Source organism: Spiroplasma floricola 23-6, from assembly GCF_002813555.1.
Lineage (GTDB): Bacteria > Bacillota_I > Bacilli_A > Mycoplasmatales > Mycoplasmataceae > Spiroplasma_A > Spiroplasma_A floricola.
Window position 1 is genome coordinate 1,210,686 of sequence record NZ_CP025057.1, and the last position, 57,671, is coordinate 1,268,356.

Below are 57,671 nucleotides of genomic sequence, written 5' to 3' on the forward strand. Positions count from 1 at the left end.
ACTTTCGCTTAATCATATAGATATTTTTTCTTCACCTATCTCTTTTAACTCATTTAATAAAAAAGCAGATTTAACTTTGGATTCTTGATAAAAGTTATCTAAAATTGAACTCAATTCTTGATTTTCATTATTTGTTTGATCAATATCAATTAAATGAGCATATTGATTTATTTTAGTTATTAGTAAATCTTTTTCCTTTTCTAAATTTAAATATTTTAAAAAATTCTCCTTAATATTTAAAGTACCTTTTAAATTATGAATATCTTGACATAATTCTTTGGCCTTTTTAATTTCATCGTTTCATTGTTGTGTGTTTTCATATAAATGGGAAAAATTTCATTTATATTTATTATCAGCGTTTTTTCTTTTCATAGAGTTATTATATAAAATAAAGTTTGTCTTTATAAAGAAAATAAAAAATAAGGTCTATAATTTTATTTTTTTATTTTATAATAAAAATGAACTAATAAAAGTTGTTTTAATAATAATATAGAGAGAGGTTTTTAGTTATGCTAAAAACCTTTAATTTGATAAGACTAATATAATAAAAACTTATAGTTTTTTATCAAATAAATTATCTATAAAAAATTTTTTATTACTTCTAAATTTTGAAATGTGAAATATTAAAAAAATTGAGTATTTAAATTATAAAGGAAATAAAATTATGATCTATGAACCATTAAAAGAATATGAAACAACTCTAAAGAAGAAGTTTGAAGATACTTTAGAAGAAGAATTTGATAAACTAGTAAAACTTTCAGGAGTTGATAAAGAAGCAAATGAAAAATTAATGAAGTCTATAAAAAGCGATCGTAAAAAAATAGCAAAAGCAAATGATAGATATCAATTAATGAAAAGATGAAAAGGCTTTTTATTCATTTTTTTTATAGTTTTTACTATAATAACAACTACAGTAGTATTAAGTATATTTATTAATTTATCACTTTTTATTGCCAATATAAGTTTATATGGAAAAGCTCTTTATCTAAGAATTTTAATAATGGGAATTTATGCAATTTACTCGTTCTTTTATTTAAAGTATTTTTTTATAAAATATAAAAAATTTTGAAAAGAAATAGATAAATTAAAAGCTAGAGCAGAAGAAAATATAGAAGTTGCATGACAACAAATGAAAAAATTAAATGATTTATTTGAATGAGGAATTCCTTTAAAACTTTTTTCAAAAACTATTGATTTTATAAAATTTGATAATAACTTAACTAGTAATAAAATGCAGTATTTGATCAGCAGATATAACTTACCTTTAAAAAATAAAACTTATTCAACAAAAAGTTTAATAAGTGGAGAAATAGCAAAAAATCCATTTCTAATTTGAGAAAGAAGTTTTTTTATAATGGAGGATATAACTTATAGCGGTCAAAAAAATTTTCAATATAAGAGAAACATTATAGAAGATAATGGTGATATTAGCTATTCAATTGATGATAAAGTTTTAAGAGCTGAAATTGTAAAACAAATTCCTGTTTTTAAAACTGAAAAAGTAGTACTTTTCATGTCTGATTTAATTCCTAATTTAAGTTATACAAGAAAACCACAAAATTTAAATTCCTTAAATTTAAAGGAATTAGAGGAGTTTATAAATAAAAATAAAGAACTTTTAGAGAAAAAAGCTATTGATTCAATTAAGGAAAATAGTAGTTTTAACTTGATGAATAATACTGAATTTGAAAGTTACTTTAATGTTCAAAATAGAAGTAATGAAATTGAATTTAGAAGACTTTTCACACCAATTGCTCAAAAAAATATGATAGAACTAATAGCAGATCTTAAAAGTGGATTTGGAGATGATTTCACTTTAGAGAAAAAAGGTATGATAACTTGAATTAAATCTGATAGATTAAAAAACTGATACTTTGATCAAAATCCTGTTGACTATACTTCTTTTTCATTAGATTCAATCAAACAAAAGTTCTTTGATATTAATAGAGTTCAGTTTAGACACATGTACTTTACACTAGCTCCTATTTTAGCAACTCCTGCATTAATTAATACAAATGCAAAAAGTTTAATTATAGATAGTCCAGAAGTTAATACAAATAGCTCCCCTTCAACACATGTTTTAGAATCTATCATCTATAAATTTTTAGATGATAACTATTCATTTACTTTATTTAAAAAAGAAAGTATTCTTGATTTAACTTCAATTGAAGAGAGTGGTGGAATTAATATTTCAAATCTAAATGTAAATTCCTTTAACAGAAATAGTACCACTGAATTTATAGTCAAAAAAACACCAGATGGTGATCAAAGAAATATTCCAATTAAGTATAAAAATTTCTTAAGAACTGTAGATTCATTTTATTTCCACTCTATTGTTGTAAAAGATATGGATAATGCCTTATATCTTTACAATATTTTCAACAATAACAATTGAAAAAAAATAATGGCAAACAATTCTTTAATGGAGCAAAATATGTTCTTTTCTCAAAACATTATCGGTATTTTTTCAAAAGAGAAAGTATCTTTAGACGATTTAAAAGTTTTTAAAAATAAAATGGATTATCAACAAACATTTTAATTAAAACTATAATAAAAAAATCAGTGATTTATAAATCACTGATTTTTTTCTTTTTTTATAATTATTTATTTAATAATTCAAACATAGTTCTTAGCATAGGTGCTCTACCACGTTTGTTGATATCTGCAGTTGATGCAATATCTAAATGAATAAAGTCTTTTCCTTCAGCAAATGAATCTAAGAATGCTGCAGCTGTTGAAGAACCTGCTTGTCTTCCTGGTTCTGAGTTAGCTAAGTCAGCTACTTTAGAACATTGCATTGCTTTTAGGTGATCTTTAAGAACTGGCATTCTTCATACTGCTTCTTGTGCTTTAATAGCTGCTTTATCAAATTCTCCATAGAATGAATCACTTGTTGAGAATGTTCCTGTGAATCATTTTCCTAAAGCAACATCAATTGCTCCTGTTAAAGTTGCAACAGTAATTGCTCTATCAGCTTTTGCATTTCTTACAGCATAAGTAATACCATCAGCTAAAACTAATCTTCCTTCTGCATCTGTGTTTGTAATTTCTACAGTTTTACCGTTCATTGATTTAATAACTGATTCTGTTAAAGTTGCTTTTCCACCAATTCTGTTATCTGTTAATAATCCAATTGACACTACATTAGTTTTTACTTTTGCTTTTGCAAGCGCCATAACTGTTGAAGAAACAATTGCAGCTCCTGACATATCGAATTTCATATTTTCAATAAAGTTAGATGGTTTTAAATTATATCCTCCAGTATCGAAAGTAATTCCTTTTCCTACTAAAGCAGTTCTTTTTTGAGATGGATCTGAGTTATATTCCATTACAACTACTCTAGCTTCAACATTACTTCCTGCATTAACTGATAGTAATAATCCCATACCCATTTGTTCGATTTGTTTTTTGTCATATACAGTAACTTTAATATCACTTAGTTCTTTTGCTTTTGCAGCCAATCTATTTGCAATTTCAACTGATGTACCAATATTTGGTGGTAAATCTTGTAAGTCTCTTGCAAAATCCATATATTCTATTTTTATTAATGATACTTCATAAATTGAATTATATTTTTTATCAAAAACAAAATTAATTGATTTTGGTTCTGTTGATTTTTCTTTATAGTCTAAATCTTTGTGTGATGCAAAAGCTATTGCTTCTACAACTGTTTGAAATGCTTCTTCAGCTTTTTCAAACTTAGAAATAAATGAATCAACATCTACATTTAAATCATATTTATTTGATTTAATAAATGACTCTAAAGAATTTCATAAATCTTTAAGACAAGAATTTTCTTCAACATAATAGTAAATTATTTTATCTTCACTTATTAATGATACTGCTCCATTTTCTTTTAAAACTAATTCATTAACTTTATCTTTTGAACTTACAGCTTTTAAAGTTAATGTAAATTGTTTTGCGTTGTTTGTTATCATATTAATTCTCCTTTATTTTATAAGATTATAATATCATTTTTTTTCATTAGTTTATTTTAAACTTGATTTTACAAGTTTTATTTTTACATATTCCATAAACGATTAAATGAATATGATCTTTATTTTTATCATATGAAAGAGATCCTTTAACTAAACCATGTCCATTTGGACATCTCAATTTTCTATTTACCAATTTTGTATTTAAAGAAAAGTGTTTAGACTTAGTTGTATATATATAGTATGTCTCTCTTTTTAATCTATCATTTTGATCTTCAATCTCATCTAAAAAAACAAAATTGATATCTTTAATCTCTTCTACTCTTTTGTTCATAATTGAATACATTTTGTTTTTTTTATTAGCATATCCTTTTATGTGCTGTTTAAATCTCTCTTTAACATTTACAGATTCACCAATATAGCAAAATCTTAATTTATTATTCACTATCGAATATAAAAGATAAACCCCTGGTTTTTTATTATCCATTTTATTCAGTTCATCAAACTTTAGTGATTTTTTATTCTCTAAAAGTTTATTTATAATTTCAAGTAAATAAATTTCAGATAAACTTCTAACATCTAAATTACTAGAGTTTTTTATTTTAGATATGATTTTAAATTGATCAGCTAATTTCATAAAACTTCCTTTATAAAATTATTATAAAGTAAAAAGCAATATTAAATAATTTTCAAAAATATATTCACTCTATGATTTGACAATCTCTTTTTTTATTTTTCTCTTTTCTTAACGTGTACATAAGAACTAAACCTGCAACAATTCCTATAACTCGCCCAATCACTATTAAAATCATTGAATACTGATAAACTATTTGATAATTGTAAATACCTGATATTTCAGTTTCAACTTTATATTTATCTAATAAGAAGGAATGGAATTGTCAAAATCATACATCGGGAGAAAATGCAGTAACTGAAACTAATCCTAGTGCTGTTGCATAAATTTTTTGATCTACTCCTATTTCATAAATTGTTGCTCATCTATTTATAACAAGTCCTCAACAAATTGCTCCCAAACTTAAGAAAAATATATAAACAATAACTTGTATTATTATTTTAAAAGTTCTAGACTGTTATTTAAATTAATCTACTTTAATAAAATGTTTTTTTACTAATACCCATCATTGTATTCTTTTTACTTTTAATAAAACTCCCTCCTTATTAAAAGTTAATTAACAAATCCCTTTTATCACTAATAAAAGAATTGATTTTATCTTTATATATTGATCAGATAATTTTTGCATCTTCATCATTTTTAAAGGTTCATATATTTAAAGGTAAATTTATTTTTTCAACTATCTTATAAGATGATTTGATTTTTAGATTCTCTACATAAGGATGTAAATAATCAAATTTCTTTATTAAATCAAAGTCTACTTTTTTAATATTTTCAATTAAATAACCCTTTTTAAAATTATTATCTAATTGTGAAATAAACTTTAAAACCTTAAGTTCAAATGATGAAACAACAATCTCTGCATTAGTTTGTTCTCTTAAAAGATTTAAAGCTCTCTTAATTTGTTCAAACTCTTCTACTGTGTTTCTATCTGGTTTTATTTCAACATTAATAAAGTTATACTCTTTTGAGATTTTCATAATAAAATCTTCAATGAATAATGGAGGTAGAAAATCAGGATTTTGCTTGAAGTAATCCATATTTTCAATTTCTTTATAAGTTAAACTTCTAACAGTTTTATTTAAATTTCCAATTCTTTTAAAATTGTGATCGTGAAAAATTATTATCTTTTTATCTTTTGTCATTCTAATATCAAACTCTACAGCTAGACAAGTTTTTAAGGCATCTTCAAAATCTATCATTCTGTTTTCTCTATTTTTACCCCTAAAACCTCTATGCGCTACTAAAAACATAATCTTTCCCTCTTTCAAAGATTAAGAGATACTTAAAACTCTCATTAATACTTTACTATTACTAGCGTAAACAAAACAAGTTATTCTTATTCACATTTTTATTATATAAAATAAATTAAGAGTTTCCAATTTTGCAAAACTAGTTTAAAAAAAATTACTAAATAAAAAACAAAAAAATCTTTGTATATATTTTATATACAAAGATTTTTAATTTTTAAAAGCTTTTATTTTTTATATTGTTTAAATTATTGAACGATTGAAACAACTGTTCCAGCACCAATAGTTCTTCCACCTTCACGGATTGAGAATTTTGTACCTTGTTCAACAGCAATTGGTTTAATTAATTCAACAACTAATTCAACGTTATCTCCAGGCATAACCATGTCTGTTCCACTTGGTAAGTGAACTTCTCCAGTAACGTCTGTAGTTCTAAAGTAGAATTGAGGACGGTATTTGTTGAAGAATGGTTTGTGTCTTCCACCTTCTTCTTGAGTTAAAGCATAAACTGATGCATTTAATTTTGTATGAGGTTTAATTGTTCCTGGTTTTGCAAGAACTTGTCCACGTTCGATGTCGTTTCTGTCAACCCCTCTTAATAATGCTCCAACGTTATCTCCAGCTTCAGCAAAGTCTAGTAATTTTCTAAACATTTCTAATCCTGTAACAACAACTTTTTTGCTATCTTCTACTAATCCAACAATTTCAACTTCGTCGTTAACTTTAACAACTCCTCTTTCAACTCTTCCAGTTGCAACAGTTCCACGCCCTGTAATTGTAAATACGTCTTCTATAGGCATTAAGAATGTTTTATCTGTATCACGAGTTGGTGTTGGAATGTATGCATCAACTGCATCCATTAATTCTTCCACTTTTTCAACTCATTTAGCATCACCATTTAATGCTCCTAAAGCTGATCCACGAATAACTGGTGCTCCATCTCCATCAAAGTCATATGCAGATAATAAATCTCTAACTTCCATTTCAACTAAGTCAATTAATTCTTCGTCATCTACCATATCACATTTATTTAAAAATACTGCGATTGCTGGTACTCCAACTTGTCTTGATAATAGGATGTGTTCTCTTGTTTGAGGCATTGGTCCATCAGTTGCAGCAACAACAAGGATTCCTCCATCCATTTGTGCAGCTCCTGTAATCATGTTTTTAACATAATCGGCATGACCTGGACAGTCTACGTGTGCGTAGTGTCTTTTATCTGTTTTATATTCAACGTGAGAAGTATTAATTGTAATACCTCTTTCTCTTTCTTCTGGTGCATTATCAATATTTGCATAATCCTTGAATTCTGCTCCACCTTTTGCTGCTAATACTTTTGTAATTGCAGCTGTTAAAGTAGTTTTACCGTGGTCAACGTGTCCGATTGTTCCAATGTTAACGTGAGGTAAACTACGGTCAAATGCTTCTTTTGCCATGTTTTTTCATTCCTTCCATTTGGTTCTTATTTATTTTATTGCGACCAAGTGTCCTAATAATTATAAATAGATTTTGTTTAAAGTACAATATTTTTTTAATTTGATAAATAGCTATTATTTACCTTGTTTTTTGATAATTTCTTCAGCAATGTTTTTTGGTGCTTCATTATAGTGACTGAAAATCATTGTGTAATTTCCACGTCCTTGTGTAAATGAACGCAACTCTGTTGCATAACCAAACATTTCTGATAGAGGAACTTTTGACTTAATAGTTTGTGCATTTCCTCTTTGTTCTGATCCTTCAATTAAACCACGTTTTGATGAAATGTTACCCATTACATCCCCATAGTATTCATCTGGTACAGTTACTTCAACTGACATAATTGGTTCTAAAAGAACTGGATTAACTTTTTTAGCAGCTTCTTTTAATGCCAATGATGCAGCAATTTTATATGCCATCTCATTTGAGTCAACATCATGATATGATCCATCAACAATTGTTGCTTTAACATCTATCATTGGGAATCCTGCAATAACCCCGTTTTGTAAGGCATTTTCAAGTCCCACTCTAGCAGCGTTGATATATTCTTTTGAGATTTTACCCCCAACAATTTTATCAACTCATTCAAATCCTTTATCATGATTTGGTTCAAATTCAATCACAACGTGACCATATTGTCCACGTCCCCCTGATTGTTTAACATATTTACCTTCAACTTTTGCTGAACCTTTAATTGTTTCACGATATGAAACTTGAGGTGCTCCAACATTTGTTTCAACTTTGAATTCTCTTTTCAAACGATCCACAATAATATCTAGGTGTAATTCACCCATTCCAGCAATAATTGTTTGTCCAGTTTCTTCATCTGTATAAGTTCTGAAAGTTGGATCTTCTTCTGATAATTTGTTTAATGATAAACCTAATTTTTCTTGATCAGCTTTTGTTTTTGGTTCTAAAGCCAAATGAATAACTGGTTCTGGGAATATCATTGATTCTAAAATAATTTCATTTTTTTCATCTGTTAAAGTATCACCAGTTGTTGTATCTTTAAGACCAACAGCTGCTGCAATATCTCCAGCATAAACTTCATCAATTTCTTCACGATTGTTTGCATGCATTTTTAATAAACGTCCAACACGTTCTTTTTTATCTTTAGTTGCGTTTAATACATAACTTCCTTTTGCTAACTTTCCTGAATAAACTCTAAAGAATGTTAACTTACCAACAAATGGGTCAGTCATAATTTTAAATGCTAATGCTGCAAATGGTGCATCATCTGAAGCTATTCTTTCAGCTTCTGTTCCATCTGGTAATATACCTTTAATTGCAGGTACATCTAATGGAGAAGGTAAATAAGCAACAACAGCGTCTAATAATAATTTAACACCTTTGTTTTTAAATGCTGACCCAGCCAATACTGGGAAAAATTCAGCAGATATTACTCCTTTACGAATTGCTGATTTTAATTCTGGAATTGTGATTTCTCCTCCATCCAAGAATTTCATCATTAATTCTTCGTCATATTCCACAGCCATCTCAACTAATTGAGCTCTTAATTCTTCTGCTTTATCTTTTAAGTCAGCAGGAATTTCTATTTCTTTTGCTATTTCTTCAGCAGCTCCATCAAATCCTCATGCTTTCATTTCTACTAAGTCAATGATTCCATTGAATTGATCTTCTGCTCCGATTGGCAATTGAATAGGTGCTGCTTTAGCTCCTAATCTATCTCCAATTGTTTTTACTGAATATAAAAAGTCAGCTCCTGTTTTATCCATTTTGTTAACAAAAACTACTCTTGGTACTCTATAAGTTGTTGCTTGTCTTCAAACAGTTTCAGTTTGAGGTTCAACCCCACTTTGACCATCCAATACAGCTACAGCTCCATCAAGAACTCTCAATGATCTTTCAACTTCAACTGTGAAGTCAACGTGACCAGGAGTATCTATGATGTTAAATCTATGGTCTGCTCAAAATGCTGTTGTTGCAGCAGAAGTAATTGTAATACCACGTTCTTGTTCTTGAGCCATTCAGTCCATTTGTGATTCACCTTCGTGAGTTTCACCAATTTTATGAATTCTACCTGTGTGGAATAATATACGTTCTGTTGTAGTAGTTTTACCAGCATCGATGTGAGCCATAATACCAAAGTTACGAGTCATATCTAAACTATATTCTCTAGGCATATTCTTTTCTCCTTAATCTTCTATTATCAACGATAATGTGCAAATGCTTTATTAGCTTCAGCCATTTTGTGAGTATCTTCACGTTTTTTAACTGATCCACCAACTCCATTTGATGCATCAATAATTTCATTTGCCAATCTATCTATCATTTCTTTTTCATTTCTTAGTCTTGAATAATTAATTAATCATCTTAAAGCCAAAGTAACTTTTCTGTCTGTTGAAACTTCAACAGGAACTTGATAGTTTGCTCCCCCAATACGACGAACTTTTAATTCTAAATGAGGTTTAATGTTTTCTATTGCTTTATCAAATACTTCAATTGGACTTGTTCCAGTCTTTTCTTTGATTTTTTCAAAAGCTTTATATAAGATATGTTGAGCTGTTCCTCTTTTACCATCTAACATAATTTTATTAACTGCTCTAGTAACTAGTTTTGAATTATATATAGGATCTGGTAACACATCTCTTTTTTCTGCTTGATGTTTACGCATAAGTTAGTAACTCCTTTCTTTTTTTAATTGATAAAATGTGAATTACACTCTATTATTTTTTCTCTTTAGGTCTTTTTGTTCCATATAAAGAACGAGATTGCATTCTTCCATTTACTCCAGTTGTATCTAAAGTACCACGAATTATATGATAACGAACCCCAGGTAAGTCTTTTACCCTTCCTCCACGAATTAACACAACACTGTGTTCTTGTAAGTTGTGTCCTTCTCCTGGAATATAAGCTGTTACTTCCATACCGTTAGTTAATCTAACCCTTGCATACTTACGTAAAGCTGAGTTAGGTTTTTTAGGAGTCATAGTTGCAACCCTTGTACAAACACCTCTTTTTTGAGGTGCTGAAATTTTAGTAACTTTTTTTAATAAAGTGTTAACCCCTCTGTTTAAAGCAGGAGCTTTAGTTTTTCAAGTTTTTGCTTTTCTTGGTTTTCTAACTAATTGATTAATTGTTGCCATTTAAGGTTCCTCCTTTCCACAATACCGAGTGTATTGTAATCACACAAAATATATTATATATGAAAAAAGCTTATAAATGCAAATATTAATTAAAAATACAAACCTTTATAGGTTTGTATTTTTTAGTTATATAAAGTAATATCTGGCATTATATTATCAAATGCTTGTTGATTCATCATTTCTTCTTGTAAAGGATAAACTAGTATTATTTCTAATAAATAAGTCATTAAATAGTAAGTGTTCATATATTCCATAAACATTTCAATTCTTTGATTTGTTAAACTATCTTCTTTTATATTAGATAATCTAATATAAATATTTTTGTAGTTTTTATTGAATTCCAAGATATTTTCCATTAATTTTGCAAATGCTGACTCTACATCTTGTTTTGAAACCTCTTTAAAGAACTTATTTAAAGGTTTAAATACTTCATTAGTATCTTGATCTAAATTTAACTGTTCATATTTAGCAATCATTTCATTAGCTTTTACTCCAAATGCTTGTACAGCAGTTGCAACAATAACATCAATTCCTTTTGGATTTGTTATTACTTCTTTTTCTAAATTCTCTTTTTCCATATTTACATCAATTGAAATAAGAACAATAATTGAGTTTTGCAATATTGACATTAAATGGTTTAAAAGTATTAGCCTATCTAAGTTTTTATCTAAAACTTCTCAATCTGCAAAAGTCTTGTCAAATTCTTTTCCTAAATTTTCAATATCTTCTCTAGTAGATAATTGAGAATTCTCATTCAAAAAACTTTCAATATTTGAAGGTACTTTAAATTCATTTTTAATATTTTGTTTTAAATTTTCATATACAGTATTTACTCTTTTAACAATGATTTTTTCATAATTAATTGATTTAATTTCTTTCATAAAAATCTCTTTTCTAATTTTATATATAAAATAATCATACTACATTTGATATTATTATAAATAATAAGGGGGATTTTAATATGGTATGAGGTGAATCAAATTCAAGAGATTTCTTAGATTGAGCAGATTTTTGCAGAAATAATACTGTTAGAGAAAAATCAATAAATACTTCAATAAATGGAGCAAATTTTGCAAACGATAAAAGCTCTTCTCAATACAACTCTGTAAAGGCAACTATTTTAAATACTATAGAGAGTTATAAAAGCATTAGTGTTCAACAATTATATAACGTTTTGCCAGAAAGTATTGTTGCAAATCCTACTTCAAAACATGTAATTTTACAGTTATATTTTGAAGATAACTTAAAAATACAAGGACAAGCTAAAAATAATAATGATCGTGAATCAAATTTTGTTTTAATTTTTGTCAAAAAGATGATACCAAAACAACCTGCTCCATTAACTGATAGACAAAAAGGTCAATCAAATATTGAAGACTTAATTGATAATAACTGACAAGCAACTGGTAGAAAACTTGAATTTGACAAAATGGAACGTAAAGATAAAAGCAATCTTAATATTAGCTTAAAACGAGTTAATCCAACTCCAACAAATAGAGTTGGAGAAAAGCCAAATATTGATGTTAGAGAAACCATTAAAGAAAAACCAATTCCTACTCCAATACCAAAAGCTATACCAAAAGAAGAAATACCTGTAAAAGTAAATTCAAATATAACTTACATTGAAATTCCTAAACCAAAACCTGAAATAATAAAAGAAGAAGTGGTTAGTCCAATTAAAATGAATCTTGAGTATAGACCAACTCCAAAAGTTAAAGAAGTTATAATTGAAGATAAAGTCTTTTATGGACTAAGCGCATTTGATCTATATTACATAGAAGCATTTTTAAGTGATGCTGCAATTAAAGAAGAAGCATATCAAAAAGAAATAAAAATTACTAGAGATATTGTAAAAGTAAGAGGAGATATTAAATATACTGAAGAAAAGCAATATTCTAGTTTAGGTAAAAACATTGCAAAATTTTTTGGTTGTTTAACTATAGTTGGTATTCCCTTTGTAATTGCATACAGTGGAAATAAAATAAGAAAAAAAGCAACTAAAACTTATAAAGAACAGTTGAAAAATAGAGGCTATGATTCTATTAAGCAAGATTTAAAATTAGCTAATCCTAAGATAATAGAGTTTTAAAAAAAAGAACCTAATTTTGAGGTTCTTTTTTTACATTTCTTGTCTTTTAAAACTACTTTTTAAAATTTTTGCTTCACTTATAATATTTTTTAATTCATTTTTCTTAATTTTGATTTCTAACTTTGCTTGTTTAATTGCTTCTTTACATTTTTCAATTTCAGTTTCCTTAGCATTTTTTTTTACTTTAAAATCAGCTAACTTATCTTTTAATTCTTCTTTTGTCATAATTGTTTCTCCTTGGTTTATAAGAACATTTTGCTTACTCAATAATTTTAATTTAAAAGCCAATTATTGTCAAATATAGTCTTTTTATGCTAAGAAACTCTTTTTTTATTTTTTTGTATTCGGATTTTCTGTTAAAGCTCACTTTTCCATTTTTTCAAAATGATCTACAATTTTTTTAGGTGTTAATGAGTTAATTAACTCATTTTTTGTTTCATAAAATCTTTCAATTCTGTTATCCTCTTTTAAAATAATTAAATCTATTTCTTTTCCTTTAGGAGAATATAAAGTTTTTCTATAATCCAAATTTGGAGTAAACTGTTGAATTTTATATTTATATATAAAATCTCAAGCTCTATATATATCATTTTTGTTTTTCTACAGAAGTAGCATTAAACTCCTTTTGTAATTCAGTTTGTTCTTGTTTTGTTTTATTAAAATAGTCATTTTCAACTTTTCATTTATATGACTTTTCTATTGCTATTTCTCTTCAATAGTCCAAATCATCATATTTTACTTTTATTTTCTCTTCTATTTCTTCAATACTTTTTGGTTGTTCTGTTTCCATAAAAAAGTCTTTATCTGTTTCTATTTCTTTTTCTCCTTTAATTTGACATGAAGTTAAAGTTAAAGTACTCATAGCAGTCATTGAAAAAGCTGCTATTAAATTTAATAATTTTTTCATATTATCATTTCCTCTCTCAAAAATATATATTCTATTTTTTTGTATTCGGATTTTCTGTTAAAGCTCACTGTTCCATTTTTTTATAGTGATCTACAATTTTTTTAGGTGTTAATGAGTTAATTAAATGGTTTCTATTATTATAAAATCATTTCATACTATTCTCATTTTTTGATATATCTAAGTTTATTTCTTTTCCTTTAGGAGAATATAAAGTTTTTTTATAATCTAAATTTGGAAAAAACTGCTGAATCTTATACTCATATATAAATTTCCAAGCTATATATATAAAATTTTTGTTGTTCTATGCAAGTAGCATTAAATTTTTTAGTTAATTCTTCTCTCTCTTCTTTAGTTTTGTTTCAATAATCATTAGCTCAAACTCACTGATCTCATTTATCATGCGACAATTCATTATACTCCTTTTGTATATCATATGTATTTATTATTCTTTCTTCTACTTCTTCAATACTTTTCGGTTGCTCTGTTTCCATAAAAAAGTCTTTATCTGTTTCTATTTCTTTTTCTCCTTTAATTTGACATGAAGTTAAAGTTAAAGTACTCATAGCAGTCATTGAAAAGGCTGCTATTAAATTTAATAATTTTTTCATATTATCATTTCCTCTCTCAAAAATATATATTCTATTTTTTTGTATTAGGATTTTCTGTTAAAGCTCACTTTTCCATTTTTTCAAAATGATCTACAATTTTTTTAGGTGTTAATGAGTTAATTAGATCATTTTTTATTTTATAAAATCATTTAATGCTATTTTCATCTTTTAAAATAATTAATCGTATTTTTTTACCTTTAGGAGAATATAAAGTTTTTTTGTAATCTAAATTTGGAATAAACTGTTGAATTTTATACTCATATATATTATTTCAAGCCATATATATATAAAATTTTTGTTGTTCTATGCAAGTAGCATCAAATTTTTTTTCTAATTCAGCTTGTTCTTGTTTTGTTTTATTAAAATAGTCATTTTCAACTTTTCATTTATATAACTTTTCTATTGCTATCTCTCTTCAATAGTCTAGATCATCATATTTTACTTTTATTTTCTCTTCTATTTCTTCAATACTTTTTGGTTGTTCTGTTTCCATGAAAAAGTCTTTATCTGTTTCTACTTCTTTTTCTTCTTTAATTTGACATGAAGTTAAAGTTAAAGTACTCATAGCAGTCATTGAAAAAGCTGCTATTAAATTTAATAATTTTTTCATATTATCATTTCCTCTCTCAAAAATATATATTCTATTTTTTTGTATTCGGATTTTCTGTTAAAGCTCACTTTTCCATTTTTTCAAAATGATCTACAATTTTTTTAGGAGTCAATGAGTTAATTAGATCATTTTTTGCTTCATAAAATCATTTAATAATATTCTTATTTTTTGATATATCTAGGCTTATTTCTTTTCCTTTAGGGGAATATAAAATTTTTTTATAATCTGAATTTGGAATAAACTGTTGAATTTTATATTCATATATTTCATTTCAAGCCTTATATATATCATTTTTGCTTTTCTATAGAAGTAGCATTAAACTCTTTATGTAATTCAGCTTGTTCTTGTTTTGTTTTATTGAAATAGTCTTTTTCAACTTTTCATTTATATGACTTTTCTATTGCTATTTCTCTTCAATAGTCTAGATCATCATATTTTACTTTTATTTTCTCTTCTATTTCTTCAATACTTTTTGGTTGTTCTGTTTCCATAAAAAAGTCTTTATCTGTTTCTTTTTCTCCTTTAATTTGACATGAAGTTAAAGTTAAAGTACTCATAGCAGTCATTGAAAAAGCTGCTATTAAATTTAATAATTTTTTCATATTATCATTGCCTCTCTCAAAAATATATACTCTATTTTTTTGTATTCGGATTTTCTGTTAAAGCTCACTTTTCCATTTTTTCAAAATGATCTACAATTTTTTTAGGTGTCAATGAGTTAATTATTTCATTTTTTGTTTCATAAAATATTTTAATTCTGTTATCCTCTTTTAAAATAATTAAATCTATTTCTTTTCCTTTAGGAGAATATAAAGTTTTTCTATAATCTAAATTTGGAGTAAACTGTTGAATTTTATATTCATATATAAAATCTCAAGCTCTATATATATCATTTCTGCATTTCTATAGAAGTAGCATTAAACTCTTTATTTAATTCATCCTGTTCTTGTTCTGTTTTTTCAAAATATTTATTATCAACTTTTCATTTATATCATTTCTCTATTGCTATTTCTTTTCAATAGTCTAGATCATCATATTTTACTTTTATTTTTTCTTCTATTTCTTCAATACTTTTTGGTTGCTCTGTTTCCATAAAAAAGTCTTTATCTGTTTCTATTTCTTTTTCTCCTTTAATTTGACATGAAGTTAAAGTTAAAGTACTCATAGCAGTCATTGAAAATGCTGCAATTAAATTTAATAATTTTTTCATATTATCATTTCCTCTCTCAAAAATATAATATATTTTTACATTATAAAAACATTTTTAAATGTTAAAAGAAATTTTATAAGTTGCTAAAAAAAATTATTTTAAATTAGAATAATATCGAAAGGAATAAAACTAAATATAATTGAGAACAAAAAAAGTAGTTTAGGAAAGTTTGTTGATAAATTACTTAAAAGTAAAGAACAAAAAAGTATAAAAAAATACTTAGTAGTTAGCTCCATAATAGGACTTGCTTTATCTTTAACTTTATCAGTAACTTTACCTATAGTTTTAAAAAATAAAACAGCACAAATTCAAGAAGAAATTTATTATAAATTTGAGGATAAATATTTTTCATCAAAAGAAGAAATATATAAATATTCAAGTGACAAAGCTAAACAAAATAACTACTCATTTGAAACAAGTAAATTCATTCTAGATGATAATGTTTTTTCATCAAAAAATAAATTAAATGAATATATTAAAAATAAATTTAACATTGAAAAAGATATTACAAAAAATAATCCTAATGATTATTTAATTAACTCATCAGGAGAGCTTTCACCACTTGTAAAAACAAGTGATTATGAAAAAAATATTAAAGTATATAAAGGGGTAAATGGTGATGCTTATACTTCTGAAAATGATGCGAAAGAATCATTTATAAACAACTATAGAATAAATTATCAAGTAGATGGTAGCTTATTTGATAATACTTTCAGTGCAAGAGAGTATTATTTAAAGAAAAAATTATTTGATTTAGAAAAACAAATAAAAAAAGAAGTTTGTTATGAACAAGGAGGAATCTGTCAAACAAAAGAAGAAATCAAATCTTGATTAAGAAATAATATTGAAAAAGGATTTGAATATAACGGAAAGGATTTTTCAAATTTAAATTATACAGACTTTCTAAATGCTATGAGAGATTTAGATGAGGACATTATTAATACTCATATTAAAGATGTTATAAATGCTAATAAAAGTTCTTATTGAGTAACTCAAAATACATCAAATCGACTTGGATATTTTGTTGGACCTAAATATTTTGAAAGTAAAGAAAAAGTATCTAATATTGCCAAATTTAATGCTATAGAATCTTATGATGTTAATTACTTTATGAGCTACTTTGTTGCTATTCCAGCAATTGGTCTGCTTATAAATTCATTCATTGAATCTAAAGAATCTACACAAAAAAAATATAATATGGAAAACTACTTGAATAATATATTGAACAAAGATGAAACTATAGAAATAAATAGTATAATTCAAGAATTAAGTCTAAACCAATTGGATAGTTTATCAGAAGGATTAAATGATATTAATGATCCAGAATTTAGTAATTTTTATAAACTATTGGTATCTTTTAAAAGATTAATAGAAATATCAAAAATTTTTGGTATAAAAAAAATAGAAACCAAAGATCTGGAGTCAATAATCCAGCAAACAGTTATTAGTATTTTAAATAAAAATAAAGACTTTATTAATGGAATTTTAAACACTAGAAATAATAAAGAAAGTTTGAGTATTTTAAACAAACTTAGTTTTGAAGATATTTATTCTTTATTTTTAAACACAAGTAATTTCTTTAATAAAGGAGGAGTTAATAAAGTAGTATGAGATCTAACACAAGGCTTTTTAAATAAAGTAGATAAAGTAATGGATGCTTTTGGTGATGGAGTTAACGCAGCTAGTGATTTAGCAGGTTTATTTTCAAAAGATAAGAAGAAATCTAATAAAAATGATAAAAAACTTTCAGTAAGTTTAAAGAAAAAAACAGCTGAAATTTGAAGCAAATTACATAAAAAAAATGAAGATGTTTTAAAAGCTCTTGGAATGCAAGATTATAGAACTAAAGAAAGAGCTGGACCTATTGTAATAATGAAAGCTATTAGTACAGTATGAAGTTTAGGAAAAATAATGAGTTTTATATCTTTGAAAACATATGAAGCAAAGTTAGATAGTAACCAATCATTATATTATTTTGAACCAACTATTAAAATACCTTTTACAGATATTACTTTTGGAGGATCTGTTCAAGATCAAGAAATTAAAACTTTAATAGATACTCCTTTAAAATATTTTAATCCTAAAAATAATGGAAAAGAAATAAATGAATTATATGAATTTAATGGAAAATATTATCATGAAAAAAGTAAAGCTATTAAAGATTTAAAATATGAAATATTTAAGAAACCAGAAGATTACTTAAAAACTAAAAAAATACTAACTTCAGTTATTAGTAAAGACAATACTTATAAATTGAATTTACCACAAGTATGTAATGGAGATGAAAAACAAAAAGACTGTATATCAAATTATGAATACAACAGAAGATTTGCACAAGAAAAAGAGAAATTTATAGAAAATTTATTTAATAGATTTTATGAAAATAGCAAAAAAGAATACTTTTTAGATGGTTTTGGTGGAGCACATACAAGCAAAGAAATAGCTATGAATGAGTTAAAAAGAAAAGCTGATAAAGTTGAAAACTATAAAAGAGTTTATATTTATATGCTAAATAATAATAGAGTTATTAAAAATAGATTAGAAGATATTAAAGAATTTATTAGAAATAATCAGCCTTTAGAATATAAAAATATTATAAATACAGATTTAATTAAAACTAATCATTTTGATAGTTTAAAAGAAAATAATAATTATACTTTTGATATCTGAAAAGTAAATTTCTATGGGCAAGAAAAATATTTTAGATCTCAATTAGAACTTTGAAAATTTTTAGAGAATAAACTAAATTACAAAGTTATGAATTATACAAGAGAAGAAACAACTCATGTTTATAACAATATAGAATTTATAAAAAAAGAAGAATTTATAAATTGAATTAATAATCAAATAGTAGAAGTTAGAAAACAAAAAATTAATTAAAAGGAGATAAAAAAATGTTTAAAAATATATTATTAACTTTATCTCTTACTAGTTTTTCAACAACTACTGTAAGTAGTTTAGTTGAAAAAAACAATGTAAGTGAAAAAGAAAAATTAATAAATTTTTTAAGAAATGATATTGAAAAGAAAAAAGTATTTTTAGGAAATGAAAATTACATAAAATTTGATAATAAAGTTTTTACTAATAAAAATTTATTAAATGAATATCTACTTTCAAATTCATATATTAAAAGTGAATTTACATTTTCAAATCCAAATAAAATTATAAAAGATTATGAAAATATGATTTTAGATAAGAACAGAATTTATAGTTTGGATATGGACAAATATACAAAAGTATATAGAGATGCTTTTGGAAATATTGCAAAAACTAGTAAGAATGCTTTAGATACTTATACTAATGCTGGACTTGTAAAGCAAAAGTATAGTTATGACGAAGTACAATGATTTGATACACCAGAGGAAGCTAAAATAAATCAAAAAGACAAAATGGAAATTAGAAGTTCACTTTATTATATTCATAATAATAAATATTATAATGCTTTTAATATTACAGATATAAATAATCTATTAGGAGATTTTAAGAAAGGTTATTTTGTAAATAAAGAAAAAAATATTGAAGGAAATAGATTATTAAAACCTATTAAAGAATATGGAGATAAAAAAGATATTTTTGACAAAATGATAAGAGAATTAAAAAGCAATTTTCTAGATTCCTACTTCTATAAGAGTTCAAAAGTTGAATACATAAATAAGCTTAAAATAAAATCTAAAGATGAAAATCAGTTTAGAGTTTTATTTCCTGGAGAAAATGAAGACATTTTTATGTATGGCAATGAAGCAGAACTTACTTTTGCAAATAAATATAGTACTTATCAAGAGATGTTAAATGATTTTAGAGACAGAAGTAAATGAATGAGACATCAAGAATGAGGAATAGTGAACTGCATATATTATTTACAAAGATGAATGGATTTAATAAATCCTAAAACTGGAAAAAAGGAAAGAGCCAGAATTGGCTTATTTCCAAAATGAGTACGTAATAATGAAGCTAGAATTGATAATTACGTATATTGAGATAATACAAAATCAACATTAATAAATTATTATGATGAGAGAAAACAAAACTCTATAACTACAATTAATCTTAACGCTCCAAGATATTCTTTAAAAGAAACATTGGTAACAGAAAGAGAATCAGTATATAATTCGTGATTCCTAGAATATTTTGCTAAAAATATCACAAATTTTGGAGTTGAAGAAAATACAAGAATTAATTATAAAGATATATTAAAAGAAAAATTCATTAAAAATATTGATGGATCTGTATATAAGGATTTACTATACGATGTTAATAATGCTAAAGGACATCCCTATTCTTTAATTAAAAGCTACTATGATTGACTTCCAATAAAACAAAGAATTTTACAAAGTCCAAAAGTAATTAATGGTAAAACTATGTATCAATTAAAACCAGACTTTTACGTAGAAAAAAAACAACTAGATACATATTTACCATTGCAAGGAAAATTTAGTACAGTATTGAAATTCTTTTATGGATCGACTTCAGATATTTCAAGTGAGGATGGAAAACTTCTATCAGATACATATGAAGAAGCAATGGAAAGAAAGTTTATAAATAGTAAACTTACTTTAAAGAAAAAATATATTGCCTTTAACGTATTTGGTGAATCAGTTGAAAGTGGAGAGTCTCAAGAAGAAGCTATTAGAAAATTGCAAAACTCAATTTTGTTAAATTCAAAAATGGTGCATAAAGATGAATATAATACTTGAAACTGAAATCTTAAAAAATCTTATGACTCTATAATTTCTGACGGTCGCTATATTGTCTATAAAGTATTTCTAAAAAACTCTAATGACTATATTTATTTTCCTTCTCAGGAAAGAGCTTTAAAAGCAGTATTATCAAATTCAATAAGTAACGGAAGTCTTAATGAATTTAGTACTAAAAAATATATGTATACATATATTGATTCTATAAACAAATTTGAATATAGTTTAATATTTTATGATAATGATATTCAATCAGCTATTAATAAAATTTTAGATAAAAGAAATTTAAATTAAACTTTATAAAAACAAGAAATAAAAAACTATGATAATAACTATCATAGTTTTTTATTTTTAGAATTTTAAGAGTTCTCAATTTCTTTAATTTTTGAAATAACTCTTGCTTGTTCTTGCTTCGATAATTTTTCATACTCCATTAAAACCCTATTTTCTCTTGGATTTAAAATAAAGCAATTTGCTACAGTTTTATTTGAAGCATTTTCAAACATTTTTTTATATAAAAATAATTGTGCATTATATTTTTCTACATAATTAACTTTACTTGTTTTAATGTCCATTATATAAAAAGTATCTTTAGATTTTAAAATAATATCTATTGTTCCTAAAAAATTACAATCATAGCCTGTATAAAAAAATGTTCTCTCTGAAAATATTTGATCAATATCATATTTATAAATAAAAGAGTTTAATTCCGTAATTATTCTTTTTGCAATATTTATATGATTCGAATTTTTACAATCCTTGATTATTAAATTTAATTTAAAATCTCTTCTCTCATTTATTGATTCAGAAATAATTTTATGTACACATTCACCTTGCTTAATTGAACTTTCAATTATTTCTTTTTTTATAAACTTACTTTGCAAAAAAGGAAAGCACTCTTCAAGTATCTTACTTACAAAAGGCAGTTTTATTTTTTTATTTTCTACAAATTGTTTTAAATCTTCTGGAAGTAGTTTTGTATCTTCTTTAACAAAATAATTAAACTGTTCATCTCTTTCAACTAAATTTGTTATATCATTAATCATATTTTTTCTCCTACTTATAACATTAACAAAAAAAATAACAGTTACCCATTATTTCTATTGTAATTATGTTTAGTTATTGATCTATTAATAATTGCTTTTGGTGTATTATTTTCAAGCTCATTTACAACTCTAGATATTGATTCTAGTTGTTTATTAATCTGTCTAAAATCTTGTATGACTTGATTATCAAATACTTTACTTCCTAAACTTTCAATTAAATTTTCTAAATTCAATATTCTCTCTTCAATAGTATTTAGTCTACTAAAATCAGTTGAATTAATATCAGCTTCAAATCTATTTAGTAATTCTTGTTCTTTTTCAAAAATGTATTTTTTAATTTCTTCAATTTGAAAATCATTATTACAGTTATGCACTGAATTATCTTTTTCTATTGTTTGACTTAATTCATTGCTATTTACTTTTGATTTTATTTCATTTAAATTACTTGATTCAATAACTGGTGCTATAAATTTTTCTTCTACAGTATTTTGTTCAACAAACTCATGTAAAGAGTTATTTTCTTCAACTGGTTTTTCAACTTCAAATTCAAAATTTTGTTCAGACAATATTGTTGGCTTTGCAACGAAACTTGGAGTTTGTATTGTAAGATTTATCTTTTCTTTAACATTTTTTGAATCTTGTTGTATAGGTTTAACAGTTACTTGATCATCTAATCTTCCAAAAACAGGTTCATTACTTTTTACCACTTTTTTTTGTTCTTCAAAATTATCTTCTTTTTTTAATAAAGTAGATTTTGATGAAAATATTTGTGAGATTGGATTTGTAATTTCATTATTATTTTCTTTTAATTCTCTAACTAAAACTTGACTTGCCAAATCTGGTTGATTAAAGTTGAAATCTGAATAGATTAAATTTTTATCTGCATCTGGTTCTTTAGATTCTATTAATTGATTTAAATCCATGTTAACAGCTCTTGCAAGTTTTTGTCTTAATAAATTTTCATCAAGAGAGATATTTTCAGATTTTGAAATAGTAGAAACTACTTCTTGTGAAGAAAGTAGTTTATTGCTTTCTTCTTCTTTTATTTCATTTGACTGTGATAAATTCACTAAATTATTATCACTAAAATCTAAAGAATCTTCTTCTTGAGTTTTACTTTCCTTTTCACTATCTTCTTGTTTTACAAAAACTTCTTGAGTTGAATTTAAATTATCTTCTTCTAAATTATCTTCTTTATCTTTTGCTTCAAGAATTATCACTTGTGAATCTAAACTATCATCTAAGTTTTGAGAATCATTGTCATCTAAGTTATTAAATTCATTGCTAATATCTACTACTTGTTGTGTATCAACTATATTAGTAATTTGTGTGATTGAATTTAAATTATCATTTTCATTTTCTGTATTTTTTACATTAATATATGAAACATGATAACTTTCTGGCATTTTTAACATTTTAGCAATAGAGTTTACCTTAGTAACATTTGTGTTAAATTTTTTAATTATATTTAATTTTTCATCTTCTGAGAATGAATTAACTTTAAATTCATTTTGAGTGGAAAATGGCAACGTAGAATTATCTTCTGTTTTTACTTGTTCATTCTCTTTTTGAAAATCCCCTTGAAGGTTTTTCAGATCTACGTTGCCAACCAACTTTCCCTGCTTAGATACCTCTTTTTCAAATTTTTTCTCTTCTTTATAAATTAAAATTAAATTTCTTTCTTCAGCATAATTATTTAATGCTTCTGAATCAAATAATATTGCTTCTAATAAAATAAACGCTATTAAAATTAAACCTGAAATTAAAACTAATAATAACTGTCCTGTTAATAATAATATAATTGATAAAACTACCATTGTAACTTTAATATAAGGTTTTGAGATTTTTTGTTGTTTTCTCAATCTTACTAATTCAATAATTGAAATAACAATTAATAGTATTGCTACAAAAAATGAAATAGTCATTCATATAATTGTAGCTAATTGATTATTTGAACCAGCTCCTTGAGTTGAAGAGTCAATAACTCCATTTGAACCATAAACTGGTGTGAATAATGGCTTTGTTATTATTTGTAAAATATTTGAAATTAACGCTATTGGATTTGAGCCACTTAACAATAACATCAAAGCCATTGAACCAAATAGTAATAGTCCAATTGATGAAACCAATGTTAATGACCATGCAAATATAATAAATATTGCAAACATAATTTTTCCCCCTAATTTTTAAATCTATCTCAGTTATTTGGAACTGATATTATTTTATTATCTCTTTGATTTTCTTGTTTCCTTCTCATTGACTCTTCAATATTAATTGGTGCTCTATTAATTAAAGAAGAACCTATATTATTTAAGTTTTGCTGAGATTGATTTACATATCTAGAATTGAAATTTTCTTCATTATTAGACATATTTGAATTTCTATCATTTGCAAATGGATTTGCAAATGGATTTAATATAACATCCTTTTTAGAAATTATTGAAGGATTAAATTCTGATTCCCGTTTTTTATTTATAAGAATTTGTTCTTCACGTTTCTGTTGCTCAATGATTTCTTGTTTTCTTGATTCCAATACTTTTTCCATATTAATTCTTAATTTAGAATCAATTCCTGAATCTTGATTTTCTTCTCTAATTTGACCATAGGAATTAGAAACAGAATTATTATTTCTATTTTCAGTTTCTTGCATATGTGCTCTTCTTTGAGCTTCTTCTTGTCAATTAAAAATATCTTCACGTACTTTTCTTAATTCTGAATTATGAGATTGATTATAATTATTTTGTTGTTGTGAATTTTGATTATATGTACTTGAGTTATTTCTATTTGTTTGAACTAATTTCTTTTCCAAATTAGAAGTGTGGTCAAAAATAATATAATCATATACTTTTGATAATTCATTAATTAATGAGTTATCAAAAGTATTTAAATTAATATTTAGTTTACATGATACACCAGGTATTTTTATTAAAAAATTAAGTACAAAGTCGTTAATATATAATATTTTATTTAATTCCAAATCTCTAGAATTAATTAAAATTAATTTAATTTGTTCATTAAAATTATATGAATTAAATAAATCTTTAAATTCATCTAGGAACATATTAAAAGGATCACCAATTAAATTTAACTCTTCTACTATATAATTTAGTTCTGAATCAGTTTTACCTCATTCTGTTGCAGCTAAAAATAATGATGTTCTTTCTCAAAGAACTTTTTTATCATCCAAACTTATATTAGATGGTAAGTTATTTATAAATTTCTTTAATATAAATAGACATGGATAAGAATAATGTATAGCTTTTTCTAAGTCTATAGTAATTAAATTTTTAAATTTATCTTCTTCAACTAATTCTGGATGATTTATTAATAAGATATTTTTTGTATCTAACTCACCATTTGCTTCTTTAATTCTATAATCCTTTGAAGAAATTATTTTATTATTAGCATATAAAGTTTTTTCACCCTCAAAGAATTGATCAAATTTTTCATCAAATGACTTTTGTAATAAAAGTTCATCTTCTAAATTATATTCTTCATTAACAAGTGGTCTATTATAATTATAATTTTGGCTTGAGTTATTTTGATTATGATTCAAAAACTCATTTCCATAACCTCTATTTGAATTAATTTGATTTTCATGTGAACTTATTTGTTCTTGACTTTCTGAATAATCAAACATCGGAGTGGGAGATGGAATTTCATTAAATGGATATACTCTTCTATTTTGATTATCAAGATTATTATTTTGATTATGTGAAGTATATCTAGATTCTGAATATAAATTATTACTATCTTCATAACTATTATTATAGTTGTTATTATTGTTAGGAACAGGAGTTTTTCTTTCTTCTCCTATTATTGTTTTAATAAATGAGGGAACTACAGCTCTTTCATCTGTAAAACCCATTTGTGCCCCTAATCTAGCATATTTTTCTTTTTCTCTTTCAATTTCTATACGTTTCTTTTCTTCTTCTTCATGTTTCTTTTTCATTCTTTCAAATGGATTTACATACATACGAATTGCCCCCAAACTCAAATTTATTATACCATATTTTTTGCAATTTTTTCCTCTATTTTATTGCAATAACAGTTGTAGTTTGATATGATATATTACTTTTTTTATTAGTAAATTTAGCAAATTAAAAAGAAGAGATAAGTAAACAAGCTATTAATACTGTTTAAAGACCCCGTCTTTTCTTTTATTAACTTTTACAAATATATTATAGCACAAAAAAACATATAATAATACACTAGTGCAAATATAAAATCAAACACTTTCTAAAATTTCTAGACTAAAAAAATGAAGAATTATAAGAATAAATATTTTACTTCTCTTTTATTTTTTTAAACCTTACACCTAGAATGATATATATAGTTGCTAAAAAACTTAAACTAATAACTGTTTGAGATATATATTTTAATCCTGACATTCATGGACTTGGATAAATTGATTGAGGAGAGTATCAAGAACCATAAACACTTTCCAAGTATTTTGATTCATATGCATTTGGATTAATTTGAATTAATTCTTTATTTCAAAGATTTGTTAATCTTTGTACTTCGTGAGTTGAATATGCAATTATTATAAGTATGCTAAGTATTTCAACAAGCAATATTGCAAACTCAACTGCAAATGTTTTTTTAGAACTTTTTCAATTTTGAATATATGCAATAGATGAAATTAATATATTTGATATTAAAAATCCTGAAACAATTATTGGTAAAAATTTAATTGAGAAATATGATCCTTCAATATTTATAACACTGTCAGTTGAAACAGATTTATAAAGATCAGGTATTATGAATGTTCAATTTAACATAGAATTCATTTTTGAACTTAATAAAGACATGTTAATGATATAAATTAAAGGAGTTATAAAAACTAAAGTTGTTGCAATGATTAATCAGAACTGAATATTTTTACGAGTGTTCAAAGAGAATTTATTAAGAAAATCTTTAGTTATAGATCTATTTATATTTCCATAAGTATTTTCTATTGTAAAAATTTTAGTTTTATTGTGTTTTAATCAAACATTGAAACACAATATTACTGCTATAATTTTAAAAATAGCCAATCATCAAGTTAAAGTATCTGTAGATCATTTATACTTGTAACTATTGCCATTTTCACCTTTATACATATCCATAAAAACATCTTGCATATTTTTAATATCTTCGTTTTTAAATAAATCTGCATTTTCATCTTGAGAAAGAAACTCAAACAAGTTATAAAATTTTGAATATGAGTATTCTGATATAGCAATAAAAACTATTGCTATTACAGAAAAAGAAGCTATAAAAATAATATATATTAGCTTATACAAACTATTTACTTTTGATTTTAAAAATAAAATTAAAAAGAATGTCATTATCAAACCTATAATTAAAAAAGATAAAGACAATCAAGCAAATATTTCTATTTCTCATTTATGAGCAATTACATTCTTTCCAAAATTATTTTCAACTACATTTAAATTTGCAAAATAATATTTAAGAGAAGGATTGATATTTAAAATAACAAGATAAGTAATAGTTGGAATAAATAAAAATACAAAAAGTACTGAAAATTTAATCAGTAGGGAATTTTTATTTTTATAATTATCAACTGCAAAATTATCTTGTAATTTCTCCATGATATTGCTCCTTAGATTTAATAATAAATATTCTTCAGTTATTTGAATAATCCTTTTTGAAATCTATATTATATTTTACTATTTTTGATGAAAAAATATTCTCTATTTCTTCTTTTTGTTCAAATCCAAATTCACAAACTATAATTAATTCTTTATTTAAATTAAATAATTTATCTAAGGAATTAAACAACTCCTTATAAAATTTTAAACCGTTATTTTCTGCAAACAAAGCTATTCCAGGTTCATATTTTTTTACATACTCACCAATATTTGAATCATTTACATCTATATAAGGAGGATTTATTGTAATAAAATCAGGAACAATTTTTGTTTCTTCAAAAACACTTAAAAAATCTGAGCAAAATAACTCTGCTTTTTGATTATGTTTTTTTAAATTTATTTCAGATACTTTTAAAGCTTCTTTTGATATATCACTTAAATACAAATTAATTTTGTTATTTAAATTTTTTAATGTAATACCAATACATCCACTTCCACAACAAATATCAAACAAGTTCTTATCATCTAATTTATATTTTAAAATCTCTTCAACTATTAATTCACTTTCTGATCTTGGTATTAATACATTTTCATTTACATAAAAATCATATTTATAAAAGTATTTATTATTTAACAAATATGCAATTGGTTTTTTAGTTTCCTTAAATTCTTCTATAATTTTTAAAAATAAATCTGATTCTCTCTTTGATAAGTTTTGATCCATTACAAAGTTAAAATCAGATTTATTTGTTATATTAATAATTATTTCTTTAAATTCATTTAAAGTTAATAAATTTGGAACATACTCATTTTTTAATTTATTTAAATTCATAATTAACCTTCTATATGTTGAGTGATTCGATTTTTTTGTTCATCATTTATTAGCTCAATGATAATTTCATCTAAGTTACCTTCCATTACTTGATCTAGTTTATTTAATGTTAAATTAACTCTATGATCAGTAACTCTATTTTGCGCATAATTATATGTTCTTATTTTTTCACTTCTTGCTCCAGTACCAACAGCATTTTTTCTTAAACTTGCTGCCTCACTTTGTTGTTTTTCAAGTTCTGCTTCATATATTCTTGCTCTTAACAAAGTCATGGCTTTATCTTTATTGTCATGTTGACTTCGTCCATCTTGTGAAGCTGCAACAATTCCAGTAGGAATATGAGTAATTCTTACAGCTGAATCAGTTGTATTAATATGTTGTCCACCAGCTCCTGAAGCTCTATAAGTGTCAATTCTTAAATCAGCTGTTTTAATGTCAACTTCAACATCACTAACTTCTGGAAGAACTGCAACAGTAGCTGTTGAAGTTTGAATTCTTCCTTTTGATTCTGTTTTAGGCACTCTTTGAACTCTATGACTTCCAGATTCGAACTTCATTTTTGAATATACTTTGTCACCCTTTACCATAAAAGAAATTTGACTAAAACCTCCAGCTGCTGATTCATTCATATCCATAACTTCTATTTTTCAGTTATTTTTTTCAGCATACTTTGTATAAAGTCTAAAAAGATCTCCTGCAAAAATATTTGCTTCATCTCCCCCAGCTGCTCCTCTAATTTCAAAAATAACATTTTTATCATCATTAGGATCTTTAGGAAGTAATAAAAGTTCTAAATCATCTTCTACTAAAATAATTTGTTCTTGTGCTTCTTCTAATTGAAGCTTTGCAAGACTTCTCATTTCTTCATCTTTTTCAGTTTCTAAAATTTGTTTAGCTTCTTCTATATCATTGTTTATTTTTTTGTATTCTTGATATTTGTTAACTACTTCTTCAAGACTAGCTCTTTCTTTATTTAATTCTGTAAGAAGTTTAATGTCTTTTAAAGTTTCTTCTTTTTGAATAGTTTCATCAATAGAATTTACTCTATTTTCCATAACGTTTAAAGCTTCTAATGTCTTTTTATTCATATTCTATCTCCTAGTCCTATTGTGGTTTAATATAACAATGTCTACATCTTGCTTCATATTTTTCATTTGCAGATATAACAATAATTGGTTCATTTGCTTTTGCAGGTTCTCCATTAATTATTCTTTGTGTTCTATTTGCATTACCACCACAAGAATGACAAATTGATGTTAATTTATCTACATATTCTGCTTCTACTAATAATTTATCTACGTTTTGAAAAGGATCATTTTTAAAATCCTTATCCAAACCATTTGCAACTACAATGACACCTTCATCAGCTAGTTTTTTAATAATTTCAACTATATTTGTATCAAGAAATTGAATTTCATCAATACCTATTATATCAACTTTTTCTTTCTCATTTTCTTTATAAAATATATCTAATAACTCTTCACTATCTTTAACTGGAATTGATTCAATACTCATTCCAGAATGAGAAAATGTATCTTTTTTTGAATATCTATCATCAATTAATGGTTTAAATACTAAAACATTTTGTTGTGCATATTTATATCTCTTTAGTCTTTTAATAAATTCTTCAGTTTTTCCTGCAAACATACATCCTGTAATTAATTCAATTCATCCTTTTTTACTGTTAAAATTCATTCTGTAAGTCATATCAATTTTCTCCCTTATAAATATATTATTCAATTAAACTACTTAAATCATTAACTAAAGATTTTATCTCTTTTCAACTATCAAGCTTAGCTCCAGAAGCTAACTTATGACCTCCACCATTATAATTAACTGCTATTGAGTTTATATCAAACTCTCTGCTTCTAATTGAGACTTTTATTTTATCACTGTCAATAGTTTTATATGCAAGAGCTCATATTTTCACTTCTTTAATACCTGACAAAACTGTTAAAGCACTTTTAATTTCTTCTTCACCAAGATCTAAATTTTTAAAATATTTCGTTTTAACTTTTATAAAAGCTATTTGATTTTTATTATAAAATTTAGCGATACTAAATGCTTTATTATGTCATTTTGCTAATTTTAATTCTTTTAGAAATAATTGTGAATATATCTCTGTAATTATAACACCAGCTTCAACTAAAATTTTTGCAGCTTGAAAAGTACTTCCATTTGTTTTATCAAAAAGAAATCTTCCTGAATCAGTTATTAAACCATAATAAAGATAAGTGCCAGCCTCTTTTGTTATTTTTAAATTATTTTGATTAGCTCACAGTGTAATAACTTGAGTACATGCTATTGCACTTACATCTACTATTTTGTTTTTTGTAAATTCATCAACTTCTAAATGATGATCAATTTTAAAAACTTCTTTAACTTCATTTTTAAATTCAAAATCAACTCTATCAAAGTTTGCAACATCAACAGTAATTAAAAGTGCAGATGATATAATATCTTTATTTAACTTAGACTCATCTTCTTCTCTTAAACCTAAATTTAATTTTTCTCCTACAACATATACACTTTTATTTTCAAAGTTTTTTAAAATAATTTCTCTTAAACCATATGCGCTTCCTTGTGTGTCTCAATCTGGAGAAACATGCTTTGAAATTATTATATTTTTATATTCTTTAATTTTTTTAATTAACACTAATTCATTATCTTTTATTTTCATATTTCTCCTTACATAATTTTTAAGATTGAATCTTCTCCAATGTATAATTTAACTTTCTCTTCAATTTCAAATTTTTGAGTTGAATAAAAGTATATTTTTAAATTGGTTTCTTTTATTAAAGCTTCATACATATTTGGATCTGCGAATTTATTATTTTCAATTATTGTTCCTACTAATTCTATAATGTAATTTTTATTTTCTTTTTTATTTGTATAAACTTTCATTGGATTAATAACTAATTTACCCACTTGGTCAAAAATATCACTTTGAGTTTTAGTTGTTTCATTCATTGTTTCTAATTTTTTACCATCATATTTATAACTAAATCGATTATTTTTTGCAAAGAAATCTCCCCCATAAGTTGAATAATATTTTTTCAAGATTTCATCTAAACTGTTTTCAACAAGTTCTTGTTCATTTATTAAATAAATATTCTTATTAAATTGAGCAATATCATTAATATTATCTTCAATAAAAACTATTGAAAAATGCGAATCTAAATTAAATAAATTATCAATTACACTTAGTAAATTTTGTTTTTCAGTATGATTTAATTTTGCAAGTACATTATAAAAAATAAGATTATATTTTTTTAAATATATTGCAGTTAGTAATTGAAATCAAATTTCTTCCATTTTACTCAACTTAAATGAAAGTAAATTAAATTCAAATCCAAGTTGTTTTGCTGTTTCATCAATAAATAAAGTTGATTGCTTGTAAACTGATGAGATTTCTCTTTTTAATCGATCTTTGTGAACTTTAAATTCATCAATTTCTCCTTTTTCACAATTATCATTTAATACTCTTTTGTGATATTTGTGCATTACTTCAACAATTTTTCCTCTTAAAGTAGTTGCTTCATCTGAAAGACCTTCAAAAAACATTTTTTCTTGTTTCTTTTTAAATTCAAATCTTTGATCATAAGAGGCTTTTCTTCATGTAAATAGTTCATCAAGATTTCTTATTCTTTTTTTTATAATTTCAGCTTTATTCAATTCAAAAACAATTTGTTTTTTAAGACCTTTAATTATAAAGTTATTTTTTGAGATTTTTGCTTTTATATTATTTACTTGTAAATCTAGTATTTTCAATTGTTTTCTAGTTACAAAGTTAATTTGATGGAAATTCAATTCTTTAGCTAATTTTCTTTTTTGTTTATCTTTTGATTTTTTAGTTACATATTCACAAGTACACAATGATGATAATTCCATAAATGTATAAACTTTATCAAAAAGAGTTTGTAAGAAAGTTTGAATGAATTCTAAATTTTGAGTCTTTTCAACTAGATAATAATAATCTTTAATAATAATTCTGATATGTTCTTCCATGTCTCCATAGCTTTTTTGTAAATTAGTATTATTAAATTTGACTATTTGATTTAAAAACTCTGAAACTCACTGTTCTTCAATTTCAATAGAGTTGTTTATGAATTTTGAAATCATAGTCTCTATTTTATCTCTCATTTCTAAATCAGTTTTATTATTTTTAGATGTTGAAAAAGATAAATAAGAATATTTTTTATTTATATAATTAATCTTTGCTTGACTGTAAAAATTTTTATTTAAAAGCAATGATGTATATAATCAAAATTTTTCAGGTCATTTTCTAAATAAAGTATTTGCTTTAATGACAGCAACTTTTCTTTTTGTTCATTGTTTATTAACTTTATCATATCCATCAATTTTAAATAAACCATTTTTTACAAGATATTTACCTTGTAAAATATTTTTAAAGTTACGTCTTAAGTTTTTATCATAAGAAATGACAGTAGTTTTTTCAGAATCTTTAGTCCTAAAAGTAGTGCTTTTAGGTGTTAATTTTCTATTAAAAAACTTGGCATTTTGAATTGTAAAGCTCATATAAAAGACCTCCATAACCTTATTATTGTATAACATTTTAAAATAAAAATAATAAAACTAGACCAATTACTAGTCTAGTTGTTTGTATTAAATTATTTTTTAGCCTCTTTTGATTTTTTTTGATTTTCAGCTTTTTGAGCAGCTGATGCTTTTTCAACTTCAGCAAGTTTTGCGTCTTTTTTAGCAAATTTTTCTTTGAATTTTTCAACACGTCCCTCTGCGTTTGCAAAGTTTTGTTTTCCAGTGTAGAAAGGATGACAATTTGAACAAGTATCGATTCTTACTTCTTCACCTTTTGTTGATCCTGACATGAATTCATTGCTGCAAGTTGTACAAACAAATTTAGCTTCGAAATATTGTGGATGTATATTTGCTTTTGGCATGTTTTCACCGTCCTTTATTTAAAGTCTCTCTAATACAAAGTAAATAATACCATATTTTTTCGAAATGTTATTTATTTTATATTTTTATTTAATAAAAAGTCTTTTAAATAAAGGAATTTGCAATAAAGTAGAGAATAAATATTACATCTAAACTTCAAATTACAGGACCAATTTCTTTCAGTTTTCCTGTTGCCATTGAACCAACTGTATAGGCAATAATTGCAAGTGCAATACCATTTGCAATATTGTAAGTGATTATCATAAATAAAATTGAGAAAAACGCTGCTATAGCCATTTCAGGTTTATTTCATTCAATTCCTGTTATGGACTTAATCACTACAGTTCCAATAAATACAGTTGCAGCTCCAGTTATACAAGAAGGCATCATTTGAAATATTGGAAATATAACTATACTTAAAAGTAAACCCATTGAAGTAACAAGAGAAGCAAAACCAGTTCTTGCTCCTTGTGAAACTCCAACACAACTTTCAGCATAACATGCAATGTTGGAAACACCAATTGATGCTCCAACAATTGTTGATGCACCATCAATTATTAATGCTCTTTGTGGAATATCAGATTCAACTCCCGATTCCCTGTTCATTTCCACATTAACAGCAGTAATTGTTCCAGTTGCATCAAAAAAAGTAAGTATAATAAAAACAAAAATAGAGACATACATTGTTGGATTTGATCATATCTTAGTATTTGTAAATTCACTTCAAGTAGATGAAATATTAGAAGCAAAGCCTTTGAATAATTTTGCGTAATTTCATTTATTGGAATCTCATTTGGCACTACCAAATGATTGATTTATTGCATGATTATCTATCGTGTTAGCTAAAATAATAGCTATTATAAAACCTATAACCATAACAACAGCTACAGGAGCAAAGAATTTTTTGAAGTTTAAGAAAATAGCTGTAAGTAAAACAATTGATCCTAAAATTATTTCTGGGTAATTTAATTTAAAATTACTCAATTCAGCTATCGGTAAACCCCCTTCGCTTTTTTGTACTCATCCTATATTTGCAATTCCTACATATGCAATAAAAAATCCGATTCCTACACCAATTGCTAAGTGAAGTGATTTTGGAAGACTTTTAATAATAAGTGTTCTTAATTTAGTAACAGAGATTATACAAAACATTATTCCTGAAATACTAGTTGCTATCAAAGCCCCTTCATATCCTAGTCCTCCTGAATTAGCTACACTGAATGTAAACATAGCATTTACACCCATACTTGGAGCAAGTGCAATAGGCACATTTGCAGCAATGCCCATCACAAATGTTGCTAAAAATGACATTATTGCTGTTGCTAAAAATACTCCATCAGCATTCATAAATGAATTTGAATCATTTATACTTTGTGCACCACTAAGTATTCCTGGTTCTACAGACAAAATATAAATCATTGATAATAAAGTGGAAATACCTCCAATTATTTCCTTTTTAAAAGTCGTTTTCATTTTACCAAAGCCAAAATATTTAGCTATTGGATTATTTGAAACAATTAAAGAGTCCTTGCCCTTTTCACCCTTAAAATTATTTTCTTTAATATTCATAGTTTTCCTTTTCTATAAATTCTAAAATACGAAATAAGCTATTTTTTAAAAATAACTTATAAAAAATTAAAGTTGTAATTAACAGGCACTTGCTTTTGCATTTATTAAAAAAATATAAATAGAAATCATAGAGACTAGATAGGTCTAATCGTAGAGACGCCAACCCAATATGTTGGTTTATACAAGATCTATTAATTACACTTTTATTTTACATTTTTTTAAAAAAAATACAAAGAAAAAAATAAAAAGTTTAAACTTTTTATTTTGAAATATTTTTAAATTTTAAATATTTTACTACTCAGCTTTTATCAAACTTTTGTTAGTCAATATATCCATTTTTTCATAATTACAAATTCTATCTAAAAATAAAATTAAATAATTAACAAGTGGTCCAACAAGAAAAGTAAAGCATACCGTTCCAAGACCAAAATTGGTAAGAAGAAAATCTGTTTTTGTAGATTCACCTTGTATAAAAGGGAAAAAAGCAAAACCTAGAGCAAATATAACTATATCAATAAGTAATCTACCAACTGTATAATTTAGTTTTGTTAATCTTAAAAATTGTGTACAGATATTGTTAAAAGGTCCTAACATTCAACCCGATTTAACTCAAAAACCAATTCCTAGTACAAAACAAAGAAATCCTGCTATAAATAATCAATTTCTAACTCCAATTGAAGAAGAAATTGATGTGCCATCTCTAGAAACTCATTGACTAACAATAGGCATAAACATTTTTATAATAAAAGGAACACTAAAAGTTATTACAAGGTCAGCTATTATTATTCAAACAAATAAAACTCAAATTTTATTTTTTTTTGTTGATTTATAATCATCAATTGAGGGCTTAATAGAAAATGCTATAGCAAATAAAATAAGTACTATATTTCAAATTAATAGAGTTGTAGGATAAATGGAAACAAATTTTTCTCCTGACAATGAACCATCACTTCCATATGGTATTATTGTTGCTATTATATTATAAAGTGTTCAATCTATTTGACTTCCCCCAACAGCTGGTTGTTGATATAAGGCAAGTCCAAAAGAACTTATAAAAAGTCCTAAAAATGCTAATATAATTTTTACTAAAATAGATAATCAATGATTACCTATATAAACTTTATTTTCTATAATTCACTTTTTCATTTTATTTATTTCCTCATTTATAAATACTTTACACAAAAAAAATAGGCAAAAAACCTATTTTTCATATTTAGTTTTCAGAGCTTCGATTCCACCTTGTTCGTATTTCCTAACTCAATTTCTCAAAGAAACAACACTTACATTTCTTGTTGGTGCAAATTGAGTTGCAGTAACTCCACTGTTTTTAAAATCCTTAATAATTTTCACTTTTTCTTCAACTGTTAAGTGCATTTTCTTCTCTCCTCAATACCTCATAAGCAAAATTTTTTAATTATTTTGCTTTACCTTGACAACCAAATACTTTTGTTAAATCTAAGAATGTTTGTTTTAAAGCTTTAAATCCTGGTGCAAGCAATTTACGAGGATCAAATCCTTTTGCTTCATCATCTAAGTCTTTTTTAGCTTCAATATATTCTCTTGTAGCATCTCTAAATGCTAATTGTAATTCTGTATTAACGTTAATTTTTGATATTCCTAATTTAATAGCTTTTTCAACTTGATCTTGAGGAATTCCTGATCCACCATGTAATACCATTGGTAATTTACATGCTGCTTGCAATTCTTCTAATGTATCAAATGATAATGATTTTCATCATTCAGGGTATTTTCCGTGAATGTTTCCTATTCCTGCAGCTAACATTGAGATTCCTGTAGTTGACATTTCAGCAGCTTGTTTAGGATCTCCTAATTCACCTTCACCTACAACACCATCTTCTTCTCCACCAATTGAACCAATTTCAGCTTCAACTGATACTTCATGAGAATTTGCAAATTCCATTAATTCTTTAACTTTTGCAATATTTTCTTCATATGGTAAATGTGATCCATCAAACATAACTGATGAATATCCTGCTTCTATACATTTTTTAGCCATTTCAACTGATTGACCATGATCTAAGTGTAAAGCAACTGGTACAGTAATATTTAATGAGTCTAGTAAACCATTAACCATACCAACAACAACTTTAACTCCTCCCATATACTTTAGAGCTCCTTCTGAAGTAGCAATAATTACAGGTGTTTTTGATTCCTGAGCTGCTTCTAAAATTGCTTTAGTTCATTCTAAGTTATTAATGTTAAAATGCCCAATAGCATATTTATTTGCATGTGCTTCTTTAACCATTTCTGTAGAATTCACTAATTTTGAATGATAAATTCTTGACATATTTCTATTTCCTCCTATAAAAGATACTTTATACTTTAACATTATACCCCTTTATTTTTAGTTAATATATCTTTTTCTTGCTTTATTGCAACTTTTCAAGTTCAGTTTCATTTTTGTCAATTATCTTTTGTTTTAGTTTAACTTTATTAAAACTAAAACAAAATATTGAAGCAAAAACAACTGTAAAACTATATTGAATTGAATCTGTTATAACTTCTACAATAGCTACAGAAGAGTCAAAAATTAAATATGCATATAATACATATATAAATATTCATATATAACTTATAAATATATTTAAATATAAAGGTATAAATTTTTTTAAAAGTATAAAAGTAATACCTATAAGAATTTTGACAATTACAGTTATAGGCATATAAATAAATCCCCCTGCATATAAATCTATTAATATCCCTGAAATAGATGCTGAAGTAATTAATAAAAAAGGATTCAAAAAGTTTAATAAAGATAAGTAAATTGTATCTGAAATTTGAAATATATTTTTACCACTGATATTTGAAATAAATGTAGATAAGGCACCAATACCAAACATAAGAGATGTTATTAAACCACAAATTGCAATACTCTTTGTACTTACTCTTTTCACCTTTATCACCTAATTTAATTTTAAATAAAAAAACAAAAAATAAGTAATTATTTTTTGTTAATTGCGTTTATAAATCCCATAAATAGCGGATTTGGTTTATTAGGTCTTGATGTAAATTCTGGATGATATTGAGCAGCTACAAAGAAATCATTTTTTGGATATTCGATAATTTCTACTAAATCTTGTTCTAAATATAAACCTGAGAAAACTATACCATTATCTTCAAAAACTTTTCTAAAGTTATTATTAAACTCATATCTATGTCTATGTCTTTCAATAGCAGTTTTTTGTTTATAAAGACTGTGTGCAATAGTTCCTTCTTTTAAAGAAGTAACATATCTTCCAAGTCTTAATGTTCCACCAATGTTTTCTCTATTTTTACCTTCCATAATATCAATAATTGGATTTTTTGTATGAGGATTGATTTCTGTTGTATGAGCATCTGGCAATTTAATAACATTTCTTGCAAATTCAATACAAGCTACTTGCATACCTAAACATATTCCTAAATAAGGAATATTGTTTTCTCTTGCATATTTAGCTGCAAGAATTTTTCCTTCCACACCATCTTCACCAAATCCTCCAGGTACTAAGATTCCCTTAGCACCTTCCAATTCAGCTTTCAAATTCTTTTCTGTAAGTTTTCTAGCATTAACTCATACAAATTTAATTTTTTTATTAATTTCATATCCTGAAAATTTTAATGATTCCATTACAGATAAATAAGCATCACTTAATTCAACATATTTTCCAACAATATGAACTGTAAGAATATCTTTTGAGTTATCAATATTATTTACTAATTTTTTTCAATCTTCTAATTTAGTTTCTTTTAAATTTAAAGTTAATTGCTTTGCAACAATTTTATGTAAATTACCTTTTTCAATAATCAAAGGTACTTTATAAATAGAGTCACTATCTGGACACTCAATAACATTTTCTACTGAAATACTGCAAAGTAATGATATTTTATCTTTTAATTTTTGTTCAAATTCCATTTCACTTCTTGCAACAATAACATCTGGTTGTATACCTAAACTTAATAGTTCTTTTACTGAATGTTGAATTGGTTTTGTTTTGAACTCTCCTGAAACTTTTAAATAAGGTAATAACGCAACATGAATAAACATTACATTTTCTTTCCCTTTTTCCATTCTAATTTGTCTCAGAGCTTCTAAAAATGGTTGAGATTCAATATCTCCAACAGTTCCTCCAATTTCTGTAATAACTACATCTGCTTTACTTTCAACTTCTGCTTTATAAATTTTTTGTTTTATTTCATTAGTAATGTGAGGAATAACTTGTACAGTTTTACCTCCATATTTACCATTTCTTTCTTTTTCTAAAGTTTCATAATATATTCTTCCAGCTGATGTTGAAGAGTTTTTTGATAAATTAACATCTATGAATCTTTCATAATGTCCTAAATCTAAATCAGTTTCTCCCCCATCATCAGTTACATAAACCTCTCCATGTTCTATTGGATTTATAGTACCAGGATCAATATTTAAATATGGATCAAATTTCTGCATAAATATTTTTAATCCACTATTTTTTAAAAGTACTCCAAGAGAACTTCCTGTAATACCTTTTCCTAATCCTGAAACTACTCCTCCTGTGATAAAAATATGTTTTGTCATAATTTAATTCTCCTTTAAAAATAAAAAGTAGCCAATAAAAACTACTTATAATTAAGTTTAATTTTAATAATCGTCGTCATCGTCATCATAATCATCATCGTCGTAATCATCATCGTCATCGTCATCTATAGTTGAATCAATTGAATCATCATCTGAGTTTAAATTTAATAGATTCTTCATTTTTCCAACACCTTCAGTTGTATCTTCATCGTATGTACTTAAACCAAGTATTGATTCAGAATCTAAATCTTCAAATTCCTCTGTTGTTTCAAATTTATCAACATATTCATATTGTTTTTTAACATCATCGAATTTAAGATATTCTCTTAAACCTCACTTACCATCTGATGTTAATGCAAATCTGTTATCTAAAACTAAATCACTGTAAAGTTCAGCTATTATTTCATTTTTGCTATCATTGTCTCCACTTATGTCTTTTGAAATTGTATTCCAGATATCTTCAAATGAAGCGCTATCTTTACATTCACTTAAGTAATCATAAGTTAAATTAATTGGTGATAGTTTGTTCATAACATTTCCTCCATAATTTCTATTCTACATTATACATTGGGAAAAATATAAACTTTTTTTACATTATTTTCTCAATCTATATTTAAAATTTCTGATAACTCTTTAAGATTATTTAATTTATCATTTTTCAAAATATAGATATTTTCATCTTTTTTCCCAGTACTATCTTTATAAATAAATACAGTTTTTATTGATATAGAATCAAAGTAATACTTTGCATCACCTTTAAATTCTGATTTTAATTTGTTAAACTCTTCTTTTGTCATATCATATGAGACTTTTAAGAATTTCCTATTTAATAATCTATTTGATAAGTCCTTTAATATTTCATCATTTTCATTCTTTAAACTTTTAAATATATCAAACATAGTATAGTCATCTAAAAATATATACTTATCTAAAGGCATTGCTTTCTCTTCAAATACCTCTTTAAATAATTCAACTGTTTGAGAATTTTTAAATTTAAATCCATTTTTGTAAAGATCTTTAAATCTTTTAAATCACATTTTAAAAGTGCTATCAAAAGCAGTAGAAATTTTATGCTCATAAACTTGTTTAAACATATGATACCTACCTAACAAAAAATTCTCTATTGCATTTAAAGATTTACTTGCAAAAACTATTTTATCATCTTGAATCTTTGCATTTCTAATAATTCAATCAATATCAGGTTTTGAATAATTAACTCCAGCACCAATTGAATCTCTTTGAAGATAATCTAATCTATCTGCGTCAAGTTGACTAGATACTAATAAATTGACAACTTTATTTTTGTGTTTTCCTTCAATAACAGAAACTACTTCTTTTGGATCCACTCCATTATTTAACAAGACCTTATTTATTTGAGTGTCACCTTTTATCAAATCAACACTGTATTGTTCATGACTTATTGATGAAATGGTTTCAAATGTATGGGAAAAAGGTCCATGACCAATATCATGAAGTAATCCTGCTATTTTTAATACTCTTTTATCTTTATCTAAGATATGTTTATTTATTTTTTCATTTTCAAGAAATTTACAAATAACATGATAAACACCAATACAATGTGAAAATCTTGTATGATTTGCACTTGGGAAAACAAATTGTCCTCCTCCAAGTTGGATTATTCTTCTTAATCTTTGAAATTCATCTGTATCAATTAATTCCAAAAATACCTTATCTTCTATGTAAATTTCTCCATGAACATTATCTCTTATGAATTTTTCCATAATTCACCTCTTACTTAAAGCTATTTATATTAGTTAAGACTTTTTCTTTACCAATTAAATTTATTGTTTTTGCTAATTCAGGACCATGCTCACTTAAAGTTGTATATATTCTTACTGGCATAAATAATTCTCTACCCTTTTTTTCAAACCTATTACCAGTCTCTTTAATTAATATTTTAATATTTTCTTCTGTAAAATCTTTTATATTTTCAATTTCTTTTGCTAAAAATGACATCATTTCCTTTAAATTTGCAAACTCTTTTAAAGTCTCTTTAGTTTTAATATCTAATTGCTTATCAAAAAATATATCTAAATGTTCATTTATTTGTAAACCATATTCTAGTTCTTTTTTAAAAAGTAATAAAACTGAATTTATTCATAATTCATTTTTTTCCTTTAAATTAAACTTAGTTTGATCAACAAAACTAATTATAAACTTTACATAATCTTCTTCAGACATTTTTTTAATTCATTGACTATTAATTCATTTCATTTTTACCATATCAAAAGTACTTGGTGATTTTGAAAATCTCTTTTCATCAAAAATTTTTATTAGCTCCTCTTTTGAAAAAATTTCTTGCTCATTGTTAGGACTTCACCCTAACAATGAAATGTAATTAAAAATTGCTTGAGGAAGATATCCCTGATCTCTATATTGAGAAATAAAAAACATTGCATTTCCACTTCTTTTTGAAAGTTTTTTCTTAGTTTCATCAACAATTAAAGTTAAATGACAAAAAGTAGGTTCTTTTCAACCAAAAGCTTCATAAATCATACATTGTCTTGGAGTATTTGATATATGTTCTTCTCCTCTTACAACATGTGTTATTTGCATATCATAATCATCAATTACAACAGCAAAATTGTATGTTGCAATTCCATTTGATTTTAAAATCACAAAATCTCCAATTTCTTTTGAGTTGAACTCAACATTTCCCCGAACAACATCATTTATCTTGTAAATCTTATTTTCAGGAACTTTAAATCTTATATTAAATGGTTTTGAATTATCTTCAATTTTATTTAGCAAACACTTTCGATTGTATTGAGGAGCTAGAATTCCTTTTGCTAATTGAAGTTCACGATCTTTTTCTAATTCTTCAGCTGTACAATAACATTTATAAGCCATATTTTTTTCAATTAATTTATTAGCATATTCTTTATATACATCAAATTTTTCAGATTGCATATATTTTCCATAGTTACTTTTTGGATTTCTAAATGACTCATCTGGAGTTATTCCTAATCACTCCATATTATCAAATTGTGATTCAATTGCTCCATTCACATTTCGTTCTATATCAGTATCTTCTATTCTTAAAATAAAATCTCCATCATAATGTTTTGCAAATAAATAATTCATTAATGCAGTTCTTGTATTTCCAATATGTAAAAAGCCTGTTGGACTTGGTGCATATCTAAGTCTAAATTTATTCATATTATTTTTCCTCACTTTTATAAACTAAAATATTACAATAACTTGTAATTATATTTGGAAAGTTATTTTCTGTTGTTGTAGCTTTAACAGATATTTGATTCAGTTTTATATTTAAAATTTTTGAAAGATTTTCTTTTATCTTAAATTTTCATTCAGTCAGTTTAGGATTATCTAGTTCAACTAAAATATCAATATTAGATATTTTATAATTATTTTCAAACAATATTTTTTGTGCATCTTCTAACATTAATAATGAGTTGAAATTTTTTTCCATATTTTTTGAATTATAATTCTCTCCAAGATCTTCTAATCCCATTGAACCAAAAATTGATTCTGCAAGGGAATGAATTATAACATCACCATCACTATAGGCATTAACTGCTTTACAAGAAGGTATTTCTATTCCTCCAAGAATAATTTTATTGCCTTCAATTAAGTTATGGGTATCTTTTGAAAAACCAACTTTAAATATCATAATAACTCCTTATAACAAAATGATTATAAAATAAAAAACGATTTATATCTAATTTAGTTAATAAATCGTAAAATTTTATTTATTAAATTTAAAAAAGCACACGTCTCCATCTTGAACAATATAGTTTTTTCCTTCAAGCTTAATTTTTCCACTATTTTTAAGTGCTTGTTCATCACCAAGTTCAAATATATCTTCACATTTATAAACATCTGCTTTAATAAATCCTTTTTCAAAATCTGTGTGAATAATACCTGCACATTGAGGAGCAGTTGAACCTTCTTTGAACTGTCACCCTCTTGCTTCTTGTGGACCACAAGTGAAATAAGTTTTCAAATCAAGAGTTGAATAAGCTGCTCTAATTAATTGTTCCAACCCTGATGTTTCAATTCCTGCATCTTGTAAAAATACTTCTTTATCATTTTTATCAAGCTCGCTTAACTCTTCTTCAATTTTTGCAGATATTTTAACAACTTGTGAATTACAAGATTGTGCATATTGTCTAACAAGTTTTACATACTCATTATCTTCTCTAACTTCATCTTCTCCAACATTTGCTACATAAATGATTTTTTTTGTAGTTAATAGTTGAAAAGATTTAATAGCTATTTTCTCTTCTTCTTCAAACTCTAATTTATTTAATAATTTACCTTCTGATAATTGATTTTCCAATTTCTTTAACAAGTTATATTCAAAAATAATATCTTTGTCTTTTGTTGATTTAAATTTTGGTTCAACTTTAGCAAGTCTTTTTTTAACACTTGCTTCATCTGCTAAAATTAATTCCAACTCTATTATTTCAATATCTCTAATTGGATCAACACTACCTTCAACATGAGTTATTTCTTTTGAATCAAAACATCTTATAACTTCACAAATTGCATCAGTTTCTCTAATATTAGCTAAAAAAGCATTTCCCAGACCTTCACCTTTACTTGCACCAGCTATTAATCCTGCAATATCAACAAATTCAATAGTAGTATAAATAGTTTTTTTAGAATTAAATATAGTTGCTAATTTATCTAGTCTTCAATCAGGAACTTCTACAACTCCAACGTTAGGTTCTATTGTTGCAAAAGGATAATTTGCAGCTTCAACTTTTGAATTTGTAATTGCATTAAATAAAGTTGATTTTCCAACATTTGGTAAACCCACTATTCCAACTTGTAATCCCATATTAATTTTCACTTTCTATTTTTTTTATACTTTTAATAAGAGAATCTTTTGTAAATTCCAATATTAAATCTTTATTAATATTAGATTGTAATTTATATATACTTCCAACTCTTATAACAATTCAAAAAACTGTTTTACTTGGGTGAGTTTTTTTTAAATAAATTTTATCTCCAATACTAATCTTCATCTGTTAATCCTAATAACTCTAATATTCTATTTAAATCATCATCACTTGAAAATCTAATTGTTAATTTTCCACTATCAATTGTAACTTTTGTTCCAAGTCTTCTCATTATTTTATTTTCAGTGTAAATGACTGCTGGATTTTTAGGAACATTTAATTTTTCAGTTTCATTTGAATTATTATTTTTAATTAATTGTTCAATTGCTCTTGCTGTTAAATCCTGTTCTAAAATTTTTTTAAAAATTGAGTCTAATAGTTGTTCATTATTAATAATTGAAAGTAATGGTTTGGCTTGACCCATAGTAACTTTTCTTTGTAACATCGCATCTTGAACTTTTTGAGGTAAGTTTAAAAGTCTCATAATGTTTGCAACATGTGATCTTGATTTACCAACTCTTATTGCAATTTCTTCTTGTTTCAATTTTAAATTTGTTGATAATTTTTTATAAGCAACTGCTTCTTCTATATCAAGTAAGTCTACTCTTTGAATATTTTCAATAATAGCAAACTCTTCCATTTGATCTGAACTAAGTTCTAAAATTATAGCAGGAATTTCTTTTAATCCCGCTATTTTTGCAGCTCTTGTTCTTCTTTCTCCTGCTACTATTTCATTTTGATTATTAATGATTATTGGTTGAATAATGCCATGAATTTTAATTGATTCTGCAAGTTCGTTTAATTCTTCTTCTTCAAAAGTTTTTCTTGGTTGAAATGGATTTGGCTTTAATAAATCAATACTAATCATAGTTTTGCTTTTATTAACTTTTTCTTTATCATTTTCAATACCACCAATTATGTCTGAAACTGATTCTCCAAAAATATCATCTAATCCTTTGAAATTATATTTTCCTTTAGTTTTGGCCATTTTCTTTTAGCACCTCTTTTACAAAATCAATATAGGCAATTGCTCCTGCTCCATTTTTATCATATTCATAAATTGATTTACCTTCCATTGAAGATTCAGAAATCTTAATATTTCTTGGTATAACTGACTTATAAACTTTTGGTCCAAAAGTTTTCATTATTTCTTCTAAAACATCATGAGCTAATCTTGTACGTGAGTCAAACATTGTCACTAAAACACCTTCAATTGTTAAATTAGGATTTAATGTTTCTTTAACTTTTTTAATAGTTCTTAAAAGTTGTGCCACCCCATGCATTGCATAATGTTCTGCTTGAATAGGAATTAAAACTGTATCAGAAATAGCTAAACCATTTCTATTTATTAATCCTAAACTTGGCGGACAGTCAATAATAATAAAATCATATAAGCTTGATATTTTTTCTATTTCATCTCTTAGAATATTTTGATTATTTGTTTTTTGTTCTAATAAAATTAAGTCAACAGCTGCAACGTCAATTGAACTTGGAGCTAAGTCTATATTTGGTTTAATATTTTTTATTATTACTTCTGAAAGTTGCTTTTGACCAGTAAATACATGATACATGCTTAAAGTATTACTATCTATCTCAAATCCAACACCAGTAGTTGCATTAAATTGAGGATCCATATCTATAAGTAGAACTTTTTTATTTGCTAAAGCAAGCCCGCAAGCTAAGTTTACTGATGTAGTTGTTTTACCAACCCCACCTTTTTGATTTGAAATTGAAATTACTTTTGTCATAAATTACCTCTCATAATGATTATTATACCCTAAATCTATTCTATTTTCCCAGTGGTCTTTTTCTTATTTGACTATAAAGTCTTGGGTATTCAATTGAAGTTGAACTATTTTTAATATAAAAAAGATTATTTCTTTCACCCAGTATATCATCTTCATAGTTTTGTTTTTTTTGTAAACTTAAACCAAGTTTAGTTTCTTGACCATTTAATTCATTTAATTCATTTGCAATGTTTTTTGATTTTAAACAGATAAATGTTCCTTTAATTTTAAGAGCTTGAACACCAACTTCTAGTAAAATATTTAAAGGTGCCATTGCTCTTGAAATTATTACATCAAATTTTTCTTTATTTTCTACTGAATATTCTTCTGCTCTAACTTTTAAAGTTCAAATATTTTTTAAATCTAATTCTTTGATTACAGTATTTAGGAAATTGATTTTTTTTCCATTAGATTCTAATAAATATATTTTTGAGTTTGGAAACATTATTTTTAAAACAACTCCTGGAAAACCAGCTCCTGTTCCAATATCTAATATTTCTAAACCATCTGGATTAAAAACTTTTGTAAATATTAACGAGTCATAAAAATGCTTATCAATAATTTCTTGATCTTGTGTTATTGCAGTCAAATTATGTATTTTATTTTGCTCTTGAAGAATATTTTTATACTTTATTAAATCTTGTTTTTGTTTTTCTGTAAATACAATATTTAATTCCTCAAACTTATTTCAATTCATAATAAATACCTCCAATTTAAAAAAAAATAAAAAAGCTTATGCTTTTTTATTTTACATTAATTTTTGTTTTATATTTTTCTATTTCTTTTTCTTTATTATATTTAAATCAATTTCTAGGTTGAATTCTTAAATAAAAATCATTCTCATCAATATTTGATTTTGAAAGCAAACATTCATTGATGATTCAAACTATTTCAATTATTATAGAAAAGAATATTAAAAGAATTGGATCAATCATTTTTTCTTTGTCTTTAAACTTATTAATAAAAAAATCATAATATATATAGCCCATAACAATTATTAATATTGTTGTAGTAATTATACCAATAACAAATCCACCTTTAATTTTATTTACTTCAACTTTATTTGTTCTTCTATTATGAAGAACTGCAATCATTAAAATTAAATATACAATGAAAGCAAACATTACTGTACTGTTAGAAGAATAATCTGCAACAAGAAAATAATTTATTTCATGTGTTCCATTTGGATCAGATGCAAAACCAATTGATATAGAGATAATTAAAAATAAAGTATAGATAGAAAGAGTTATTGCCATTCCTATGTAACCTGCTTTGATATAACTGATTTTTTCACTTCTAGATTTAGTATAAATGAATCCTTCTTCCACAGCTGATTGAACTGTTTTTGGAATAAGTGTAGTATAACCATTTACAGTTGTTACTAAAGTACAAGCTATTATTATTTTAAAAATAAGTGCAGCTCAAGGAGATTTTATAAATAAATTATCAAAGAAATTAAATACATTACCATCTTCTGCTCCCAAAAATATAGCTACAGTAATAATTGTATAAAATAATGTAACTGCAATTATTGCTGAAAGCATTGCTGGGGGAACAACTTCTTTATGTTCACAATCTTTTTGCAATGTAGCTGCATATATAAATCCATCAAATGCAAATAATATAGGAACAATAGTTGCAAAAAAAGGACTGATTCCAAAACTATTAATAGTTGAATGCTCTGGATTAAATGAATTATTTGCAGAAGGATTAAGTATGAATAATGTAAAACCACCAATAACTACAGAAATTAAAGGAATGAATTTAACTATTGTAAATATACTTTGAATTATTCTACTTGGTTTATGTGTATAAATATTCATTAACGAGAAACTAACTAAAAGTAGTGTTGATAAAATTAATTTAATTATCATAAGTTCTACTCGTCCTATTTTTTCAACTAAGAAAATACCTGTTGTTGAATGATAAAAAATATCGATTCCATTAAAAAGAGTATTTATTGTAAAAAGAGCACCTAGCCCAGCTAAAATTGGAAGATACATGCATATATATAAAATAGAACACATAGATGCTGTTTTTCTATTTATAAATGTATTTGCTCAACTTTGTGCAGTTGAATGTCCTAACTTAGTTTTTGAAGAAGCTGCTTCAATGAAAGTAAGCATAATTAATGAACACAGCACACCTATAAATATTCAAACGCAAAGAGCTAGATATGGATTATTGCCAGCTTGTGACAAAACTCCGTTTTCACCAGCATTTTTTAAGTAAATCCCACTACCAACAACAATACCAAAAACCATTGAAAAAATAGTGAAAAACTCAAATGCTTTATTTTTTCTTTTATTTGATTTATTTACCTTTATCATTTTTAAGTTCCTTTCTATTTTTAAAATCTTCTAAACATTTTTGTCTGTCGTACTTAAATCAATTTTTAGGATTTATTCTAAAATAAAAATCATTTTCTTCAATATTATTTTTTGAAATAATAACTTCATTAATAATTCAAGCTATAGCAAGAATTATTACAAAAACTAATCACATTAAAGGAGCAACTAAATCATCTCCTTTAATAATTGGATTTAAAATATTGAAATAATGAATAAGAGCAAGCATAAGTATTAACATTGAACAAGAAAATACACCCGCAAAATAAGCACCTCTAATTTTTCGAATTTCAACTCTTTTTGTTTTTCTATTTCTTAGCATTTGTATTAAAATTGGTAAATTTAATAAATAAACTATTATTATTGTTGAATCAGATGATAAATAAGCTGTAAATAAGTAATCATTTTCTAAAAGTAAGCCAGAAGCAACAAAACTAATAAAAAATACTGAAACTATTGCCATTGCAATTCAACTAGATTTTACTTTTGATAATTCTGCTCCGTTTTTTGAATGAATAAATTTCTCTTCAATTGAAGCTCTTATAACTAATGGGTAAATTACACTATATGCATTAACCATTGTAAGTAACGTTATTGTTATTATTAAATTAAACGCAAAGTGAGCTCTAGGATCTACTTTTTCAAAAATATTTAATATGTTTCCATCACTTGCTCCCATAAAAATTGCAATAGTAATAACTATATAAAATACTGACACTGCAACTATTCCTGTCATCATTGCAGGAGCAACAACCTCTTTATGTTCACAATCTTTTTGTATTGCAGCTGAATCTAAAAATCCATCAAAAGCAAACATTATTGGAACCATGGTCATAAATATATTACTAAATTTAAAAGGCTTTACATTTTCAGGACTAAATGAACTTTCATTGCCCATTGCAAAGAAAGTAATTCCTGCTATAAGAACAGTTAGTAAAGGTATAAACTTTAGAAATGACAATACTGTTTGTAGTATCTTTCCTGGTTTTGAACTGTAAGTATTCATAATTTGAAATAAGAACAATACAATTGCAGATACAAGTATTTCAATAGTAACTCTAAGCTCATAAGACATTAATTGAGCTTGAGAATCTCCAGTTGAAAATTTATGAATAATATCTAAAGATTGAAAAAAGCTACTAGTTGTGAACAGAGCTCCTATTATTATTAATACAGGTAAGTAAATTAATGCATAAAGAATTGTAACAAGAGAGCCATATCTTCTTCCAACAAATCTTCCTGCTCATGCAGTTAGTGTATTGTGTTCACCTTTTTTTGTTGAGCTTGATATTTCAATAAAAGTCAACATCATCATACAACAAAAAACTGCAATTAAAGTTCAAATAGATATAGCAAGATATGGATTATCTCCTGCTTTTGCCAAAACTCCATTATCACCTGCATTTTTTAAATAAATTCCACTACCAACAACAATACCAAAAGTCATTGAAAATACAGAAAGAAACTCAAATATTTTATTTTTAGTTTTATTCTTTTTATTTACCTTTATCATATTTTTATACCCCGTTATATTTTTTCTTTAAGTGAAATAAAAGCATTTGAATATCTGCAGGATTTACTCCAGTTATTCTTGATGCTTGACCTATTGAATTTGGTCTAACTCTCTCAAGTTTTTGTCTTGCTTCAACAGCAATATTTTCAACTTTTGAATAATCTATATCTTTAGGTATTTGTTTATTTTCTAGTTTAATAAATTTATCAATTGTTTCATTTTCTTTTTTAATATAACCTTCAAATCTAATTAAAATTAGCAGTGTTTGAAGTTGTTGTTTTGATAGAGTATTTAATTCTTTAATGTACTTTTTAAAAATATTAATATCCACTTTAGGTTGTTTCAAAATTTCAAAAGCACTAAATCCTTGATTAAGATTTGCTTGATCTTTTTCTTTTAATTCTATGGCCAATTCACTTTTAGGACTGAACCTAATTTCTTTTAATAATTCTATTTGCTCATAAATTTCTTTTTCAAATTTTTGATGTTCATTTCATTCTTCTTCAGTTATTAGTCCAATTTCATAACCATATTTTTTTAATCTAATTTCTGAATTATCATTTCTTAAAGTTAATCTATTCTCTGCTCTACTGGTAAGAAGTCTATAAGGTTCAATTACACCTTTATTAATTAGATCATCAATCATAACTCCAATATATGACTCATTTCTTTTTAAAATTAATGGGTCTTTATTATCAATTTTTCTTACAGCATTTATTCCAGCAATTAATCCCTGGCCTGCAGCCTCTTCATAACCACTTGTTCCATTAATTTGACCAGCTAAAAATAGGTTTTCAACTAATTTTAATTCTAATGATAATTTTAATTGTTGAGGATCAACACAATCATATTCAATTGCATATGCTCACTTATCAACTATAACATTTTCAAAACCTGGTAAACTTCTTAACATTTTATCTTGAATTTCAATAGGCATTGAAGTTGAAAAACCTTGTACATAAAATGTATCAAGTGATTTTGATTCTGGTTCTAAAAATATTTGATGAGTTTCTTTTGTATTGAATCTCACAATTTTATCTTCAAAACTTGGACAATATCTTGGTCCTATAGATTCAATTTCTCCTGAATACATTGCAGATTTGTATAAGTTATCTTCGATTATTTTTTTTGTATCAGAAGTTGAATGAATTAAATAGCAAACTTCTTGATCTTCAAAAGGTACAAATTTTTTTGTAGAGAAAGAAAACGCTAGATTTTCATTTGTTCCTGGTTCAATAATTGCTTTTGATAAATCAATTGAGCTTTTTTTAACTCTTGGTGGTGTTCCAGTTTTAAATCTAAAAGTTTTTAAACCAAGTTTAACCAAAGTCTGACTTAAAGATTTTGTAGTAATTTCATCATTTGGTCCACTTTCATATTTTTCTTCACCTCTATAAATTAAAGATGACAAATATGTGCCTGTTGTTAAAACAACAGATTGACAAAATATTTCATTTCCATCCTCTAATAAAACAGATTTAACTTTATTTGTTGAATCCAAAGTTATATCCTTAACTATTCCTATATATAGTTCTAGATTTTTTTGATTCTCTACAACTTTTTGCATATATTTTGAATATTCAATTTTATCAGATTGAGCTCTTAAAGCTCAAATACCTGGTCCTCTTGATGAATTTAATAGTTTCATTTGCAAGGCAGTAGCATCTGCTGCTTTTCCCATTTCTCCACCTAATGAATCTATTTCTCTAACCACAATTCCTTTCGCAGGACCTCCAATTGATGGATTGCAAGGCATTGTTGCTATTTTATCTCTATATAAATTTACTAGAATTGTTTTTTTTCCTAGTCTTGCAGCTGCAAGTGCAGCTTCTACTCCAGCATGCCCTGCACCAACTACAACTATATCAGCTTGCATATGCATGCCTCCATTCTAAAAATTATTTTATTCTTTCAAATAAAACTAATTTATTTATAATTTTGTCATAATCAAAATTATCTTTTATATTATTAAAATTTATTAACTCTGGTTTTAATCCCATTTGTTCAATCATACCTGGATAAGTTTTTACTAAAATAGGTTTTAAAAGATAAGAAATAATTATAATGTTTTTTTGCAATACAGATAATACTTCCAAAAGTTCATCTGTTTTACCTTCTTTTTCTAATGCTCAGGGTTTTGAATCTTCAATGAATTTATTACATTCTTGACCTAAACGTAAAACAACTTGAGTTGCTTCAGACATATTATATACATCCATTAATTTTTTATATTCTTCAATTGTTTCAAAGCCTTTTTTAATTAATCAATGTTTTGAGATATCTATTTTAGGAAGTTGACCGTCAAAATATTTTATAATCATATTTGAAACTCTTGATATCAAATTTCCAAGATTATTTGCAAGATTATTATTAAATGATTCAACAAAAAGTTCATCTGTAAAACTTCCATCTTTATCTGTTGGTAAATTATTTATTATATAAAATCTTAATGCATCACTTGAATACTTTTTAATAATTTCAATTGGATCTAAAACATTTCCAATTGATTTAGACATTTTTTTATCTCCACTTAAAATTCATCCATGTGATAACAATTTATCTGGAGTTTTAAGTCCTAATGAATGCAACATTACAGGTCAATAAATTGAATGAAATCTTGTAATTTCTTTTCCAATTATTTGCAAAATTTCTGTATCTTTACTTCAGAATTTTTTTAATAAATCATCATTTTTAGACTTAAATCCCAATGCTGTAATGTAATTTGAAAGAGCATCAAGTCATACATAAATAACATGTTTTGGATTTTCATTAATCTGAATTCCTCAATTAAAGCTTACCCGTGTAACTGATAAATCTTCTAAATCATTGTTTATAAAATTATTTAACATTTCTTTTTTTCTTGGTTCAGGCTCTAAAAAATTGGTTTCAAATAATTCTTGCAGATATTTTTGAAACTTTGACACTCTTAACATATATGTTTCTTCTTCAAAATCTATAGCTTCTTTACCACAAATTGTATGATGAAATGTTTCATCCATTTGTTCTACTGTTAAAAATTCCTCACAACTTATGCAATACTTTCCTTTGTAAGTTGAAGGATAAATTAAATCTTTTTCTAATAAATCAGTAAATATTTCTTTTACAGCAAAAATATGATCTTCATCAGTTGTTCTGATAAAACGATCATAGTCAATATCTAAAATTTTTCACAAATCAATAAAATTTTTCACAATTTGATCAACGTATTTTTTTGGAGGTAAATTATTTTCCTTCGCCTTTTGTTCAATTTTTTGTCCATGCTCATCAGAACCTGTTAAAAAGAAAACTTTATATCCACTTTCTTTTTTATATCTAGCAACAACATCAGCTAATGTTGTTGTATATGCATGACCTATGTGCAGATTTCCACTTGGATAGTAAATTGGTGTAGTTACATAAAATGTTTTTTTCATAATTATTCTTCTATTGAAAGACTATATATACCTTTTAGTCCTCTGTAACTTTCATTATAAGTTAGTCCATATCCAACAATAAATACATCTTCTAATTTAAATAAAGATGTACTTTCTAGATGAACAGTTCTTTCTTTATTATTTTTTTCAATTAAGTTTAAAATTTGTACATTTGCTGGTTCTTCTTTTTTCACTAAATTATATAATTTTTCCAGTCTAGTTCCTTTGTTTAAAATATCGTTTGCAATTAAAACGTTTTTTCCTTTTAAAGTTTTCTTTAAACCTAAATCTATTAACAATTCTTCATTTTCGTTATATGTAGTTACAAATTGAATTGTTGCATCAATTGGTAACTCTCTAATTAAATCTGCTATAAAAATGAATGAAGTTGAAAGTTCTGCAACAATAATTAATTGTTGATCTTCATATCTCTTACCTATATCAGTTCCAGCTTTAGTAATTGCAGCTTTAATTTCCTCTTCTGTAATTAAAGTAATTAACTTTTGATTTTCCATGATTATTTCATCACCCTTCTAAAAATTTTTTCTACATTTCTTTTGAAAAAATTAATATCAAAAAGATCATTTAATTCTTTTTCCTCTGAAATAAAATTTTTAATTCCATTTTTAAGTAAAATTTCTTTGAAATCTTTTTTTGTTTTTTGACATTCCAAAGTACATTTTTGAATGAAATCATAAACTTCTTCTCTTGAAAAATTATATTTCATTAAAATATACGTAAGTATTCTTTGACTATAAAATATCCCTTTTTGTTCATTAATATGTAACTCGATTTTATCTTTATTTATTACCAAATCATTTATTGTTGAAGTCATTCTTTTTGATACATAAGTAATTATATTATAAATATCTGGAAAAACCAGTCTTTCATTGGAACTATGAGATATATCTCTTTCATGTCATAAAACATTATTTTCAAAAGCTATATTTACAAAAGATCTTGCATATCTAGATAAACCACAAATATTTTCAGAACTTATTGGGTTTTTTTTATGAGGCATTGAACTTGAACCTTTTTGTTTATCTCCAAAACCTTCACATATTTCTTGTACTTCACTTCTTTGAAAATGTCTTATTTCTGTAGCTATTTTTTCCAAAGTTGATGCAATATTTGCTATTACAGATATTAAAAAAGCGTGTCTATCTCTTTGAGTAACTTGAGTAGAAATATTGTCTAAATTTAAATCCATTGCATTTGCAACATATTCTTCAATTTCAATTTCTAAATTTGCATAATTACCCATTGATCCAGATACTTTAGCAACTTCTATTTGCTTTCTTGCTAAATTTAATCTCTCAATTTGTCTATTTATTTCATCAAATCATAGTAAAAATTTTAACCCAAGTGATGTAGGCTCTCCATACATCCCATGTGTTCTTCCCATTATAATTATTTCTTTTGTTTCTTGTGCTTTTTGCTTAATAGCTTCACTTAATTTAATTAGTACATTTTCTAAGATTTTATTTGATTCTTGAATCATTTTATTTTGAGCTGTATCAACAATATCTGTTGAAGTTAACCCAAGATGAATTCATTTTTTTTCTGATCCAAGATTTTCAGAAATCATTCTAGTGAATGCTACAACGTCATGTTTTGTTTCTTGTTCAATTTCAAGCATTCTTTTAAAATCTACTTTTGCTTTACTATTGATTTTATCTGCTTCTTGTTTTGGAATAACTCCCAACTCAACTCAAGCATTAACAACTTGCTTTTCAACTTCTAATCAAATATTTAATTTATTAGTATCTGATCAAATTTCTTCTATTTCTTTAATTGCATAACGTTCTATCATTTTTATTAACCTCCACTAAAAGATATTTTCAAGTATTATTGTTTGTTTTCTATCTGGTCCTACTGAAAAACCAACAACATTTACTTCACATATTTTTTCAATCATTTTTAAATATTTTTTTGCAGCGTCAGGTAATTGATCAAATGAAGTTACTTTTGTAATATCTTCCTTTCATCCTGGATTTTTCATATAAATTGGTTTACATTTTTCATATTTTTGATTTGTGCTTGGAACAATATCAATTTCACGCCCATCAATTTCATATTTAACACAAATGTTAATTTCTTCAACACCTGAAAGAACATCAAGTAATGTTATAAAAATTGAATCTATTCCTGATGTTCTAATTGCGTGTTTTAAAGCAACTGCATCTAACCATCCAACTCTTCGTGGTCTTTTTGTGTTTGAACCATATTCATTACCACGTTCTCTAATTCCATCTCCGATTGTATCTTTCATTTCTGTTGGAAAGGCACCTGCACCTACTCTTGTTGAATAAGCCTTAACAACTCCCATTGTTGAATCAATTAATTTATGACTAATTCCACTTCCTATTGAAGCGTTATTTGCTGAAGTATTTGAACTTGTAACATATGGATATGTTCCATGATCAATATCAAGCAAAGCACCTTGTGCTCCTTCAAATAAAACTTTTTTGCCTTCTTTAATAGCTGATTCAATGAAAACTTCAGTATTAGTTATCTTATCTTTAATTTCATTGTATGCTGAGATCAAATCATTATAAGTTTTTTCAAAATCTAATGGCTCTACATTAAACATATTTTTCAAAAACTTCATTTGATAATCAAAAACTGTTTTAAATCTCTCTTTAAAGTTTTCATCTCCCAATTCACCAAGTCTAATTCCTAATCTAGAAGCTTTGTCTTGATATGCTGGTCCAATTCCTCTTTTTGTTGTTCCAATCTTATTTTCTCCACGAGATTCTTCTTGTGCTTCATCAATCTTTATATGATAAGGTAAAATTAATTGAACTCTATCTGAAATTAATAAATTCCCATGTTCAATTCCACTTTTTTTAATAATTTCAAATTCTTTTACTAAGTTTATTAAATTTACTACACAACCATTTGCAATAATATTTGTAACTCTTTTATTAAAAATTCCTGAAGGAACTATTGTAACTTTATGTTTTTGTCCATTAAAGTTTATTACATGACCTGCATTATCTCCACCAGCAAATCTAACAACTATATCTGCTATTTGAGCAAAATAGTCTGTCATTTTTCCTTTTCCTTCATCTCCTCATTGAGATCCAACAACAACTAATGAATTATATTTTTTCATTTTTTCTCCTTAATTAAACTTGTTCATAATTTTATTTAAATCATTTTCTAAAATAAAATCTTCAACAAAGTTTGATATATTTTTAATTTTTTCTTTAATTAAATTTATTTCTTCAACATTCATTTTTGATAATACCCAATCAACGATTTTGTATTGACCTGGTGAACCTATTCCAATTTTTAATCTATTAAAATTTTCTGTTTTTAAATGACTTATAATATTTTTAATTCCATTATGACCTGCAGAGCTTCCATTGTTTTTAAATCTAATATTTGAAAATTCTAAGTCTTTATCATCATAAATTACAATAAAATCTTTAATATCAATTTTGTAGTAACTCATAATTGAGATAACTGCTTCTCCAGATAAATTCATAAATGTTTGTGGTTTTACAAATAAAACTTTTTCTCCTTTAATATTTGAAAAATAAATTTTAGATTTAAAATCTTCTGTTTGTTTTTGAAAACCATACTTTTCTAATAAAACATCAATTGCAATAAAACCCGCATTGTGTCTTGTACTAGAATAATTATTTCCTGGATTACCTAATCCCACAATTAATTTTGACATATTATTTTTTAAATTCCTTTAAGTATTTTTCCACTCTTTTAACAATTTCATTTTGTTCGGCATTGTAAACTCCTGTTAAAGAAGATTCTTCATAAGAATTTTTTATCATTCTTGCTAATAAATTAGATACTGATATTATTTTTAAATTTTTAAATTTTCTTTCCTCAGAAATTTCAATTGTATCTGTAACAACAACTTGTTTTACAGTTCCATCATTTATTACTTTTTCCATTTTTGATACTGCCTCACCATTAAATAAACCATGACATGCAATTATATAAATTTCTTTTGCCCCTTGCTCTTTTAATGCCTCAGCACCTTTTATAATTGTTCCCCCTGTATCAATCATGTCATCGATAATAAAACAAGTTTTATCTTTAACATCACCTAATATAAACTCAACTTCAGCTTTATTTGGTTCTGGACGTCTTTTTGCAATAACAGCTATTCCATTTGTTATATTTCCTGTATATTTTGCAACACCATGAACTCTAGTTAAACCCCCATGGTCAGGTGACACTAAAATACAGTTTTCTGGATCTAATTTTTCTGAGATAATTGTATCTATTATTTCAGATGCAACTATTTGAGCAGTTGAAAAGTTATCAATGGGAATATTGAAAAAACCCATTATTTGAGCAGAGTGTAAATCAACAGTTATAACTCTATGTACTCCTGCTGTTTCAATTAGATTTGCAACTAATCTTGATGTAATTGGTTGTCTTCCTCTTGCTTTTCTATCTTGGCGAGCATATCCAAAATATGGTATTACAATATTTATTCTTGCAGCACTTGCTCTTTTAAATGCATCTACTGCTATCAATAATTCCATTAAATTATCATTTACTGGTTGATTTGTTGACTGAATAATATAAATTTCTTGACCTCTAACTGAATCAAGAGATTGAACGATCATTTCACCATCTAAAAACTTAGATGTTTTAGCTTCTGATTGCTGAACTCCTAAAATATCACAAATTTTTTTTGTTAAACTTTG

General features: G+C 25.4%; 56 protein-coding genes and 1 riboswitch (2 of these 57 cut by a window edge). Of the genes, 4 read left to right on the plus strand and 52 right to left on the minus strand.

Annotation, left to right across the window (positions count from 1 at the left end; genetic code table 4):
* Positions 1–372, minus strand: the beginning of a protein-coding gene (gene pepF, locus SFLOR_RS05480) for an oligoendopeptidase F (protein ID WP_100917060.1). The gene continues 1,407 nt to the left of window position 1, outside the view; the window shows 372 of its 1,779 coding nt (coding positions 1–372); it begins with the start codon at positions 370–372; its stop codon lies beyond the left edge, outside the window.
* 292 nt (positions 373–664) lie between these two features.
* Between pepF and SFLOR_RS05485 the strand changes: the two genes are divergently transcribed.
* Positions 665–2,539: an MAG1210 family protein gene (locus SFLOR_RS05485; RefSeq protein WP_100917061.1), complete on the plus strand. Its 1,875-nt coding sequence runs from the start codon at positions 665–667 to the stop codon at positions 2,537–2,539.
* 61 nt (positions 2,540–2,600) lie between these two features.
* On the opposite strand, the gene SFLOR_RS05490 is transcribed toward SFLOR_RS05485, so the two are convergent.
* The 9 genes from SFLOR_RS05490 to SFLOR_RS05530 form a co-directional block, all read right to left on the minus strand.
* Entirely contained in the window at positions 2,601–3,938 is a 1,338-nt protein-coding gene (locus tag SFLOR_RS05490) for a M17 family metallopeptidase (protein ID WP_100917062.1), read from the minus strand.
* A gap of 46 nt (positions 3,939–3,984) precedes the next feature.
* Entirely contained in the window at positions 3,985–4,572 is a 588-nt protein-coding gene (locus SFLOR_RS05495; protein ID WP_100917063.1) for a GIY-YIG nuclease family protein, read from the minus strand.
* A gap of 10 nt (positions 4,573–4,582) precedes the next feature.
* Positions 4,583–4,969 carry a hypothetical protein gene (locus SFLOR_RS05500; protein WP_100917064.1) on the minus strand — a complete coding sequence of 129 codons (387 nt, stop codon included), beginning with the start codon at positions 4,967–4,969 and terminating at the stop codon, positions 4,583–4,585.
* Between the two features lie 145 nt (positions 4,970–5,114).
* Complete coding sequence (locus SFLOR_RS05505; RefSeq protein ID WP_100917065.1) at positions 5,115–5,822, minus strand: glycerophosphodiester phosphodiesterase; 708 nt, start codon at positions 5,820–5,822, stop codon at positions 5,115–5,117.
* Positions 5,823–6,067: 245 nt separating this feature from the next.
* Positions 6,068–7,255, minus strand: a complete 1,188-nt coding sequence (tuf, locus tag SFLOR_RS05510; RefSeq protein WP_100917066.1) for an elongation factor Tu — start codon at positions 7,253–7,255, stop codon at positions 6,068–6,070.
* Between the two features lie 114 nt (positions 7,256–7,369).
* Positions 7,370–9,439 (minus strand): elongation factor G, encoded by a 2,070-nt coding sequence (gene fusA / locus SFLOR_RS05515; RefSeq protein WP_100917067.1) that lies wholly within the window; start codon positions 9,437–9,439, stop codon positions 7,370–7,372.
* A gap of 23 nt (positions 9,440–9,462) precedes the next feature.
* Entirely contained in the window at positions 9,463–9,930 is a 468-nt protein-coding gene (gene rpsG, locus SFLOR_RS05520; RefSeq protein WP_100917068.1) for a 30S ribosomal protein S7, read from the minus strand.
* Positions 9,931–9,982: 52 nt separating this feature from the next.
* Positions 9,983–10,402, minus strand: a complete 420-nt coding sequence (gene rpsL, locus SFLOR_RS05525) for a 30S ribosomal protein S12 (RefSeq protein ID WP_100917069.1) — start codon at positions 10,400–10,402, stop codon at positions 9,983–9,985.
* Positions 10,403–10,524: 122 nt separating this feature from the next.
* Positions 10,525–11,283 carry a hypothetical protein gene (locus SFLOR_RS05530; protein WP_100917070.1) on the minus strand — a complete coding sequence of 253 codons (759 nt, stop codon included), beginning with the start codon at positions 11,281–11,283 and terminating at the stop codon, positions 10,525–10,527.
* An 80-nt stretch (positions 11,284–11,363) separates the two neighbouring features.
* Here SFLOR_RS05530 and SFLOR_RS05535 point away from each other — a divergent pair, with 80 nt between their 5' ends.
* On the plus strand, positions 11,364–12,491 hold the full coding sequence (locus SFLOR_RS05535) for a hypothetical protein (protein WP_100917071.1): 1,128 nt from the start codon (positions 11,364–11,366) through the stop codon (positions 12,489–12,491).
* A 30-nt stretch (positions 12,492–12,521) separates the two neighbouring features.
* Here SFLOR_RS05535 and SFLOR_RS05540 read toward each other — a convergent pair whose 3' ends face one another.
* The 8 genes from SFLOR_RS05540 to SFLOR_RS05570 form a co-directional block, all read right to left on the minus strand.
* Complete coding sequence (locus SFLOR_RS05540; protein WP_100917072.1) at positions 12,522–12,716, minus strand: hypothetical protein; 195 nt, start codon at positions 12,714–12,716, stop codon at positions 12,522–12,524.
* Positions 12,717–12,821: 105 nt separating this feature from the next.
* Entirely contained in the window at positions 12,822–13,019 is a 198-nt protein-coding gene (locus tag SFLOR_RS05545) for a hypothetical protein (protein WP_100917073.1), read from the minus strand.
* A gap of 49 nt (positions 13,020–13,068) precedes the next feature.
* Entirely contained in the window at positions 13,069–13,398 is a 330-nt protein-coding gene (locus SFLOR_RS05900; RefSeq protein ID WP_157806965.1) for a lipoprotein, read from the minus strand.
* A gap of 31 nt (positions 13,399–13,429) precedes the next feature.
* Positions 13,430–13,552, minus strand: coding sequence for a hypothetical protein (locus tag SFLOR_RS06110; protein WP_281253764.1), 123 nt, complete (start codon positions 13,550–13,552; stop codon positions 13,430–13,432).
* A 97-nt stretch (positions 13,553–13,649) separates the two neighbouring features.
* Positions 13,650–14,006 (minus strand): lipoprotein, encoded by a 357-nt coding sequence (locus tag SFLOR_RS05555; RefSeq protein ID WP_100917075.1) that lies wholly within the window; start codon positions 14,004–14,006, stop codon positions 13,650–13,652.
* 31 nt (positions 14,007–14,037) lie between these two features.
* Complete coding sequence (locus tag SFLOR_RS05560) at positions 14,038–14,616, minus strand: hypothetical protein (protein ID WP_100917076.1); 579 nt, start codon at positions 14,614–14,616, stop codon at positions 14,038–14,040.
* A 278-nt stretch (positions 14,617–14,894) separates the two neighbouring features.
* Positions 14,895–15,218, minus strand: coding sequence for a lipoprotein (locus SFLOR_RS05565; protein ID WP_100917077.1), 324 nt, complete (start codon positions 15,216–15,218; stop codon positions 14,895–14,897).
* A gap of 278 nt (positions 15,219–15,496) precedes the next feature.
* Positions 15,497–15,826 (minus strand): lipoprotein, encoded by a 330-nt coding sequence (locus SFLOR_RS05570; protein ID WP_100917078.1) that lies wholly within the window; start codon positions 15,824–15,826, stop codon positions 15,497–15,499.
* 912 nt (positions 15,827–16,738) lie between these two features.
* Between SFLOR_RS05570 and SFLOR_RS05575 the strand changes: the two genes are divergently transcribed.
* Positions 16,739–18,706, plus strand: a complete 1,968-nt coding sequence (locus SFLOR_RS05575) for a hypothetical protein (protein WP_100917079.1) — start codon at positions 16,739–16,741, stop codon at positions 18,704–18,706.
* Positions 18,707–18,720: 14 nt separating this feature from the next.
* Entirely contained in the window at positions 18,721–20,814 is a 2,094-nt protein-coding gene (locus SFLOR_RS05580; protein ID WP_100917080.1) for a hypothetical protein, read from the plus strand.
* A 65-nt stretch (positions 20,815–20,879) separates the two neighbouring features.
* On the opposite strand, the gene SFLOR_RS05585 is transcribed toward SFLOR_RS05580, so the two are convergent.
* The 34 genes from SFLOR_RS05585 to SFLOR_RS05745 form a co-directional block, all read right to left on the minus strand.
* Positions 20,880–21,566: a PD-(D/E)XK nuclease family protein gene (locus tag SFLOR_RS05585; RefSeq protein WP_100917081.1), complete on the minus strand. Its 687-nt coding sequence runs from the start codon at positions 21,564–21,566 to the stop codon at positions 20,880–20,882.
* A gap of 41 nt (positions 21,567–21,607) precedes the next feature.
* A complete protein-coding gene (locus SFLOR_RS05590) occupies positions 21,608–23,734 on the minus strand; it encodes a hypothetical protein (protein WP_100917082.1) in 2,127 nt (708 codons plus the stop codon).
* A gap of 11 nt (positions 23,735–23,745) precedes the next feature.
* The gene (locus SFLOR_RS05595) at positions 23,746–25,542 is read right to left on the minus strand and encodes a hypothetical protein (protein ID WP_100917083.1); all 1,797 of its coding nucleotides are present in this window, start codon (positions 25,540–25,542) and stop codon (positions 23,746–23,748) included.
* 310 nt (positions 25,543–25,852) lie between these two features.
* A complete protein-coding gene (locus SFLOR_RS05600; RefSeq protein ID WP_100917084.1) occupies positions 25,853–27,160 on the minus strand; it encodes a hypothetical protein in 1,308 nt (435 codons plus the stop codon).
* Positions 27,141–27,992: a peptide chain release factor N(5)-glutamine methyltransferase gene (gene prmC / locus SFLOR_RS05605; protein WP_100917085.1), complete on the minus strand. Its 852-nt coding sequence runs from the start codon at positions 27,990–27,992 to the stop codon at positions 27,141–27,143. Before prmC ends, SFLOR_RS05600 begins: the two co-directional genes overlap by 20 nt.
* 2 nt (positions 27,993–27,994) lie before the next feature.
* Positions 27,995–29,080 (minus strand): peptide chain release factor 1, encoded by a 1,086-nt coding sequence (gene prfA, locus SFLOR_RS05610; RefSeq protein WP_100917086.1) that lies wholly within the window; start codon positions 29,078–29,080, stop codon positions 27,995–27,997.
* Positions 29,081–29,096: 16 nt separating this feature from the next.
* Positions 29,097–29,699 carry a thymidine kinase gene (locus SFLOR_RS05615; protein ID WP_100917087.1) on the minus strand — a complete coding sequence of 201 codons (603 nt, stop codon included), beginning with the start codon at positions 29,697–29,699 and terminating at the stop codon, positions 29,097–29,099.
* Between the two features lie 25 nt (positions 29,700–29,724).
* Positions 29,725–30,672: a DHH family phosphoesterase gene (locus tag SFLOR_RS05620; RefSeq protein ID WP_100917088.1), complete on the minus strand. Its 948-nt coding sequence runs from the start codon at positions 30,670–30,672 to the stop codon at positions 29,725–29,727.
* An 8-nt stretch (positions 30,673–30,680) separates the two neighbouring features.
* A complete protein-coding gene (locus SFLOR_RS05625; protein WP_100917089.1) occupies positions 30,681–32,531 on the minus strand; it encodes a hypothetical protein in 1,851 nt (616 codons plus the stop codon).
* A 92-nt stretch (positions 32,532–32,623) separates the two neighbouring features.
* Entirely contained in the window at positions 32,624–32,914 is a 291-nt protein-coding gene (rpmE, locus tag SFLOR_RS05630) for a 50S ribosomal protein L31 (protein ID WP_100917090.1), read from the minus strand.
* 103 nt (positions 32,915–33,017) lie between these two features.
* Positions 33,018–34,481 carry an NCS2 family permease gene (locus SFLOR_RS05635; RefSeq protein WP_100917091.1) on the minus strand — a complete coding sequence of 488 codons (1,464 nt, stop codon included), beginning with the start codon at positions 34,479–34,481 and terminating at the stop codon, positions 33,018–33,020.
* A 108-nt stretch (positions 34,482–34,589) separates the two neighbouring features.
* Positions 34,590–34,686: riboswitch (purine riboswitch) on the minus strand.
* An 89-nt stretch (positions 34,687–34,775) separates the two neighbouring features.
* Positions 34,776–35,627, minus strand: coding sequence for an SPE_1075/MLC_0560 family membrane protein (locus SFLOR_RS05640; protein WP_100917092.1), 852 nt, complete (start codon positions 35,625–35,627; stop codon positions 34,776–34,778).
* Between the two features lie 54 nt (positions 35,628–35,681).
* Positions 35,682–35,855 (minus strand): helix-turn-helix domain-containing protein, encoded by a 174-nt coding sequence (locus SFLOR_RS05905; protein ID WP_157806966.1) that lies wholly within the window; start codon positions 35,853–35,855, stop codon positions 35,682–35,684.
* Positions 35,856–35,895: 40 nt separating this feature from the next.
* Positions 35,896–36,789 (minus strand): class II fructose-1,6-bisphosphate aldolase, encoded by an 894-nt coding sequence (fba, locus tag SFLOR_RS05645; protein ID WP_100917144.1) that lies wholly within the window; start codon positions 36,787–36,789, stop codon positions 35,896–35,898.
* Between the two features lie 82 nt (positions 36,790–36,871).
* Positions 36,872–37,396: an ECF transporter S component family protein gene (locus SFLOR_RS05650; protein ID WP_100917093.1), complete on the minus strand. Its 525-nt coding sequence runs from the start codon at positions 37,394–37,396 to the stop codon at positions 36,872–36,874.
* A gap of 47 nt (positions 37,397–37,443) precedes the next feature.
* Positions 37,444–39,036 carry a CTP synthase gene (locus tag SFLOR_RS05655; protein WP_100917094.1) on the minus strand — a complete coding sequence of 531 codons (1,593 nt, stop codon included), beginning with the start codon at positions 39,034–39,036 and terminating at the stop codon, positions 37,444–37,446.
* Between the two features lie 63 nt (positions 39,037–39,099).
* Complete coding sequence (rpoE, locus tag SFLOR_RS05955) at positions 39,100–39,567, minus strand: DNA-directed RNA polymerase subunit delta (RefSeq protein ID WP_169919207.1); 468 nt, start codon at positions 39,565–39,567, stop codon at positions 39,100–39,102.
* Positions 39,568–39,596: 29 nt separating this feature from the next.
* Positions 39,597–40,778 carry an HD domain-containing protein gene (locus SFLOR_RS05665; protein ID WP_100917095.1) on the minus strand — a complete coding sequence of 394 codons (1,182 nt, stop codon included), beginning with the start codon at positions 40,776–40,778 and terminating at the stop codon, positions 39,597–39,599.
* A 10-nt stretch (positions 40,779–40,788) separates the two neighbouring features.
* A complete protein-coding gene (gltX, locus tag SFLOR_RS05670; protein ID WP_100917096.1) occupies positions 40,789–42,216 on the minus strand; it encodes a glutamate--tRNA ligase in 1,428 nt (475 codons plus the stop codon).
* 1 nt (position 42,217) lies between these two features.
* The gene (gene ispF, locus SFLOR_RS05675) at positions 42,218–42,691 is read right to left on the minus strand and encodes a 2-C-methyl-D-erythritol 2,4-cyclodiphosphate synthase (protein ID WP_100917097.1); all 474 of its coding nucleotides are present in this window, start codon (positions 42,689–42,691) and stop codon (positions 42,218–42,220) included.
* A 75-nt stretch (positions 42,692–42,766) separates the two neighbouring features.
* Complete coding sequence (gene ychF / locus SFLOR_RS05680) at positions 42,767–43,864, minus strand: redox-regulated ATPase YchF (protein WP_100917098.1); 1,098 nt, start codon at positions 43,862–43,864, stop codon at positions 42,767–42,769.
* A 1-nt stretch (position 43,865) separates the two neighbouring features.
* Positions 43,866–44,051: a DUF951 family protein gene (locus tag SFLOR_RS05685; protein ID WP_100917099.1), complete on the minus strand. Its 186-nt coding sequence runs from the start codon at positions 44,049–44,051 to the stop codon at positions 43,866–43,868.
* Positions 44,041–44,913 (minus strand): ParB/RepB/Spo0J family partition protein, encoded by an 873-nt coding sequence (locus SFLOR_RS05690; RefSeq protein WP_100917100.1) that lies wholly within the window; start codon positions 44,911–44,913, stop codon positions 44,041–44,043. The genes SFLOR_RS05685 and SFLOR_RS05690 overlap by 11 nt, the downstream gene beginning before the upstream one ends.
* On the minus strand, positions 44,900–45,673 hold the full coding sequence (locus SFLOR_RS05695) for a ParA family protein (protein WP_100917101.1): 774 nt from the start codon (positions 45,671–45,673) through the stop codon (positions 44,900–44,902). The genes SFLOR_RS05690 and SFLOR_RS05695 overlap by 14 nt, the downstream gene beginning before the upstream one ends.
* 40 nt (positions 45,674–45,713) lie before the next feature.
* Positions 45,714–46,409, minus strand: a complete 696-nt coding sequence (gene rsmG, locus SFLOR_RS05700) for a 16S rRNA (guanine(527)-N(7))-methyltransferase RsmG (protein ID WP_100917102.1) — start codon at positions 46,407–46,409, stop codon at positions 45,714–45,716.
* A gap of 46 nt (positions 46,410–46,455) precedes the next feature.
* Positions 46,456–48,042 carry an APC family permease gene (locus SFLOR_RS05705; RefSeq protein ID WP_100917103.1) on the minus strand — a complete coding sequence of 529 codons (1,587 nt, stop codon included), beginning with the start codon at positions 48,040–48,042 and terminating at the stop codon, positions 46,456–46,458.
* Positions 48,026–49,573 carry an APC family permease gene (locus SFLOR_RS05710; RefSeq protein WP_100917104.1) on the minus strand — a complete coding sequence of 516 codons (1,548 nt, stop codon included), beginning with the start codon at positions 49,571–49,573 and terminating at the stop codon, positions 48,026–48,028. Before SFLOR_RS05710 ends, SFLOR_RS05705 begins: the two co-directional genes overlap by 17 nt.
* A 4-nt stretch (positions 49,574–49,577) precedes the next feature.
* Entirely contained in the window at positions 49,578–51,455 is a 1,878-nt protein-coding gene (gene mnmG, locus SFLOR_RS05715) for a tRNA uridine-5-carboxymethylaminomethyl(34) synthesis enzyme MnmG (protein WP_100917105.1), read from the minus strand.
* Between the two features lie 16 nt (positions 51,456–51,471).
* Entirely contained in the window at positions 51,472–52,986 is a 1,515-nt protein-coding gene (metG, locus tag SFLOR_RS05720; RefSeq protein WP_100917106.1) for a methionine--tRNA ligase, read from the minus strand.
* A gap of 2 nt (positions 52,987–52,988) precedes the next feature.
* Positions 52,989–53,501, minus strand: coding sequence for a phosphoribosyltransferase (locus tag SFLOR_RS05725; protein ID WP_100917107.1), 513 nt, complete (start codon positions 53,499–53,501; stop codon positions 52,989–52,991).
* A gap of 2 nt (positions 53,502–53,503) precedes the next feature.
* Positions 53,504–54,799, minus strand: a complete 1,296-nt coding sequence (gene purB / locus SFLOR_RS05730) for an adenylosuccinate lyase (RefSeq protein WP_100917108.1) — start codon at positions 54,797–54,799, stop codon at positions 53,504–53,506.
* 15 nt (positions 54,800–54,814) lie between these two features.
* Positions 54,815–56,104: an adenylosuccinate synthase gene (locus SFLOR_RS05735; RefSeq protein WP_100917109.1), complete on the minus strand. Its 1,290-nt coding sequence runs from the start codon at positions 56,102–56,104 to the stop codon at positions 54,815–54,817.
* Between the two features lie 9 nt (positions 56,105–56,113).
* The gene (gene pth / locus SFLOR_RS05740; RefSeq protein ID WP_100917110.1) at positions 56,114–56,674 is read right to left on the minus strand and encodes an aminoacyl-tRNA hydrolase; all 561 of its coding nucleotides are present in this window, start codon (positions 56,672–56,674) and stop codon (positions 56,114–56,116) included.
* Between the two features lies 1 nt (position 56,675).
* Positions 56,676–57,671: the 3' portion of a ribose-phosphate diphosphokinase gene (locus tag SFLOR_RS05745; RefSeq protein ID WP_100917111.1), read on the minus strand. It continues 42 nt past the right edge of the window; the window shows 996 of its 1,038 coding nt (coding positions 43–1,038); the start codon falls outside the window, past its right edge; it ends in the stop codon at positions 56,676–56,678.